Raw genomic sequence first — 57,671 nt, 5'->3', positions numbered from 1 at the left:
CAAGCTCGCGGAGAGCAACCGGGACAAAATCATCGAGCAGATGTCCTACCTGGAATCCCGCTCGCTCGACGCGATCGCGAAGCAGAACGAAGCCGCGCTGCGCCAATGGGACCGTATCCAGCTCGCGCTTACGCCGCTCGGCAAACCGCAGGAGAGAGTATACGGTACGATCCATTACTGGAACCGGTACGGACCTGCCTGGTTAACGCAGTGGTTGAACGTTCCTTACGAAGTAACGGGCGGTCAGCGGCTCGTCGAGAGCTTGGTTCCCGTGAAAGAGCAAGTATAATCATAATCGCAAGCAAGACGAATCGAACAGGTGGAGGCATTTTACTTATGACAGCTGCAACGAACAGCATCGTGCGCGACAGAGCTTTGGCGCCGGAAGGCAAACTCAAGATCGACTGGGCACAGGCGCATATGCCCGTATTGAACCGCATCCGCGAGCAATTCGAACGCGATCAGCCGTTCAAAGGGTTGCGGGTAGCGATCTCCCTGCACTTGGAGGCGAAGACGGCGTACTTGGCGAAAGTCGTGCAAGCCGGCGGCGCCGAAGTCGTCATTACGGGCAGCAATCCGCTGTCCACGCAGGACGACGTCTGCGCGGCGCTCGTCGAAGACGGCATTACCGTATTCGCCAAATATAATCCGGACCCCGTGGAATACAAAGACTTGATGGTGAAGACGCTCGAGACGAAGCCGGACCTCATTATCGACGACGGCGGCGATCTCGTCGGCATTCTGCACGCGGAGCGCCAAGACCTGCTCGAGAAGGTGCGCGGCGGCGCGGAAGAGACGACGACCGGCATCCTTCGTCTGAAGGCGATGGAGAAGGACGGATCGCTGAAGTTCCCGATGGTCGCGGTCAACGACGCGTATTGCAAGTACTTGTTCGACAACCGTTACGGCACGGGGCAGTCGGTATGGGACGGCATTAACCGGACGACGAACCTCGTCGTCGCGGGCAAGACGGTCGTCGTGAACGGCTACGGCTGGTGCGGCAAAGGCGTCGCGATGCGCGCCAAGGGTCTCGGCGCGCACGTCGTCGTCACCGAAGTGGACGCGATTCGCGCCGTCGAGGCGTATATGGACGGCTTCACGGTGCTGTCGATGGAAGAAGCGGCGAAGGTCGGCGAGTTCTTCGTGACGGTAACCGGCAACAAGGACGTCATCCGCGGCGAGCATATCGCCAACATGAAGGACGGAGCGATTCTGTCCAACGCGGGACACTTCGACGTCGAGGTGAACTTGGTCGAGCTGGCTGCGATGTCCGTTAGCAAGCGCATCGTTCGCCGCAACATCGAGGAATACCAGCTGAAGGATGGACGCCGCATCTACGTGCTGGCGGAAGGACGCCTCGTTAACCTGGCTGCGGGCGACGGACACCCGGCGGAGATCATGGACATGACGTTCGCGCTTCAAGCGTTGTCTCTTCGCTACGTGAACGAGAACTACGAGCAGATCGGCAGCCAAGTCGTCAACGTGCCTTACGAGCTCGACGAGCAAGTGGCTCGCACGAAGCTCGAATCGCTCGGCATCAAGATCGACGCGTTGTCCGCCGAACAGAAGGCTTATCTGGAGAGCTGGACGGCTCACTAATACGGTTAACTCGAGAATCCCGCGCGCGCTCGTCGCGCCGCGGGATTTTTTTTGCGTTCACGCAGGGGTGGCGGTCGGGGGTGGCTGATTCGCGGGTTCGAAGCTCCTTTGTGCCGATATCCCCTTCGCTCAGACGCTTCGAGCGCTTGCGATTCCTGAGCGAGAGGGATACCGACGCAAAGGAGAAAAACGTGGGATGCACCGAGCCTGAGCGAGAGGGATACTGGCACAAAGGAGAGAGACGGGAGATGCACCGAGCCTGAGCGAGAGGGATACTGGCATAAAGGAAAAAACAGGGGACGCATCGAACCTGAGCGAGAGGGATACCGGCTAAAAGTCTCTAACGAGGCATGCCCGAATATCCTTGAACGACGGATACCGACGATAAGAACATTTTCTAACGTTGGCGATTCCTGGAAACCTTTCCTTCAAAACCTTCGTCTATGGGAATAGAAACCATATAAGGGGAGATCGAGATGAAGGGGTTAGGGTCTGGCAAGCTGAGAAGGATACTGGGAATCGTCTTGGCCGTCGTGCTCGCGCTTACATTGGCAGCCTGCTCGTCGAGCAGCGACGACGATAGCGACGCGGCACCGCAAGCCAATGAGCAAGCGGTCATGAACGCACCCGCTGAAGAGATGAGCGCCGTCGATCAGTACGGAGAAGCGGATGGCGAGAGCGGGGCGGTCGCTTCTTCGATAGCGTCGGTTGCGCCGGCAGCCGGAAGCGAAGAGCCGCAACCCACTCGCGGAGAACAAACGGGATCGCAGAGCATCGGGGGCGGCATCGGACCAATCGCGAACGCGGATGCCGGCTACGGTCGTAAAGTGATCTATCAGGCGAATCTGGTCATGAAAGTAGAGAACTTCACGACCGCGGAAGAGCAGTTGTCGAACCTCATCCATATGACGCCAGGGGCGTACACGCTGGAGTTCGCCGACAGCCGCAACCCCGACGAGAAAGGCGCCACCTACGTGGTCAAGGTGCCATCGGGCGGCTTCTCTTCGTTCCTCGACGGATTGAAGGAGATTAAGACGGTTCACCTCGAGCGCAACGTGCAAGGCAACGACGTGACCGAGGAATACGTCGATCTCGACGCTCGGCTTAAGGCGAAGACGACGGTCGAGACGAGATTGCTCGGCTTCATGGACAAGGCGACGAAGACGGACGATCTCGTCCGGTTCTCCAATGAGCTGGCCCGCGTGCAGGAGGAGATCGAGCAGATCAAAGGCCGGATCCGGTACCTTGACCAGAACGTCGCGTTCTCCACCGTCAGCGTTCGCCTCTACGAAGCTGCCGCCGAGACGCTCAAAGCAGAGACGGAAGAAGAGGATCAAGATTTCGGAGATCGCATCTACGACGCTCTGTCGGGCAGCGCGAAGGTGCTCAGGCAATTCGGGGAAGGCTTGCTGGTCGTGCTCGCTGCGCTTCTTCCCGTGCTGCTCGTCGCGTCGGTTATCGGAATCCCGACATACGTCATCGTCAGAAGACGCCATGCGGCACGGCAGGCGAGGGCGGAGGCGCGAAGGAAGGAGATCGCCGCGCACAATCTGAATGTTGCTCCCGCAAAAGATCGGATCGCGGACGGCGCGAATCCGGACGATACCGGCGACGAAACGGCTTCCGACACGAGTCCGGACGATCGGACGGAGCGGTGAAGCAACTTGCCGACTGAATAGGGAAACGCTCGATTAATTGCCTAAAATATTTTTTTAAAATCCTGCCTATGAAGCAGGATTTTTATTTTATGACGCGAATTATCATCATAAGTGGTTTAAAGTGGTGGAAAGTGGTGAAGTATGGGGGTGCATGACGCGGATGTTTCTAGGCGAATTTCAGCATAGCATCGACGATAAGGGACGCATCATCATCCCTGCGAAATTCCGCGAAGCTCTCGGAACCGACTTCATCATCACCCGCGGCTTGGACAATTGCTTGTTCGTCTATCCCCGCAAGGAATGGAACGCGCTCGAAGACCGGATGAAGGCGTTGCCTTCGATGGCCGCCAACGCGCGCGCCTTCTCCCGATTGCTGTTCTCCGGCGCGTCGGAATGCGAGTGGGACAAACAGGGAAGGGTAAACGTGCCGAACCACCTGAGGGATTACGCCAAGCTGGACAAGGAATGCACCGTCATCGGGGTATCCAGCCGGGTCGAGATCTGGGATAAAGCGACATGGGAGCAATATTCCAAAGCGTCCGAGGATTCCTTCAACGAAATCGCGGAGAAGCTCGTGGACTTCGATTTCAACTTCTGATTCGCTAACAACACCTAATACATACAGACTCACGCAGAGAGACGGGCCCGACTTCAGGGTGCCGGGGGGCAGGGAATATGTTTCACCACGTAACGGTATTGAAAGAGGAATCGGTCAAAGGCTTGCATATACGTCCGGACGGCATATACGTCGATTGTACTTTGGGCGGAGCGGGACATAGCGAGTTAATCGCCAGCCAGCTCGGGCCGCAAGGAAGATTGATCGCGTTCGATCAGGACGAGACGGCGTTAGCCAACGCGCGAATCAGGCTCGCTTCCTATGGACAAGTCGTAACGCTGGTGAGGAGCAACTTCCGCTACCTCAAGCAGGCGCTTCGCGAAGTCGGCGTTCCCGAGCATGACGGCAGTCCGCAAGTCGACGGCATCCTGTTCGACCTTGGCGTATCGAGCCCGCAGCTGGACGAAGCCGACCGCGGCTTCAGCTACAACCATGACGCGGAGCTCGATATGCGCATGGACCAGGACGAGACGCTGACGGCGAAGACGATCGTCAACGAATGGGACGAGCGGGAGATCGCCGACATCCTGCGGGATTACGGCGAGGAGAAGTTCGCCCGCAAGATCGCGGCGAACATCGTCAAGGCAAGGGCGAAGGCGCCGATCGAGAAGACCGGCGAACTGGCCGAGTTGATCAAGGAGTCGATTCCGGCGGCGACGCGACGTACGGGAGGCCATCCGGCCAAACGCTCGTTCCAAGCGCTTCGCATCGCGGTCAACGACGAGCTCGGCGCGTTCCAGGACGCGCTCGACCAAGCGATCGATTGCTTGAAGCCGGGCGGAAGAGTGGCGGTCATCACGTTCCACTCGCTCGAAGACCGGATTTGCAAGCATACGCTTGCGAAGGAAGTCGCCAGCTGCAGCTGCCCGCCTGATTTTCCGGTGTGCGTATGCGGCGGGGGAGACGGACGGTTGCGGTTGACGCCGCGCAAGCCGATCCTGCCTACGGAGGCCGAGCTGGAAGCGAATCCTCGCGCCAGGTCCTCTAAGCTAAGAATCGCAGAGAAACTCGAACAATCGGGTTCTTAATAAACAGCCAATGCACGAGAATCGCAAGATTCCAAGAAGGGGGAGCAAGACATCGATGCAATACTATGGTAACCTCGCGATAAAGCCGGAGCGCGCCCCGGAGCAGCAACAGACGCCCGCGCGCAAGCAAGCGCCCGCGCAGCAACCGAGCAAATCCGTCCGTCGCCGGACGATTCCGATCGGAGAGAAGCTGTTATACTTGTTCACGGTTGCCGTCGTGGTGCTCGTGGCCTGCTTCATCATCTACCGTTACGCGCAAATCTATCAAATGAACGGGCAAATTCAAGAGACGAGCAATCAATACAACCAGACGACCGAGCAAATGAAAGAGCTTCAGAGAGAAATCGAACGGTTGAGCGATCCGAAGCGGATCAGAGACAAGGCGATGAACGAATACGGCATGGTTCCGGTCGAGAGCCGCGGCATTACCGTGACGTCCCAAGACGGTCGCGCCGTGGCCATGAAGCCGTAGCGCGGACCGGGAAACGAAGAGGTAAGGCGTATGACGAGAAGAATAAAGCTGAGAACGCTGCTGATGGGAGGGTTATTCACCCTCCTTTTTGTCGGTTTAATCTTTAGATTGTTCTGGGTGCAGGTCGTGCAGGCCGAATTCTGGTCGGAGCAGGCGATGAACACGTGGATTACGAGCGATACGATCCGGCAGGAGCGGGGCATGCTGCTCGACCGGGACGGCAAAGTGCTCGCGGCCGATGCCGCGGCCTATACGATCGCCGTCGGTCCGAAGCGGATCGCGGAGTTGGAGGAGAAGCATCCCGAATGGAAGCTGACCGATAAGTTAGTCGCAAAGCTTCACGAGGTGCTCGGCACGAGCGAAAGCAGCCTGCGGTCGGCGGTTGCTTCCAAGAAAGACGACGGTACGTTCCGCGATCAGCGCGAGGTCAGGCCGGACGGCTGGAAGGTCGACAAGGCGGTCAAGGATGAATTGAGCGCTTTCCGGGACGAGCTTCGCAAGGAGACGGATACGAACAACATCGGACTTTATTTCATGGAAGATACGAAGCGCTACTATCCGAACGGCTCGCTTGCCTCTCATATTCTCGGTTACGAGAACAAGGAAGGCGAAGCCGTCATCGGCATGGAGAAGGAATTGAACGACTTGCTCATGGGCGAGCCGGGCTTCATCAAGTACCAGAAAGACAACACGGGTACCCAATTGCCTAATGGGCAGCTTGAGTACAGGCAGGCGATCGACGGCAGCGATGTCGCGCTGACGATCGATCGGGACATCCAATTCTACATCGAAGAAGCGCTGCGCAAGGCATACGAGCAGTACAAGCCGATCAGCATCACGGCGATCGCCGCGGATCCGAACACGATGGAAATTCTCGGCATGTCGAGCATGCCCGACTTCAACCCGAATGCATACTGGGAGAAGTCGAAGGACCAAGCGGCGTTCCGCGATAACGCGATCCAGTCGCTGTACGAGCCGGGATCCACGTTCAAGATCTTGACGCTCGCCGCCGCTGTGCAGGAAGGCTTGTTCGATCCGAACGAGATGTATATGTCGGGTTCGATCAAGTACACGGACAAAGACCGGCCGATTCGCGACCACAACTGGACCGGTTGGGGCGAAATTTCGATGCTCGACGGCCTCAAGCACTCGAGCAACGTCGCGTTCGTCAAGCTCGGTTACGAGAAGCTGGGCAAGACGAAGCTCGTCAATTACATTAACGCCTTCGGCTTCGGCCAGAAGACCGGCATCGAGCTGCCTAACGAAGTATCCCGCTCGTTCAGCCTGGACTACCCTTCCGAGGTGGCGACCGCCGCCTTCGGGCAAGGCAAGGTTCTCGTGACGCCGATCCAGCAGGTTGCGGCGGTCGCTGCGGTCGCCAACGGCGGCAAGCTGTTGAAGCCGCACGTCGTGAAGTCGATTACCGATCCGGCGACAGGCGATAAGATCGTTACCGAGCCGGAGCTGATCCGTCAGGTCATCTCCGAACAGACGTCGCGCAAAGTCGGCGAGTACTTGGAGCAGGTCGTCAGCGACCAGGACATCGGTACGGGCAAGAAGGCCTATATTCCGGGGTACAAGATCGCGGGCAAGACAGGTACGGCGCAAAAGGTAAGCAAAGGCGAGGAGACCGACCCGAACGGCACCGGCTACGCCAAAGACCGTTACGTCGTCTCGTTCATCGGCTACGCGCCGGTCGAAGCGCCGAAGATCGTGCTCTACGTCATCATGGACGAACCGCAAGCGGAGAACGTCGGCGGCGGCTCGCTCGTGGCCCCGATCTTCAAGGAGATCATGAAACAATCGCTCGAGCATCTCGGCGTCAAGCCGAATTTGCCGAAGGCGGAGGCGAAGGCTAGCGTCGACCCCGGCTTGACGAAGACCGAAGGCGAAGTGACCTCGACGGTGCCGGATGTCGTGGGCATGACCGTCACGCAGGCGCAATCGGCGCTCAAAGCGAAGAAATTCCCGGTCGGGGTGCTCGGCAAAGGGACGAAGGTGCTGCAGCAGCTGCCGAAGGCCAGCAGCGTCATGCAGCCATCTCAGCGCATCTATTTGCTGACGGACACGCACCAAGGGAACGTGCCGGACTTGAAGGGTCTGTCTTTGCGAGACGCGGTCGAGATGTGCAAACTGCTGCAGGTGCCGTTCAACGTCGAAGGCGAAGGCTACGTCGAGAGCCAGAAGGCGGTCAAGATCGGCAGCGTCTGGACGCTGCAACTGAAGCTCTCGCCGGCGGGAGAACCGGAAGCGGATCCGGGAGGCGGAGTTTCGCAAGACGCCGAGGAAACACAAGATACAGCCGATAAGAAAGCCGATTCGAACGCGCGGGACGGGGAGTAGACCTCGTTCGGCCATGGAGGGCTTGTTCTAACCCCCCTCGTCCAAGAATAGTCTGGAACTATGCGCAAGCTTGTTCAGACGTCTTGGCGGAGGGGGTTTTTCGTCGCGTGAAAAAAATATCGCAAGTTACCGTGCGCAAGCGGTTGTACGCCGCGTTGATCGTCATTATTATCGGGTTCGGCGCGCTGTTGTTCAGGCTCGGCTACGTGCAGCTATGGATCGGCGGGGAAATTACGAAAAAAGCGGAGGATTCATGGCGCCGCGTCATCGATTATCAGCCGAAGCGCGGGGAGATCTTGGATCGCAACGGCGTTCGGCTCGCCTATAACGTCAGTACGCCGACGGTCATGGCGATTCCCGTGCAGGTGCAGGACGCGCGGGAGACGGCCCGTAAGCTGGCGCAACCGCTCAGCATGTCGGAGGAGCAGTTGTATCGGCTACTTACGAAGCGCTCCAAGCTCGTGGAGTTGAAGCCCGGCGGCCGCAAGATTACGACCGAGAAGGCGCAGCAAATTCGCGACATGCAGCTTCCCGGCATCGTCATCGCGGAAGACAACAGCCGCTACTATCCGTTCGGCACGTTGGCGTCGCACGTGCTCGGCTTCGCCGGCAGCTATAATCAAGGGTTAATGGGGTTGGAGCTGCAATACGACGAACGATTGACGGGAATCTCGGGCGGCGTCAATTACTTGGCGGAGGCGAACGGCAAGGCGATTCCGAACTCCTCGGATACGTTCCTCCCACCGAAGGACGGCTTGACGCTGGAGCTGACGATCGACCAGAAGATCCAGTCGATCCTCGAACGCGAACTCGATCAAGCGGTGCTGCAATACAATCCGAACAGCGCGATTGCGATCGCGATGGATCCGAGCACCGGCGAGATTCTCGCCATGGGCAGCCGCCCGACGTTCGACCCGGGCAAATACCAGGAGTCTAAGCCCGAAGTATATAACCGCAACTTACCGATCTGGATGACGTACGAGCCGGGTTCGACGTTCAAGATCATTACGCTCGCGGCGGCGATCGAGGAAGGCAAGGTCGACCTCGCGCACGAGCACTTCTACGATCCCGGCTACGTCGACGTGGCGGGCGCCAAGCTTCGCTGCTGGAAGAAGGGCGGCCACGGCAGCCAGACGTTCCTCGAGGTCGTCGAGAACTCGTGCAACCCGGGCTTCGTGCTGCTCGGCCAACGCCTCGGCAAAGATATGTTGTTCTCTTATATCAAGGACTTCGGCTTCGGGAAGAAGACGGGCATCGATCTCAAAGGCGAGGAGAACGGGATTCTGTTCAAACCGAGCCAAGTCGGCCCCGTGGAGCTGGCGACGACGTCGTTCGGCCAAGGCGTGTCCGTCACGCCGATCCAGCAGATCGCGGCCGTGTCGGCCGTCATCAACGGCGGAAAGCTGTATAAGCCCTACGTATCCAAGGCATGGATTCAGCCGGACACCGGTATGATCTTAGAGGAAGGTAAGCCGCAGCTCGTAAGACAGGTGATCTCCGAAGAGACGTCCAAGAAGGTGCGGGAGGCGCTCGAGAAAGTCGTCGCGCAAGGAACGGGGCGCAACGCGTTCCTCGACGGCTACCGGGTAGGCGGCAAGACGGGTACGGCGCAGAAGGTCGTGAACGGGCGTTATTCGCCGAACGAGCACATCGTCTCGTTCATCGGTTTCGCGCCCGCGGACGATCCGAAGCTGATCGTCTACGTCGCGATCGACAACCCTCGGGGCATCCAGTTCGGTGGCATCGTCGCGGCGCCGGTCGTCCATAACATCATGGCCGACGCGCTTCCTTATATGGGCATAGAGCCGCGGAAGAAGCAGGTCGAGAAGGAGTTCAAGTACGGGGATACGCCGATCGTCGCCGTTCCGAATCTCGTCGGCAAGACGGTATCGGACATTTACGAGGACATGAACGCGAACTTCCAGCTCGCCGCCTCGGGCAGCGGCAGCACGGTCATTCGCCAAGCGCCGGCGGCCGGAACGAAGCTGGAGCGCGGTTCGGTCATCCGAATCTACTTAGGTCAGGAAAAGTAGCTCATACGCGAATTCGAAAGGAAGCATGACGTTCGCGGGACAAGATCGTCACCGATCATCGGTCGAGGGGAGCTGTGATCATCGTGCGGTTGAACGAGTTGGCAAGTCAATTGTTGATCCGGACCATCGTCGGCAATCCCGCCATAGCGATCACGAGCCTTGCCTCCGATTCCCGAATCGCCCAGCCCGGATGCTTGTTCTTCTGCTTGCCGGGGACGAAGGACGACGGGCATCGGTTCGCGCTGCAGGCGATCGAACGAGGCGCCGCGGCACTCGTGACCGCGCGGCGGCTCGAGCTGGATATCGCGCAGTTGATCGTGCCTGACACGAGGCAGGCGCTTGCGATGCTGGCCGATCACTATTACGGCCGCCCGTCCCACCGGCTAAGGCCGATCGGCGTCACGGGGACGAACGGCAAGACGACGACGACGTACTTGATCGAGCGCATTCTAGCGGACGCGGGCATCTCTCCCGGCGTCATCGGGACGATCGAGACGCGGTACGGCGGGAGGCACTATCCGATGTCGGGAACGACGCCGGACGTCCTCGAATTGCAGGGGATTTTCAAATCGATGGTCGACGCGGGAACGGACAGGTGCGTCATGGAAGTGTCTTCCCACGCGCTCGAGCAAGGAAGGGTGAAGGGGTGCCGGTTCCGTACGGCCGTCTTCACGAATCTGACGCAAGACCATCTCGATTACCACGGCTCGATGGACGCTTACGAGAGAGCGAAGGGCTTGTTCTTCTCTCGGCTCGGCAACGTCTACTTCGACGATCCGAAGCAGCGGACGTACGCCGTCCTGAACGTCGACGACCCTGTAGCGGCGGCGTACGCGAAGCTGACGGCGGCGGAGACGGTCACGTACGGCATCGACAACGAGGCGCAGCTCCGGGCTTCCAGGGTCACGATAGCGGCCGGGGGAACGTCGTTCCAGCTGGATTCGTTCTGGGGCAGCCGGCCGGTGGGCTTGAAGCTCGTCGGCAAGTTCAACGTCTACAACGCGCTGGCCGCCCTGGGGGCGGCTATCTGCGAAGGCATCGACTTGCAGGAGGCGGTGCGCAGTCTGGAGCGCATCGCGGGCGTGCCGGGGCGCGTGGAGCCGGTGAACGCCGGTCAGCCGTTCGCTGTCATCGTCGATTACGCGCACACGCCGGACGGTCTCGAGAACGTGCTGCGGATGGTCAGGGAGCTGACGCACGGTCGCGTCATCTGCGTGTTCGGCTGCGGCGGAGACCGCGACCGCGCGAAGCGGCCGATCATGGGGCGCATAGCGGCGGCGTACGCGGACGCGATCATCGTGACGAGCGACAATCCTCGCACGGAGGATCCGTATCTCATCATCGAACATATCGAATCCGGTCTTCTTGCGGCATCCGTCGCGAAGGAAAAGTACGCGCTGGTGCCCGATCGGCGCGCCGCGATCGAAAAAGCGGTTGAAATGGCAAGCCCCGGCGATGTAGTATTGATTGCGGGGAAAGGACATGAAACCTATCAATTGATCGGCGGCGTCACCTACGATTTCGACGACCGTCTTGTAGCGAAAGAAGCGATAAGGAGTCGAATCAACTAATGCATGCAACGATACGGGAAGTAGCCGATTGGTGCGGAAGCAACGAGATTTCGCGGCTGTCCGGACGCGCGGACGGCATTCATATAACAGGAGTCACGATGGATTCCCGGCGGATCGCGCCGGGATATCTGTTCGTCCCGATCGAGGGCGAGAGAGTGGACGGGCACGATTACATAGAAGCGGCCAGAGAGGCCGGCGCGGTTGCGGCGCTGTGGGAAGCGGCCAGAGCGCTGCCCGAGGGCGATACGGTGCCGCTTATTCTCGTAGACGACGTCGTGGCCGCGCTGCAAGCGTTGGCTTCGGGGTATTTGGCTCACGCGGGCGCGAAGGTCGTCGGCGTGACCGGCAGCAACGGCAAGACGACGACGAAGGATCTGCTCGCCGCGGTGCTCGGAACGGGCTTCCGCGTCCATAAGACGGAAGGCAATTATAATAATCATATCGGACTGCCGCTTACGATTCTAAGCGCGCCGGAAGGCACGGAGCTGTTCGTGTTGGAAATGGGCATGAGCGAGTTCGGAGAGATCGAGCTGCTATCCAAGCTCGCGAAGCCGGACGCCGCCGTTATTACGAATATCGGTGAGTCCCATCTGCTTCAGTTAGGCTCGCGCCGCAACATCGCGCGCGCGAAGCTGGAGATCGCGTCCGGCATGAAGCCGGGCGGCGTTCTCGCGTATTACGGGCAAGAGCCGCTTATTCGGGAAGAGCTCGCCGCGCTAGGCGAGATCGCTATCCGCACAACGACTTACGGCGAGGACGACGGCTGCGACATCGTCTCCGGCGACATCTCCGTTACGGCGGAAGGGACCGCGTTCAACGTGCAAGACGCTCAGGGCATCCGGTTCGAGCTCCCGATTCCGGGCAGGCATAATGCCGTCAACGCGTTGGCGGCGATTGCGATCGGCCGCGCGTTCGGACTGTCCGACGAGCAGATCGCGCGAGGCTTGAAGACGGTCAAGCTGACGAGCATGCGCATCGAGCGCGGCGAAGCGAACAACGGCGCCGTCGTCCTTAACGACGCGTATAACGCGAGTCCGACGTCCGTCAAAGCCGCGATCGATCTCGTCGCGCAACTGTCCGGATACGCCGCGAAATGGATCGTGCTCGGCGACATGCTCGAGCTCGGGCCGGACGAAGCCGCGTTCCATGCGGAAATCGGCGCATACTTAAACCAGGACAAAACCGACCGCGTGCTGCTCTACGGCCCGCTGTCGTCCCATACGTACGAAGCGGCCAAGCGTAACTTCGAGCCGGGAAGCGCGCTTTATTTTACCGACAAGAACGAACTGATCGAACGGCTGACGGCCGAGCTCGGACCGCAAGACTTGGCGCTCGTCAAAGCTTCCCGCGGCATGAGAATGGAAGAGGTCGTCGTTGCGCTGCAGAAAGGGGACAGGGGGTAACCGCATGGACTATACATCGATCTTCTGGACGTTAGGCGTATCCTTCTTGCTCGCGGTGCTCATCGGGCCGCTGTTCATCCCGCTTCTGCGGAGGCTTAAATTCGGTCAACAGGTCAGAGACGACGGACCGCAATCTCACTTGAAGAAAACAGGGACGCCGACGATGGGCGGCATCATCATCTTGATCGCGTTGACGCTCGCGTTCCTGAAGTTCGCGGATCCGGGCAAGCCATACTGGGCGCTTCTCGTCGCGTGTCTCGGCTTCGGCTTGGTCGGATTCCTGGACGATTACATCAAAATCGCGTTCAAACGCTCGCTCGGCTTGACCGCTAGACAAAAACTGTTCGGCCAGCTCTTGTTCTCGATTATATTCTGCGTTCAGCTCCACCAGATGGACCATAACACGTCGATCGGCTTCCCGGGAGCGGATTGGTCCCTCGAGCTGGGCTGGGGCTATTACGTCCTCGTCGTCGTCATGTTCTTCGCCGCCAGCAACGCCGTGAACTTCACGGACGGACTTGACGGATTGTTATCCGGGACAAGCGCGCTTGCGTTCGGCGCGTTCGCGATCATCGCGGTCGAGGCGACGCAGCCGCAAGCCGCCGTGTTCTGCGCAGCGACGGTCGGCGCGGTTCTCGGCTTCCTCGTCTTCAACAAGCACCCGGCGAAGATCTTCATGGGCGACACCGGCTCGCTCGGCTTGGGCGGCGGCATCGCGGCGGTCGCGATCCTGACGAAGACCGAGCTGCTGCTCCTCATTATCGGCGGCGTATTTGTAATCGAGATGTTATCGGTTATTATTCAAGTAGCGTCGTTTAAAACGCGCGGGAAACGGGTATTTAAAATGAGCCCGATCCATCACCATTTCGAACTGTCCGGCTGGTCCGAGTGGCGCATCGTGACGACGTTCTGGTTCGTCGGACTGCTGCTTGCGGGCTTAGGCCTGATTCTGTATAAGGGGCTATCGTGATATGAAGGAACTATCGAGCTACCGGGGGCGCAATGTCGTCGTCCTCGGCTTGGCGAGAAGCGGCGTGGCCGCCGCCAAGCTGTTTCACGGCATCGGCGCGGAAGTCGTCGTCAACGATCGCAAAGAGCGCGAGCAATGTCCCGAAGCCGACGAATTGACGGCTTTGGGCATTTCTGTTGTGTGCGGCGGCCACCCGCCGGGGCTCGTTAACGAGAATACGGCGCTGCTCGTTAAGAATCCGGGCATCCCGTACACGGCGGAGCCCGTCGCCGTCGCGCAGCGGCTCGGCGTGGAAGTGGTGAGCGAGGTCGAGGTGGCCGGGCAGCTGTCGCCCGCGCCGATCATCGGCATTACCGGCTCCAACGGCAAGACGACGACGACGACGCTGACCGGCGTGCTGCTAGAGGCCGCGGGCCTTAAGCCGCTCGTCGCCGGCAACATCGGGCGTCCGCTTAGCGACGCGGTGCGCGAGGTCGATCCGACCGGCTGGCTCGTCGCGGAGCTTAGCAGCTTTCAGTTGAAGGGGACGTCGGACTTCCGTCCGCGTATCGCTTGCTTGCTGAACGTCGCGGAGACGCACCTCGATTATCACGGCGACATGGAGGATTATGTCGGCTCGAAGTCGAAGTTGTTCGATAACCAGACGCCGGAAGACATCGCGATCTTCAACGCGGACGACGAGACGTGCGTCCGTCTTGCGGAGAAGATCAACGCGCGCCATGTTCCGTTCTCTATCACGCGGCGGCTGCCAGTCGGCGTATCGGTAGAACCGCCTTACGCTGCCACTAAGCCCGGCGCGGAAGGCGAGACCGAAGCCGAGCGCTGGATCGTGAGCCGAACGGAAGGCGGCGCCGAGGAGCGGATCATTCGCGTCGACGAGCTCGGCATTCCAGGCCGGCACAATACGGCGAACGCGCTCGCCGCGATCGCCATCGCGCTGTCCGCGGGCGCGAAGCCGGAGCTGCTCGTGCAGGCGCTGAAGGACTTCCGCGGCGTCGAGCATCGGTTGGAATTCGTCGGCACGATCCGCGGCGTCAAATACTATAACGATTCGAAGGCGACGAACCCGATGGCGTCGACGATGTCCATTCTGTCGTTGCCGTCGCCGCTCATTCTGATTGCGGGCGGTCTGGACAGAGGCTCCGACTATATGGAGCTCGTTCCGGTGTTCCGCGACCGGCTCAAGGGTCTCGTCGCGATCGGCGAGACGAGGGAGAAGCTCGGGCGCGTGGCGGAGCTGGCCGGTTTAGACGCGGTGAAACTCGTCGAACCTATGGATGACGCCGAAAGCACCGTTCGCCGCGCCGTGGAAGAGGCGGCCGCGATGGCCGCGCCCGGAGACATCGTTCTTCTGTCGCCGGCTTGCGCGAGTTGGGATATGTTCCCTTCGTACGAGACGAGAGGTCGCATGTTTAAGCAATCGGCGCATACGTTGTAGAAGGGGGCTTGTCCCTACTTCTGCTCTCGAGGTGTCCGGTTCATGGCCAAAACCCGTTCCGTTCCCGACCTGTGGATGATCGCCGCGATAATCGGCATATTGGCCATCGGCGTCGTCATGGTGTACAGCGCTAGCGCCGTCGCCGCATTCCACGACTACGGGGACGCATTCTATTACGTCAAACGACAGCTGCTGTTCGCCGTGCTCGGCGTAGCGGCGATGTTCGTCACGATGAACGTGGAATATACGACGTGGCGCAAGTATGCGGTGCCCGCCGTGCTGCTCTGCTTCGCTCTGTTGATCGTCGTGCTCATTCCCGGTCTCGGCGTCGTCCGCGGGGGAGCGCGAAGCTGGCTCGGCATCGGCTCGTTCGGCATTCAGCCTTCGGAGTTCATGAAGCTGGCGATGATCCTGTTCCTGGCCAAGCTGCTCTCCGAGCGGCAAAATCAGATTCAAAGGTTCTCGACGGGCTTGCTGCCGCCGCTCGGCATCATGGGTCTTGCGTTCGGACTCATCATGCTGCAGCCCGACCTGGGAACCGGGGCGGTCATGATCGGCGCGTCGCTGCTCGTCATCTACGTGGCGGGCGCGAGACTCGCCCACTTGGGCGGACTCGCCCTCGTCGGCGTCTTCGGGCTCGTCGGCTTGATCGCCGCGGCGCCTTACCGGCTGCAGCGGATTACCGCCTTCCTTGACCCTTGGCAAGACCCGCTCGGTGCCGGCTATCAATCGATCCAGTCGCTGTACGCCATCGGCCCCGGAGGGCTTGTAGGGCTTGGACTGGGCATGAGCCGGCAGAAGTACAATTACTTGCCGGAGCCGCAAACCGACTTTATCTTCTCGATTATCGCCGAGGAACTCGGCTTCATCGGCGGCATGCTGCTCCTGCTCTTGTTCCTGATGCTGATCTGGCGGGGGATGAGAACGGCGATCACGATTACGGACCCGTACGGAAGTTTGCTGGCTTCGGGCATCGTCGGCATTATCGCGGTGCAGGTGCTGATCAATATCGGCGTCGTGATCGGCATGATGCCGGTCACCGGCATTACGCTGCCGCTCGTGAGCTACGGGGGTTCCTCGTTGACGCTGCTGTTGACGGCTCTCGGAATTTTACTCAATCTGTCTCGTTACGCGAGATGACAGACTTCGCGGCGCCCCGCGCGGGCGCTTCTTTTATTGCCGAATAACCGGATGATCCGGACTACATAGCGCGCGGCCGACGGGGCGCCGTATAGGCGATTGTCACCACCCTTGGCGACCTGTCATAAGATACAGCGTGATCGTGACAGCCGAATGCAAGGCGCCGGTATCTATCGTCAGCGGCACAACCCTCGAAGGACGCGCAAGGAGGAAGCAATGATGCAGCAGTTGATCTCGAAGCAGTTGATCTCGGAGCTGGAAGAAGCTCAAATCGGCCGCGTGCGAGCGGACGAACCGCTTGCCAAATACACGACTTGGGAAATCGGCGGGCCCGCCGATCTGCTTCTGATCCCCGACAACGAAGAGCAGCTGTCTCGCGCGCTTGCGCTGCTGCACCGTCATGGCGTGCCCTGGTGCGTACTCGGCCGGGGCTCCAATACACTCGTGTCCGACAAGGGGGTTCGCGGAGCCGTCATTAAGCTTGGAGAAGGCTTCGACGAAGTGCAATTCGATGGGAATACGGTGACTGCAGGCGCTTCGTATTCCTTCATCAAGCTGTCGGTGGTAGTCGGCAAGGAAGGGCTGACCGGGCTGGAATTCGCGGGAGGAATTCCCGGGACGGTCGGCGGTGCCGTCTACATGAACGCCGGCGCGCATCATTCGGATATTTCGCGTATCTTACAGTCAGCCGACATCATCTGGGAAGACGGAAGTCGGTCCGTGCTAGGGAACGAGGAGATGGGCTTCTCTTACCGCCACTCCATTCTGCACGAGAAGCGCGGCATCGTCGCGCGGGCCGTATTCGGCCTGCAGAACGGGGATCGCAAGGAGATCGCCGCGGCGATGGCGAGCTACAAAGACCGCCGCCGCCGGACGCAACCGCTTCAGATGGCTTGCGCGGGTAGCGTGTTCCGCAACCCGCCGGGCGATTTCGCGGCGAGGTTGATCGAGGCGGCGGGTCTGAAGGGCTTGCGCGAAGGCGCGGCGGAAGTGTCCCAAGTGCACGCCAATTTCATCGTCAACCACGGTGGTGCGAGGGCTGAGGACGTCCTCACCCTAATGAGCCGGGTTCAAGCGATAATCGAACAACAAGACGGAATAAAGCTAGTGCCGGAGGTTCTCTTGATGGGTGAGCGGTAACCCGGAGGTGAAACCATTGGACAATCTGGTGATTGAAGGCGGTCAGCCGCTTTCGGGCACCATTCGTATCCATGGAGCCAAAAACGCCGCACTGCCGATTTTGGCTGCCAGCTTGCTCGCGGAAGGCAAAGTGACGATCCGCAACGTTCCCAGACTGCTCGACATCGAAGTGATGCTGGACATTTTGCGGGATATCGGGTGCAAGGCCCGGCATGAGGATACGGTGGTGACCGTAGAGCCGGCGGCCGCAACATCCTCTCACATTCCGGAGACGTTGATGCGGAAAATGCGATCTTCGGTATTCCTGATGGGGCCGCTTCTCGCCAGGTTCGGCGAGGTACAGCTCTATCAGCCCGGAGGTTGCGCCATCGGCGAACGAAAGATCGATTTGCACTTGCGGGGTCTAGCGGCGCTTGGCGCCAGTATACGAGAGAAGGGCAGTCGCATCGTCTGCACGGCCCGCAAGCTGACGGGAGCGGAAATCATTCTGGATTTCCCGAGCGTCGGCGCGACCGAGAACATCATGATGGCGGCCGTGCTGGCCCAAGGCCGGACGACGATCGTCGGCGCTGCGAGAGAACCGGAAATACAAGACTTGCAGCAATTTTTGAACGAGATGGGCGCCAAAGTCTCGGGAGCCGGAACCGATATCATTACCATCGACGGCGTGCAGTCACTTGACGGCTGCGACTACGAGGTCATTCCCGACCGGATCGTGTCGGGTACCGTTATGGTCGCCGCGGCGGCGACGCGCGGAGAAGTGACGCTGCGGAATACGCGGCCGGAACATCTGACGTCGCTCATCCACGCTCTGAGGCGCGCCGGTGTTCAAATCGATATCGGCAATGATATAATGAAAGTCGGCGCTTCAGGCCGCCCTAAGGCGGTAGAGCGCATTGTCACGTCGCCTTACCCGGCTTTTCCGACGGACCTACAGGCGCAAGTGATGACCTTGCTCTCTCTGTCGGACGGCGTAAGCGTCATGAAAGAGACGATATTCGAGGGGCGCTTCAAGCATGTGGAGGAGCTATGCCGCATGGGCGCCGACATTCGCGTCGACCTGAACAACGCGTTCATTCGCGGCGTGCCGCAGCTATACGGCGCGAACGTAGAAGCGACCGACCTTCGGGCGGGAGCGGCGCTCGTCATCGCCGGCTTGGCCGCGCAAGGGCGTACGGTCGTCGAGCAAGTACATCATATCGATCGGGGCTACGACCGGATCGAAGAGATGTTCCGGCTCATCGGCGGCAATATCGTCAGGGAGCTTAACTCTAGCAAAGTGTACAGTTAATAGGGCGTTCCCCGCCGAAGCGGCAACGGTGCGGCGGGGGAGCTTTTTTGTTACGAACGGATCAAGTGGGGTGACGAACGATGGCCGAGCGAATTCCTGCGCTGAAGCAGGAAGGGGAGAAGCGGACAAGCCGGGGGAAAAGAGTATTGCTGACGATCGTTTACGCGCTTGTCGTCATCATTCTGGTCGTATTGTTCTTCCGTTCTTCCTTGTCGAAATTTTCGGATATTCAGGTGTCAGGCACCTCCTATCTCAGCGAAGATGAAGTCATGCAGGCGCTCGGCGTGAAAGCGGGCGATTCATTCTTCTTCCCGAAGGCTAGCGATCTGCGCGCTCGCGTCAAGAAGCTCGAGCCGGTGCAGTCGGTCGTGATCGCCAAGAAGTTTCCCGGCGTGCTGCGGGTGACGGTAACCGAGCATCCCGAGGTGGCCGTTCAGCTGTCCTCGGACGGCCAAGTGTTCTCTGTGCTCGCGAACGGTCTTATCTTGCCGCTGCGCGAAGGCAAGCTGCCGGACAAGCCGATCTTGTCCGGATGGCAGCCGCAAGACCCGAATCTCATCGCCCTTTGTCGGATTTTGAGCAGCTTGACGCCGCATTTGTTGTCGGATCTTTCCGAAATCCATCCCGATCCTTCGACCGCTTACGCCGATCGAATCAAGCTGTTTACCCGCTCGAGATTCGAGATCGTGACCACCGTCAGCAAGCTGCCTGACAAAATTTCCTATTTGAGCGACATTGTACAAAACCGCGAACCCGGCAAGGTCGTCATGCTGGAGGCGGACAGATATTTGCCCTATTCGGCACAAAATGCAAACAATCAGAGCCAACAATCCGATAATATTAAGGAAAAGGACTCTACTCAATAATCAAAAAGAATGCTAGAATTTCATTTATGGGTAAAGAGGGAATTATCGTAAATGGACAATTTCGTACCCTTGACGAATAATCAAAAAAAATGTTGAAAAAAGAGGGAAAACCTCGCGGATGTGGAATATGTAGTAGGAAGCATCCCTAGTATGCAGCTATTTTTCATCGATCTACGGGAGGTGCCACCGGTTGAGCAACAATGACCTCATCGTCAGCCTGGATATAGGAACGTCGAAGATCCGGGTGATTATCGGGGAGATCAGCAACGGGGCCATTAACATCATTGGCGTAGGATCCGCGGATTCCGATGGAATTCGTAAGGGAGCCATTGTAGATATTGACCAAACCGTGCAATCCATCCGTAATGCCGTCGATCATGCCGAGCGCATGGTCGGTATCGGAATAAGCGAGGTTTATGTCGGGATTGCGGGCAATCATATTGCTCTCCAGAGCAATCACGGCGTCGTAGCCGTCTCCAACGAAGACCGGGAGATCGGCGAGGAAGACATCGAACGGGTATTGCAAGCGGCTAAAGTCGTCGCGTTGCCTCCTGAACGGGAAATCATCGGCCTCGTGCCGAAGCAGTATTTGGTCGACGGTCTGTCGGGGATTCAAGACCCCCGCGGCATGATCGGCGTTCGCCTCGAAGTGGAATGCACGATCATTACCGGTACCAAAGCAGCGATACATAACCTGATGAGATGCGTGGAGAAGGCCGGACTGCGTATTTCCGGCGTTATCCTAATGTCTCTGGCTTCGGGTATGATGGCGCTGACCAAGGACGAGAAGATGATGGGCACGGTGCTGGCGGACGTCGGAGCCGGAGCGACGACGCTCGCGATCTTCGAAGGCGGAAGCCTTGCCGCCGTATCCACGCTGCCTATCGGCGGGGATTACGTGACGAGCGATATTTGCTACGGACTCAAAACCCAAACCGAGCATGCCGAGAAGATTAAGCTGAAGTATGGCTGCGCGCGCGTCGATGATGCCGCGGAAGACCAGAAATTCAAGGTTATGCGGGTCGGCAGCAACATGGAGAAGGAATTCTCCCAGCTCGATCTCGCGAACATTATCGAGCCTCGCATGCAAGAGATTTTCCAAATGATCCGCCAAGAAGTGAAACGTCTCGGTTATCTCGACAAGATCAACGGGTATGTGCTAACGGGCGGTTCCGTATCGTTGCCGAGCGTTCTTCCGCTCGCTCAGTCCGAGCTCGAGTCCAACGTGAGAGTCGCCGTTCCCGATTACATCGGGGTCAGGGATCCGTCCTTCAGCAGCGGCGTCGGCATGATTCAATATGTAAGCAAACATGTTCGCGCGCGCGGTGCGACAAGCGCGAAGCGTCCTAGCAAATCGAAATCGACCGGAAGCAGCGAATCCAAACCAGGAATCGTTCAATGGTTCAAGAACATGTTCAAGGAATTTATATAAGCCGCCGCTTACGAGGAACCATTCGGAACGGAGCGAGGAGGAGTTAGAATATATGTTGGAATTTGATTTTGAAATGGAACCGCTCGCTAAGATTAAAGTCATCGGGGTAGGTGGCGGCGGAAGCAATGCCGTAAATCGAATGATCGAGACCGGAGTCAAGGGTGTCGAATTCATTACCGTAAATACAGATGCGCAAGCTTTGCACCTGACGAAGTCGGAGCAGAAGCTGCAGATCGGGGACAAGCTGACTCGCGGATTGGGTGCAGGCGCGAATCCGGAAGTGGGCAAGAAAGCGGCCGAAGAATCCCGCGAGTTCATCACGACCACGTTGAAGAGCGCGGATATGGTATTCGTGACCGCCGGCATGGGCGGCGGCACGGGTACGGGCGCAGCGCCAGTTATCGCCGAGTTGGCTAAGGAATGCGGCGCGCTTACCGTCGGCGTCGTAACCCGTCCGTTCACCTTCGAGGGCCGCAAACGCTCTACGCAAGCGGATCTAGGCATCGAAGCGTTGAAGGAAAAGGTCGATACGCTGATCGTTATCCCCAACGACCGCCTGCTCGAGATCGTCGACAAGAAGACGCCGATGGTCGAAGCGTTCCGCGAAGCGGACAACGTTCTTCGCCAAGCGGTACAAGGGATTTCCGATCTGATCGCCGTACCTGGCTTGATCAACCTTGACTTCGCCGACGTGAAGACGATCATGACGGAGCGCGGCTCCGCCTTGATGGGCATCGGAACCGCAACGGGCGAGAACCGCGCGATGGACGCGGCGCGCAAAGCGATCCAAAGCCCGCTGCTCGAGACTTCTATCGAAGGCGCTCGCGGCATCATCATGAACATTACGGGTGGCTCTAACCTCTCGCTATTCGAGGTTAACGAAGCGGCCGAGATCGTAATCTCCGCTTCGGATCCGGAAGTGAACATGATCTTCGGCGCAAGCATCGACGACAACATGAAGGACGAGATCAAAGTAACGGTTATCGCGACCGGCTTCGAACACCGCAACGCGGCTCGTCGTCCTTCACCGGGCATTCCGCAACAACAGCATCAACCGCAGCACCACCATCAACAACCGTCTCACCACTCCGCGGCGGCCGAACCAACGACGAACGCCAGCGAGAACCGTACTTCCTCGGGTAACCTTCGTCCGTTCAATTCGCAGAATTTGACGAGCGACCAGCTCGACATTCCGGCGTTCCTTCGCAATCGCCGCGATCGTTAATCGATCGCCCTCATGTAGCTCCGATCCCGCCAAGAGGGGGTCGGGGCTTTTGTTTTTCTCCTTTGTGTCGATATCCCCTTCGCTCAGGCGAGCACAATTGCTTGTTGATTTTTACTCCTCAAGCTCAAGTCTTCGCGTATGCACGCTCCATCTTCTTTGTTACGATATCCCCGTCGCTCAGTGAAAATTCCCAGTGATGATTCAATTGGGTGACTAAACCGTGATTCTTCTTATCGAAACAAGCCCGCAATGGGGCATTCCCAACACCATTATCCCAATCGTTCAGAATAGACTCGTATGAGCTCAGACGCTTCTTACACCGCAATTGAAGTCGAGACGTGTTTTGTTCTCGTTGGCCGTACGGAACGTCGATCTTTCAATCCAATTAATGTCGGGTAATCGATACCGGTTCTACGAACGCAATCCTGCAGCAGCACAAGTGCTAGAGTGGATGAATTGCCGGAGCGATTCTCGATATAGCAATAATGTTCGAGATACACTTGCAAGTGCTTCGTGCCGATTCCGCGGAACGTTCGCGCAAGCCATCTCTCCGCGTTCAAGGAAATCCGTTTCAGTTCGCGATTAGGTTTGCTGAAATAACGTTCTTGAACGATCGCATGCGGAAAAGATTCGGGTTCGACCACTGACCGAACGAATGCGGAGTCATCTGGAGAGTCGATATGATCTTTTCGCAATTGGCGAGGAGAGATGCGGAGTTTGATTCGCGTAATATCCCCGTTCTCGTTCTCCATCGATGCGACGAACACTGGCTGTTCGACATCCATATAGTTACGCGGAAAACCGATTACTTTGTACATGAGCGCATCGGACACGCGTACGATCCCGCCGAGCAGCGTTTCGGCTTCCGCCTGGCTCATGGCATAGCGAAGCTTATGGCAGATCAACCAGGCTGTTTTGTATGTTACTCCGATCGCTTTGGAGAGTTGCAGCGCATTGATTCCGCCGGGCTGCGAATGAAGATAGATCGCTTTGAACCAAGAGGTAAGCGGCGTTCGGGAGCCGCGAAAGCAGGTGTCGGAAATCAGAGAAGTCTGCTTGCCGCAGCGGACGCATTCATACAGGGGAAGCCGGCGAGTATGAATCGTAAAACATTGCGGATGGGAACATTTCGGGCAACGAAAGCCTTCCGGCCATTTGACGTTGTGCAGCGCCTGAATGCAGAGTTCCTCCGAATTCAACAGGCTGTCGATTGCTTCGAATGTAGTATCCAGAACGCTCACCACCAATCGGAAAGGAACAAATGTTCTTATTTTATTATAACGAACATTTGTTCTGTTTACAAGAATTTTTTAGAAATATTTGTTATGTAATCTGGCTGAGCGAACGGGATATAGAGTGATTTCCAATAGCATGTTGGTGCTGAGCGAGCGGGATATTGCTGAAGTTTTGCTTGGACGGTTGATGACTGAGCGAAGGGGATATCGGCTTAAAAGGAGGCGGATAGGAACCATGCATCTCAACCGATCCGCCTCCTACTCGACCGGGAAAAAGGTAGCGAAACGAAGCGAATTTACCCGGACAAAAGCACAATTCAGCCTGAACGAAAGGGATACCGACGTCGACAAAAAAAGGCTAGAAAGGCCGGCAAGATTAGACAGACACCTTATTTGAAAGCGATTATACTGATTTCATCCATCCCGGCCTATGCACGAGAGGCTTCTCCGGGCGAACAAGGATGGGGGGTTACCGGCTTATGGTCGTCTATGTAGATCTCGTGTTTTTCACGAACCTTGCGATTGACGGAGTCGTCCTTCTGCTTACGGCGAAAGCGCGACGACTATACCCCGCAAGGTCACGATTGGCGGGCGCAGCCGTCTTCGGAGCGCTCTACGCGGCTTCCATGTTCCTGGTCGACGTACAGTTTCTGTATTCATTCGCGGGTAAAGTCGTCGTGTCGCTGGCGATGCTGCTCATGGCGTTCGGCTTTGGCGGCCCGATGCAGACGTTGCGCAACGTCGCCGCGTTCTATACGGTCAATTTCGCAACGCTTGGCGGCGTGATCGGCATAAGTTACCTGGTTCGGTCGTCGGGCTCGCCTTGGGGAGGGATGACGTACGCTTCCGACGGCAGTATCGTTCTGCAATGGCAAATGCAGCTGGGACTGTTCGCCGTCGCTTTCCTGTTGGCCGTCTGGTTGTTCCATGCAAGCGCCGAGACGCGCCGCAAGAGGCAGAACGTCGAGGCGCTCATCTGGGACGTCGAAGTACAGGTCGATGGACGGACCTGGACGTTCCGCGGGCTTCTGGATACGGGCAACCGGTTGTACGAGCCGTTGACGAGGACGCCGGTCATGATCATGGAAGCAAGCATATGGAAAGAATCGCTGCCCGCCGGCTGGTGCGATCGGCTCAAAGGAGAGTCGGCAGACAGTCTGGTCGCAGAGCTCGGGTCGAACGATCCCGAGCCGTTCGGGTGGAGTCATCGGCTTCGGCTCATCCCTTATCGCGCCGTCAACGGAAGCCCTAAGCTCATGTTGGGGGTCAAGCCGGACGCGGTCGTACTGTCGATGCAAGGTCATGCCCCGATTCAAACGACGCGCGTGTTGATCGGATTGGACGGCGGGACGCTATCGTCCGACGCAAGCTACCGCGCCATCGTCCATCCCGATTTAACGCACGCAGGCGCCAATGCCAACGCCAACGCCAAGGCAAAGGCGCCATCCCAGCCAGCCTGACAGGAGGATTGCAGCTATGCTCGCGAATATGAAGTTGAGGTCCCAATTAACGCTCTACCGCCTGCTGTTCTTGCTCGGCTGGAAGAGCGAGGAAGTGTATTACATCGGCGGAAGCGAGGCGCTTCCCCCGCCGCTAAGCAGGGAAGAGGAAGAGTATTTGCTTGAGAGGTTGAACACGGGAGACGCGGCGATTCGGGCGATGCTCATCGAGCGCAATCTGCGGCTCGTCGTCTATATCGCGCGGAAGTTCGAGAATACCGGCATTCATATCGAGGATCTCGTGTCCATCGGCGCCATCGGGTTGATCAAGGCGGTCAACACGTTCGATCCGGACAAAAAAATCAAACTGGCCACGTACGCATCGCGATGCATCGAGAATGAAATCTTGATGTACCTGCGCCGAAATAGCAAGACGCGAACGGAAGTGTCGTTCGACGAGCCCCTCAATATCGATTGGGACGGCAACGAACTGCTGCTGTCCGACGTCCTAGGCACGGAGAACGATACGATCTACCGTAATATCGAAGAGCAAGTCGACCGAAAATTGCTCCACAAGGCTCTCGACAAGCTGAGCGACCGGGAGAGGACGATCATGGAACTCCGGTTCGGACTCGCGGACGGAGAAGAGAAGACGCAGAAGGACGTTGCGGATTTGCTGGGCATTTCGCAGTCTTATATCTCCCGCTTGGAAAAGCGAATTATTAAGCGGCTGCGCAAGGAATTTAACAAAATGGTATGAATTACAGCGAAAATTCGATCTTTTCACGCTTTTTCCGCTAGCGGCAGAAGTCTCATTTTGCGGAATAAAAACCCCCTTCCCGGAGATACTTTACATTAATGCTGCTCCCCGGGAGGAATTGCCTTGACCCGCAACAAAGTGGAGATTTGTGGAGTGGACACCTCAAAGCTGCCCGTTCTGACCAATGCCGAGATGAGGGAACTGTTCCTAGCTCTGCAGACACGAGGAGAAATCACGGCCCGGGAGAAATTAGTGAATGGCAATCTGCGCCTGGTGCTCAGCGTCATTCAAAGATTCAACAATCGGGGCGAGTTCGTCGACGACTTGTTCCAAGTCGGCTGCATCGGGCTCATGAAAGCGATCGATAACTTCGACCTCGGTCAAAACGTGCGTTTCTCGACCTATGCGGTTCCGATGATCATCGGAGAAATCCGCAGGTACTTAAGAGACAACAACCCGATTCGCGTCTCGCGCAGCCTTCGCGACATCGCCTATAAGGCGTTGCAGGTCCGCGACCAGTTGACGAACCAGCACGCGAGGGAACCGACGATTCTGGAAATCTCCGAAGTGCTGAACGTGCCGAAGGAAGACATCGTATTCGCGCTCGATGCGATCCAAGATCCCGTATCGTTGTTCGAGCCGATCTATCATGACGGCGGAGATCCGATCTTCGTCATGGATCAGATCAGCGACGAGAGGAACAAAGATATTCAGTGGATCGAAGAGATCGCGCTCAGGGAAGCGATGCGCAAGCTGAACGAACGCGAGAAGATGATCTTATCGATGCGGTTTTTCGAAGGGAAAACCCAGATGGAAGTGGCGGACGAGATTGGAATATCGCAAGCGCAGGTATCCAGGCTGGAAAAGTCGGCTATCCAGCAAATGCAAAAGCACGTGAAAACCTAAGCAACTGGGTAATTAAAGGTGAGGCCATCCGGCTTCACCTTTTTTTGACGGGCGAGACAATTCGGATGTCCGCGGCTCATATATTGATCTATAGGGCGTAGCCTGACTGCGGGGAGCGTGAGCGCGATGAAAATATCCGATTTCCAGACGAAAGACGTCATCAACATCGTCGACGGGAAAAAGCTGGGGCAGATCAGCGACCTCGAGCTGGATTTGCGTCAGGGCAGAATCGACGCGATCGTCGTGCCAACGTCCACCCGTCTGTTCGGCATGTTCGGCGGAGGCAACGACGTCATCATTCCTTGGAGGAACATCGTGAAGATCGGCACGGACGTCGTGCTCGTCCGACTGGACGACGCGAAGGTGACGTACCGGCTCGAGGACGGAGATCAGCATATCGTGAGATAAAAGCGTCTTCGTATCGCCGCGCCGCTATGGTACACTGTGCTATGGAGGTGTTGGCCCATGGAACCGTTCCGATCGCAATCGGGCGACGATGCCGAGGCATTGTTGATGTTGCAGTCGTGGTGCGCCGAGTCCGGCATTACGGCGGGCTTCACGACCCGGTATGCGAACAATACGGCGCTTCATGTCGGAGATCGTCCCGAGGACGTGCTCGCGAACAGAAAGCGTATCGCGGACCGGCTCGAATGGCCGTTCGAGGCCTGGACATGCGCCGAGCAAGTACACGGCAGCGACGTGCGAGTCGTCGCGAAAGACGACGTCGGCAGCGGACGCTATGACCGCGAAAGCGCGATTCAACATACGGACGCGCTAGTGACCGACGAGCCGGACGTGCTCCTCGCGATGTTCTTCGCGGACTGCGTCCCTTTATATTTCTACGATCCGGTAACGAGAAGCCTTGGTCTGGCCCATGCCGGCTGGAAAGGGACGGTCGCCGAGGTCGCCTGCCGGACGGTGGAGAAGATGGCCGAGGCGTTCGGCGCGAAGCCGGACAACGTTCGCGCGGCGATCGGACCATCGATCGGCGGATGCTGCTACGAGGTGGACGAAGCGGTGCTACGGCACGTCAGACCGTTGCTGGAAACCTTGCCTGCAGGCGGCGATCCGGCATGGAAAGAGAGTGCGGTCCAACCTTCCGGAGAGGGACGAGCCAGACTGGACTTGAAACTATTGAACCGACATCTTATGATAAAAGCAGGAATTTTGCCGAGCAGCATCGAAATGACAACATGGTGCACAGGTTGTCGCAAAGACGTGCTGTTCTCCCATCGAATGGAGAACGGCCATACGGGACGCATGATGAGCTGGCTCGGAAGGAAAACGAGGTGAACGTGCCGTGACGCTGGAAGCCCGTCTGCGGGACGTCGAGAGCCGGCTGCAGGAAGCATGCCGCAGAGGCGGCAGAAGCCGCGAGGACGTAACGATAATCGCGGTAACGAAGTACGTATCGACCTTGACGGCGCAAGCCGCGGTACGCGCGGGGGTCGGCCATATCGGAGAGAACCGTTGGCCCGACGCCAAGGACAAGTGGGAGGCGCTGCAAGGACAAGCCGTCTTTCACTATATCGGATCTCTCCAGACGAACAAAGTCAAAGACGTCGTCGGCAAGTTCGACTACGTTCATTCGATCGATCGCTTATCGCTCGCCGATGCGATCCAACGCCGGGCCAGCCAGCTGAACGTCGAAGTTCCTTGCTTCCTGCAAGTGAACGTCTCGGGAGAGCAGACGAAGCACGGCCTGGAGCCGGATCGATTGGAGTCGTTCGCCCGCGAGCTGCGACCGTACGATCGGATCAAGCCGATCGGATTAATGACGATGGCGCCATACGAGAGCGAGCCGGAACAGACCCGCCCGATTTTCCGAACCTTAAGACAGCTTAGAGACGAACTGAATCGGACGGCGGTAACGAGAGAGCCGCTCGCGGCGCTATCTATGGGGATGTCCAACGATTTCGAGATTGCCGTCGAAGAAGGCGCGACCCACGTGCGTTTGGGTACGGTCTTAGTGGGGAATGAAAGACACGAGGAGGGAAAATCATGAGCGTCATGAACAAATTTCTGAACTATTTGGGCTTGCAGGAAGAGGAAGAGCAAGCGGAGACGAACGACCGCAACGCGCGGCATGCCGAGGAACAAGAAATTGAAACCCCGGTGTTCGATTCGCGTAAACAATCGAGTAAGAACAACGTCGTGAGCATTCATTCGCAGAAGAACGCGCGCGTCGTACTGTCCGAGCCTCGTACATACGACGAAGCGCAAGAAATCGCGGATCAACTGAAATCCCGTCGCTCCGTGGTCGTGAACTTGCAGCGCGTAAGAAGAGACCAGGCGATTCGCATCGTCGACTTCTTGAGCGGAACCGTGTACGCGCTCGGAGGCCAAATCTCCAAAGTCGGCTCCGATATCTTCCTGTGCACGCCGGACTCGGTAGAAGTATCGGGGACCATTACGGAGATCATGGCGGAGGAAGCCGACTACCCTAGAATGAGGTGACCCCTTGAACGAAATCGCTAGCTTTATCGATTTACTGGCGGATATTTATTTTTATATGATTCTGATCTACGTCTTGATGTCTTGGCTGCCTTCCGTCCGCGAAAGCTTCGTCGGAGAGATGCTGGGCAAGCTCGTCGAGCCGTACTTGCGGCCGTTCCGCCGGATCATTCCGCCGATCGGCGGAATCTTGGACATTTCCCCGATCGTCGCGCTCATCGCGATTCGATTCGTTGCGGAAGGCTTGAAAGTCGTACTCGGCTTTTTCGGCTTAGAGTAGGATGGTCGACTAATGGCTCACAAGGATATTTACGAACATTTTCACCCGGATGAGAGATCATTCGTGGACCGCGCCTGGGAATGGGTCGAACGCGCCGCGCTTTATCACGAGATGAAGCGCACGGACTTTCTCGATCCTCGCCAGGCGTCTATTTTGTGTTCGCTCGCGAACCGCAACCCGGATGTTCAAGTCCGCGTCGACGGCGGGTATCCGGAAGCCGAGAGGCGCAGGGCGCTCATCGCGCCGGATTATCGGATGCTGGAAGAGGAAGACATGGGCATCGCCGTACTGGAGATCGCGTCCGACGACCGCCGCGTATCCGAGCTCGATCATGGCGATTACTTAGGCGCTCTGCTCGGACTAGGCATCAAGCGGGACAAGATCGGGGATCTGCACGTCAGCGACGCCGGTTGTCACGCGCTGATTACGGAAGGAATCGGAGATTTCCTGATCGGCCATATGAAGCAGGCGCATCGCGTCGATGTGTCCGTATCCGTGCGTCCGCTAATTGAGCTGCGGGTCGTTGCGTCGAAGCTGGAGGAGCAGACGCTGTCGGTCGCCTCGATGCGCTTGGACGGCATCGCGAGCGACGTGTTCCGGCTCAGCCGGACGAAGATCGTCGATCCGATCCGCGCGGGACGCTGCCGCGTGAACTGGAAGGCCGAAGACAATCCCGCGGAGCCGTTGAAGGCCGGAGACGTCGTATCGGTCAAAGGCCTCGGACGGTTCAAGGTTCTTGAAGTCGAGGGCATGTCGAAGAGCGGAAGAATTCGGGTGAAAATCGGTAAATTTGTGTAACCCGCCAGAAGGATTTGCGCGCGATTCGTCGAATTGAGTCTAATGACTAGAGCAGGCGAAGTGGTTTAATTGAACTCGGAGGTGCGCCAATGCCATTATCACCGTTGGATATCCATAATAAAGAATTCGGCCGCCGGTTGCGCGGATACGACGAAGACGAGGTAAACGAATTCCTCGACCAGATCATTAAAGATTTCGAGGCTTTGATTCGCGAGAACAAAGAACTGCAAAACCAAGTGAACGCGGCGCAGGAACGTCTCGGACACTTCTCCAACATCGAGGAGACGCTCAGCAAGACGATCATCGTCGCGCAAGAAGCGGCCGACGAGTTGAAGTCCAACGCGAAGAAGGAAGCTCAGTTGATCGTGAAGGAAGCGGAGAAGAACGCCGACCGGATCATCAACGACGCGCTGTCCAAGTCCCGCAAAGTCGCGCTGGAAGTCGAAGAACTCAAGAAGCAGGCCGCGATCTACCGCGCGCGGTTCCGCGCTCTCGTCGAGACGCAGCTCGAGCTGCTCACGCAGGACGGCTGGGAATCGTTGGACCATCGGGAACCTAAGGGCATCGAAGCTTAATTCGGGCTGCCTATGCCGTGCGCCCGAATTGACAAACGGCTTCCCGTCCGTTATAAAGAAGGGAAGAACCAAATGTCGAAGACGGGAACAGTAAGCGCGCGTTAGGTCTCAAGAGAGTTGGCGGACGGTGCGAGCCAACGGCCGAAGCTTGCCGAAGATCATCCCCGAGACGCCGTCTCGAACGCGAGCGCGATGCGCGAGCCTTAGAGACTGCCGGACGCTCACCGTTACAAGAGCTGGCCGATCCATTCGGCCGCCAAGAGCCGCCGCCGGGCATGATCGCCAGCGCGCGGAACAAGGGTGGTACCGCGAGTCGAACCTCGTCCCTTACCGGGATGGGGTTTTTTTGCATTCAAGGACATACATCGATAAGGGGTTGAATCGCATGCGTCGCGTAGACGTCAAAGAACGGGCCAGAGCCCGCGAAGAGCGAATCTTGAAGCATTGGGGCAAAGACAATACGTTCCGCAAGTCGATCGAGAACCGGGCAGGACGCCCGAACTTCGTCTTCTACGAGGGACCGCCGACGGCGAACGGCAAGCCGCACATCGGACACGTGCTCGGCCGCGTCATCAAGGACTTCGTCAGCCGTTACAAAACGATGGCCGGTTATCGCGTCATCCGTAAAGCCGGCTGGGATACGCACGGTCTGCCCGTCGAGCTCGGCGTGGAGAAGCAGCTCGGCATCTCGGGCAAGCAGGAGATCGAGAAATACGGCGTCGAGCCGTTCATCAAGAAGTGCCGCGAGAGCGTGTTCGAGTACGAGCGCCAATGGCGCGAACTGACCGAAGCGATCGCGTATTGGACCGATCTCGACGATCCGTACATTACGCTGAAGGACGAATACATCGAGAGCGTCTGGCACATTCTCGCGACGATCCACGAGAAGGGGCTGCTGTATCGCGGCCACCGCGTCAGCCCGTATTGCCCGGACTGCCAGACGACCCTCAGCTCGCACGAAGTGGCGCAGGGATACGAAGACGTCAAAGACCTTACGGCGACGGCGAAGTTCAAGCTGACCGGCACGGGCGAGTATGCGCTCGCGTGGACGACGACGCCTTGGACGTTGCCTGCCAACGTGGCGCTGGCCGTCAATCCGGAACTGGATTACGTCCGCGTGCGTCAAGCGGAAAGCGTCTACGTTCTCGCCGGCGCGCTCGTCGAGAAAGTGATGAAAGGCGACTATGAAGTCATCGGCACGGTTAAAGGCCGCGAGCTCGTCGGCTTGACTTACGAGCCGTTGTTCCCGTACGTGAAGGTGGAGAACGCCTACCGAATCATCGACGCCGACTACGTTAGCGATACAAGCGGTACCGGTATCGTTCATATCGCGCCGGCGCATGGCGAAGACGACCATCGCGTCGCGAAACAGCACGGCATCCCGATGCTGATGGTCGTGGGCGGCGATGGCCGTTACATCGACGAGGTTACGGACTTGGCCGGCCGCTTCGTTAAGGACTGCGACGTCGACATCGTGCGCAAGCTGTCCGAACTCGGACTGTTGTACCATAAGGAGCGTTACGAGCATAGCTACCCGTTCTGTTGGCGCTGCAAGACGCCGCTGCTCTACTACGCGACGGAGAGCTGGTTCATCAAGACGACGGCGGTCAAAGACCAGCTGATCGAGAATAACAAGACGATCCAATGGTACCCTGAGCACCTTCGCGACGGCCGCTTCGGCAAGTTCCTCGAGGACCTCGTCGACTGGAACATCAGCCGCAACCGCTATTGGGGCACGCCGCTTAACGTATGGACGTGCGAATCGTGCGGGCACGAGAAGGCCGTGCACAACCGCAGCGAACTGAGAGCGCTCGCCGTTGGCGACGTCGCTTCCGATCTCGAGCTGCACAAGCCGTACGTCGACGATGTGCGGTTGAAGTGCTCGTGCGGCGGCGTCATGAACCGCGCGTCCGAAGTCATCGACGTCTGGTTCGACAGCGGTTCGATGCCGTTCGCGCAATACTTCCATCCGCTGGGCGACGAGGAGAAGTTCGCGGAGCAATATCCGGCCGACTTCATCTGCGAAGGCATCGACCAGACGCGCGGTTGGTTCTTCAGCTTGCTGGCCGTATCGACGCTATACAATGGCAAAGCGCCTTATAAGTCCGTCATCTCCACCGGTCACGTGCTGGACGAGAACGGCCAGAAGATGAGCAAATCCAAAGGCAACGTCATCGATCCGTGGGAGATCATCGGCGAATTCGGCACCGACGCGTTCCGTTGGGCGCTGCTCGCGGATAGCGCGCCTTGGAACAGCAAGCGGTTCTCGAAAGGCATCGTCGCCGAGGCGAAATCCAAAGTCGTCGATACGCTCGTGAACACGCACGCGTTCTATGCGTTGTACGCGACGATCGACGGTTACTTGCCCGGGCAGCACGCCAAGGCGAAGAGCGACAACAAGCTCGACAAGTGGATCGTCTCCCGGTTGAACTCGCTCATCGCTTCCGTAAGCGGCGGTCTTGAGGCGAACGACTTCCTGAACCCGGCGAAAAACATCGAGTCGTTCATCGACGAGCTGTCCAACTGGTACGTGCGCCGTTCGCGCGACCGCTTCTGGGGCAGTGGACTGACGGACGACAAGCTGGCGGCTTACCAGACGCTCGGCGACGTGCTGCTGACGCTGTCGCGGCTCATCGCGCCTTACGCGCCGTTCGTGGCCGAGGATATTTACGGCAACTTGGGTGGGGAAGGCAGCGTCCATCTGGCGGATTACCCGGTCGCGGACCGCTCCGCGATCGACGAAGAACTGGAGCGGGACATGGCGACGGCGCGCAACCTCGTCGAGCTGGCGCGCAACATCCGCAACGAGAACAACATCAAGACCCGCCAGCCGTTGTCCGACCTTCTCGTCTCGCTAAGCGGCGCGTTCAACTTGGCGGATTACGAAGAGATCATCAAAGACGAGATCAACGTCAAGACGATTACGCTCGCCAATGACAGCAGCTTCGTCAACTTCAACTTGAAGCTGAACCTGAAGGTCGCGGGCAAGAAGTACGGCAAGAACGTCGGTCCGATCCAAGCGGCGCTCAAGGCGTTGTCGGGCGACGAATCGAGCGCGGTCGTGCAATCCGGTTCTTTCGCGTTCTCGTCTCCGGACGGGGAGGCGCTCGAGATCGCGATCGACGAGCTGCTCGTCGAGAAGGAAGCGAAGCCGGGCTTCGCTTCGGCATCCGGCGGCGGCGTTACCGTCGCGCTGAACACCGAGATCACGCCGGAGCTCGAGCAAGAGGGCTGGGTACGCGAAGTCATTCGCTCCGTTCAGGATCAGCGCAAGAAGCTTGACCTGCCGATCGAGAAGCGCGTGAATCTCGTGTTGGACGTCGATGCAGAACTAGAAGCAGCGTTGCGCAAGTTCGACGAAGTGCTTCGAGACAACGTGCTCGTGAACGAAGTATCGTTCGGACGCGCGGACGGAATGGAATCGGTTCAGGCCGGGGACAAGACGATCTCGCTGGCGATCTTGTAACGGAAGCATAATCCAGCACCGGTTAAGCTAAACATAATAAGGACAACGATAGAGACGAGCTCTTATCCCCGCCTTCCAGGCTTCGTGCCTTAGGCGGGGAGGGCTCGTTTTACGTTCGGCGGGCGCGGGTAAGATGTCTTTGCGACGATATCCCCGTCGCTCAGGCGCTCGGGGATATCGGGATTCCGGGGAGGGGATACGGATGAGCAACGGGGATCGCAAAGACCAGAGAATCGATCAGATCAAGGTGAAAGTATCGCATCCGGCCGGAATCAAAGCGCCGGAGGGAACGGATAAATTGGCGGAAGAGGCGAACGCGCTCAGGGGAACGCTGAACTTCTTATCGGAACGCATCGACCAGCTCGCGGCCAACATGGAGAAGTCGCAACTGAAGGAATACGTCAACCTGATGCAGAAACCGTGGACGCTTATTTTCAAAAACTTGCTGTCCGGGATGGCGCGCGGGGTCGGTTACGCGATCGGCTTCTCGTTCTTCGCGGCGGTAATCGTCTATGTGCTGCAATGGATCGGCGCGCTCAACCTTCCGATCGTCGGGGATTACATCGCCGATATCGTGCGGGTCGTCCAGCGGCAGCTTGAGATCGATCCGCGTTAAACGATGTGCCTGAGCGACGGGGATATCGGCCCAAAGGAGTCGACTGAGCGAAGGGGATATCGGCCAAAAGAGGCGAAGACGAGAAGCGGTAACAACCCCGCGTCCCATCTTCGCCCCTGCGAAATTTATCTATCGTCCGCGTACTCGTCGGGTTCCAGCAAATGATCGCCTTCGTTCGAAGCCATGTACTGACGGTACGCGCGGTTGCGAACGACGCTGACGTGATGACCGGTAATGTCCGTCGCGAGGAAACTCTCCAGCGGCTCGACGAACCCGTCGTTCTCGTCCGCTTCGATCGCCATCGACTCGTAATCGTCGATATCGCGGCCTTCCGCCATCGCCGGACTGTTCGAGCTGCCCCACGACTCGACGATCTGCCACGCGTCCTCGCCGTCGAACCCGTTCTGTCCTTCGCGCTCGTCTAAGCTGGTGCGGCCGAACGGCGGCGACAGGAACAGCTCCTCGGCCGGGCGGCGCTCGACGTTCTCTTGGCGCGGCTCGTGTTCGATGCAGTAGATGGCCGTCGGCAGCGCTTCAAGCCGCTCGTACGGGATGAACTTGCCGCAGGCGGCGCAATGGCCGTACTCTCCAGAGTCCATCCGGGCGAGCGCCGCGTCGACGCGTTCGAGCCGCAGCGCTTCCTTCTCCAACAGGGCGATGTCCTTGCTTCTCTCGAACATCTCCGTTCCGGCGTCGGCGGGATGATTGTCGATACCCGACAACTCGCCCGTCGAGTCCCGATACGACGAAGTCAGTCCGAAATGGCCGTTACCGCTCACGCGCGCTTCAAGCTCGCTTTTCTCCTGCAGCAGCCTGCGTTTCAGACGCTCCAGGCGTCCTTGGTCCAACTGCATCGTCAAGCCGTCCACTCCTTTCGTACTCTGCACGGAATGTAGTTTTCCCGGGGGCGTTCGTTTTACGAGTGGAAAGCAATGTGATAAAATGGGCACGCAGGAGAAACGAAGAGGAGCGAACATCATGCAACGTCGTCGTTGGCCATTATGGGCGTACTACTTGATCGCGGTCATCGTATTCGCGCTCGATTACGTAACGAAAAAGATTATCGATCGCAACATCGAAGTGGACACGGAACGAATCAACGTGATCGGGGACTTCTTCCAGATCGCGCATATCCGCAATCGCGGCGCGGCTTTCGGCATTTTGCAAAATCAACGCTGGCTGTTCGTTCTGATTACCATAATCGTCATCAGTTTGATCGTATGGTATCTCAATCGCATTTACCGCAACGGAAGAGGCTTGCTGCCCTTCGCCCTCGGCTTGATACTGGGCGGCGCTGTCGGCAATTTCTTGGATCGCTCGCTATACGGCGAGGTCGTCGATTTTTTGCAGTTCAACTTCGGCTCGTATACGTTCCCGCTCTTCAACGTAGCGGATTGCGGCATCGTGGTCGGCGTCGGACTCGTCATCTTGGACGCGTTGCTTACCCCGAAACAGGAGAATGAACCCCATGACAACGGAGAACACGCCAGGGATCGCAGCGGACAACCTACCGCTTAACGCCTGGGAACAAGATACGGACGCGGAAGACTCGGACAACCGGGTCGCTTGGGTCGTCGATGCGGCAGCCGCCGGAGAGAGGCTCGACAAGCACTTGACCGAGAGGCTGTCGGACAGGCAAGCTTCGCGTTCGCAAATTCAAGATTGGATCCGAACCGGAGCCGTGTCGGTTAACGGGCAGCAGTCGAAGCCGAACGCGAAAGTAGCGGACGGAGACGACATTGCGGTGACGATTCCCGGACCCGAGCCGCTCGAGGCTTATCCGGAAAATATCCCGTTGGACGTCGTATACGAAGACGGAGACGTCATCGTCGTCAACAAAGTCCGGGGCATGGTCGTACACCCCGCCGCGGGCCATCCGAACGGCACGCTCGTGAACGCGCTGCTCTACCATTGCAAAGACTTGTCCGGCATTAACGGCGTCATGCGCCCGGGCATCGTGCACCGCATCGACAAGGATACGTCCGGCTTGCTTATGGTCGCGAAGAACGACCTCGCGCACGGCTCGCTCGCGGCGCAACTGAAGGCGCATACGGTCAATCGCCGGTATTACGCGATCGTATACGGGCAGATGGAGCACGACAAGGGCACGATCGACGCGCCGATCGGCCGCGCGAATCAAGACCGCAAGCTGTACGTCGTCACCGAGAAGAACAGCAAGCACGCGATCACGCACTTCGCCGTGTCGGAACGGTTCGGCGATTATACGTTGCTCGACTTGAAGCTCGAGACGGGCAGAACGCATCAGATTCGCGTACATATGAAGTATATCGGCCACCCGCTCGTCGGCGATCCGGTATACGGAGGCAAGAGCGGGCGCACGCTCGGCATGAGCGGGCAAGCGCTGCATGCGGGCGTGCTCGGCTTCGAGCATCCGCGAACCGGCGAATGGATGGAGTTCTCCACTCCGATTCCGGATGATATGGAGCATGCGCTGAATATCTTGAGAACCCGATAATCCCGCAACGAATCGAAAACCGCCAAGTTTTGTTTGTTTCGCAATAATGCAAACTTTTGACCGATCGGTGCATGATGCACGGTTCGCAATGTGCGATAGACTGTACATAAAGCGAATCGGGACGATCGAGACGAAGTCCCGCGAACGAACAATCCGGAAGGCGGTTTTTGATTTGGCTAAAATCAACCAAAACTTTTTGAATCTGCAAGGCAGTTATCTGTTCTCGGAAATCGCGAAGCGACGCACGAAGTTCATCCAGGACAATCCGAACGCGCAAATCATCAGCCTGGGCATCGGCGACGTTACCCGCGCATTGCCGGACGCGGTCACGAAGGCGATGCACGCCGCCGTCGACGAGCTGGCTACGGTCGGCGCGTTCCGCGGCTACGGCCCGGAGCAAGGCTACGACTTCCTCATCAACGCGATCATCGAGAACGACTACAAGAAGCTCGGCGTCGATCTGGCGAGCAACGAAGTATTCGTTAGCGACGGCTCGAAGTGCGACGTCGGCAACATCCAGGAGATTTTCAGCCAGGATGCCGTCATCGCCGTGCAGGACCCGGTCTATCCGGTGTACGTCGACACGAACGTCATGGCGGGACGCTCCGGCGCGTTCAGCAGGGAGACGAACCGTTACGAGAACATCGTCTACTTGCCGTGCAACGCGGAGAACAACTTCAAACCGAGCTTGCCGGACCGCAAAGTCGACTTGATCTACCTGTGCTACCCGAACAATCCGACCGGCATGACGCTGACGAAGGACGAGCTTAAAGTGTGGGTCGACTACGCGAAGGCGAACGACGCGATCATCTTGTTCGACTCGGCTTACGAAGCATACATCCAAGAAGCGGACGTTCCGCATAGCATCTACGAAATCGAAGGCGCCAAAGACGTGGCCATCGAGTTCCGCAGCTTCTCCAAGACGGCCGGCTTCACCGGCGTGCGCTGCGCGTATACGATCGTGCCTCGCAACGTGAAGGCCAAAGACGATTACGGCAACGAAGTAACCGTCGCCGACTTGTGGAACCGCCGGCACACGACGAAGTTCAACGGCGTCTCTTACGTGACCCAACGCGGCGCGGAAGCGATCTATTCGGCCGAAGGCAAGGAGCAAATCGCAACGCTCGTCGACTACTACATGTCGAACGCGGCGATCATCCGCGACGGCCTGAAATCGCTCGGCCTGACGGTATACGGAGGCGTGAACGCGCCTTATATCTGGCTGAAGACGCCGAACGGGCTTGACTCGTGGGCATTCTTCGACAAACTTCTCTCCGAAGGGAACATCGTCGGCACGCCGGGCGTCGGCTTCGGCCAGAGCGGCCAAGGCTACTTCCGCTTGACGGCTTTCGGAAGCCGCGAGAATACGGAGAAAGCCGTGGACCGCATTACGAAGTTGAGCCTATAGACCCCCTGCAATCACCTTGACAGTTCATGTCGAACATGGGATAATGCTTGATAATGAACTGGTACCTTTAATTCAGTCCCGTGAGGCTGTCAAGGTGACGCAGCATAGCAAGTCCGCCGCATCGGCGCGTTCTTCGCGGAACGCACGCCGGCCCATGTCCTGCCCTGAGGGGGCAGCCATGCGTCGCGCGCACAAGCCGTACGTCCGACTTCTGTCCTGAATCCTCCTTGCGTCTGACGCAAGGAGGATTTTTGCGTGATTGTGCCAACTTCGACGGAAGGAGCGTTCCACATGCAAGACTCCCGCGTCATTATGGATGAGTCCGCGATCAGAAGGGCGCTGACCCGGATCGCGCACGAGATCGTCGAGAAGAACAAAGGCATCGCAGATTGCGTGTTCATCGGCATCCGCACGAGAGGGGTATATTTGGCAAGGCGGGTCGCGGAGCGGGTCCGGGAGATCGAGGAGCAATCCGTGGCCGTCGGCGAGCTGGATATTACGAGGTATCGCGACGATCGGCCGGGAGCCGGGGACGGGCGCGACAGATTGCCTGATAGAGAGCTGGCCGTTTTGGTGAAAGATAAGCGTATCATTCTGTTCGACGACGTGCTCTACACCGGAAGAACGATTCGGGCCGCGATGGACGCCTTGATGGATCAAGGCAGGCCGCAATCGATTCAGCTGGCCGTGCTCGTGGACCGGGGACATCGCGAGCTGCCGATACGCCCCGACTACGTCGGGAAGAACGTCCCGACGTCGCGGCACGAGCAGATCGAAGTCTCGTTGCTCGAGATCGACGAAGACGACTGCGTCACCATCCTGCATCCTCGCGAAGCAGAGATGCAACGCTAACAAGATCGCAAACATTACCGTACCAGGATATGCAGAAGAGGAGGCACACCGGCTATGGCAACGACATGGATTATGAACGCACTTACGCTGGAATCGACGGGCGAGCTGGTCAAGAAGCACGTGCGCGTGGAGAACGGCGCGATCGCGGAATGGCTGGACGGCGCCAGCGCGCCGAACACGGAAGGCGCTTCGGTGATCGACGCTTCCGGCAAGCTGATCTCGCCGGGGTTCATCGATATGCACGTGCACCTTAGGGAGCCCGGCTTCGAATACAAAGAAACGATCGCGAGCGGCACGGAATCCGCGGCGAAGGGCGGCTTCACGACGATCGCCCCGATGCCGAACACAAGGCCGATCATGGATACTCCGGAGACGATCAACTTCGTTCTCGAGAAGGCGAAGACCGAAGGCGTCGTGCGGGTGCTCCCATACGCGGCGATCACGAAGAACGAGCTCGGCCGCGAGCTGACGGACTTCCCGGCGCTGAAGGAAGCGGGCGCGATCGGGTTCACGGACGACGGCGTCGGCGTGCAGAACGCGCAGATGATGAAGAACGCCATGGCGATCGCGAAGTCGCTCGACATGCCGATCATCGCGCACTGCGAAGACGACTCGCTCGTCGAGGGCGCGGCGGTGTCGGAAGGCAACTTCGCCCGCAAGCACGGCCTCAAGGGTATCCCGAACGAGTCGGAAGCGATCCACGTCGGCCGCGACATTCTGCTCTCGGAAGCGACGGGCGTGCACTACCACGTCTGCCACGTCAGCACCGAGCAATCGGTCAGGCTGCTTCGCCTCGGCAAGTCGGTCGGCGTCAACGTGACTTCCGAAGTATGTCCGCACCACTTGCTGCTGTGCGACGAGGACATTCCGGACAACATGGACGCGAATTGGAAGATGAACCCGCCGCTCCGAACGCCGAAAGACGTCGAGGCGTGCATTCAAGGCATCGAGGACGGCACGATCGATATTATCGTCACCGACCACGCGCCTCATAGCGAAGAAGAAAAAGCGCGGGGCATGGCGAGAGCGCCGTTCGGCATCGTCGGCTTCGAGACCGCGTTCCCGCTGCTGTACACGAAGTTCGTCCGCTCGGGACGCTGGAGCCTCGAGTTCCTGCTCCGCCGCATGACGAGCGATCCGGCCCGCATCTTCCGCCTCCCTTACGGGACGATGGATGCCGGCGCGCCGGCCGATCTCATTCTTATCGATCTCGAGAACGAGCGGGAAGTCGATCCCGCGAAGTTCCTGACGAAGGGCCGCAACACCCCGTTCACGGGATGGAAGCTGTACGGCTGGCCCGTACTTACGATGGTTAACGGCAAAGTGGTCTGGACTGAAGAGCAAGGCATCGTTCGATAAACCCGGCTAAGGAGTGATTGGGATGCAAGCAAGATTGTTGTTGGAAGACGGTACGCTGTTCACGGGCCGCGGGTTCGGCGCGGAAGGCGGTTCCGTCGGAGAAGTGGTGTTCAACACGGGAATTACGGGCTATCAGGAAGTACTCTCCGATCCGTCCTATTGCGGCCAGATCGTCACGATGACGTTCCCGCTGATCGGCAACTACGGCATTAACCGAGACGACTTCGAGAGCATTCGTCCATACATTCACGGCTTCGTGGTCAGACGCCACGAGGACGTGCCTAGCAACTGGCGCGCGCAATACACGCTGAGCCATCTGCTGAAGGAATACGGCATCGTCGGCATCAGCGACATCGATACGCGCATGCTGACGCGGATTCTTCGCCAGCACGGCACGATGAAAGGCATCCTGACGACGGGCAACGAGCGCGTCGAGGAGCTGCAAGAGCGCCTCGGCACGACGCCGCTGCTGCGCGACCAAGTGGCGCGCACGTCGACGAAGAGCGTCTTCTCGAGCCCCGGCGACCAAGAGCGCATCGTTCTGATCGACTACGGCGCGAAGAGCGGCATCCTGCGCGAGCTGACGAAGCGCGGCTGCGACGTCGTCGTCGTGCCGCAAGACGCGACGGCCGAAGACATTCGCAAGCTGAAGCCGGACGGCATCCAACTGTCCAACGGCCCAGGGGACCCGAAGGACGTGCCTCACGCGGTCGAGACCGTTCGCCAGCTCATCGGCGAATATCCGCTGTTCGGCATCTGCCTCGGCCACCAGCTGTTCGCCTTGGCGAGCGGCGCGGATACGGGCAAGCTGAAGTTCGGCCACCGCGGCGGCAACCACCCGGTCAAGGAACTGGAATCCGGCCGTTGCTTCATCACGTCCCAAAACCACGGCTATACGGTTATCGAAGAGTCGCTCATCGGCACCGAGCTCGAAGTGACGCACATCAACAACAACGACAAGACGATCGAAGGCTTGAAGCATAAGAAGTACCCCGCGTTCTCCGTTCAGTACCATCCGGAAGCGGCGCCGGGTCCTTATGACAACGGCTATCTGTTCGACCGATTCATCGAGATGATCCGCGCGCACAAGCGCGACAATCCTGCACGTTCCCGCCAAGCGGAACTGTCGGAGACGCTGAGAGGAGAGCTGCAGTATGCCCAAAAATAATTCGCTCAAAAAACTGCTCGTCATCGGCTCCGGTCCCATCGTCATCGGACAAGCGGCGGAATTCGACTATGCCGGAACGCAAGCTTGCCAAGCGCTGAAAGAGGAAGGCTTCGAGGTCGTCCTGATCAACAGCAACCCGGCGACGATCATGACCGACACGAACATCGCCGACAAAGTATATATCGAACCGATCAACCTGGAGTTCGTCTCCCAAATCATTCGCCAAGAGCGTCCGGACGGCTTGCTGCCGACGCTCGGAGGTCAAACCGGCCTTAACATGGCGGTCGAGCTGGCGAAAGCCGGCGTCCTGGAGAAGGAAGGCGTCAAGCTGCTCGGCACGCAGTTGACTGCGATCGAAAAAGCGGAAGACCGCGACCTGTTCCGCGCCCTCATGCGCGAGCTCGATCAACCGGTGCCGGAATCCGACATCGTCACGACCGTGCAAGCGGCCGTCGACTTCGCGGCGACGATCGGCTACCCGGTTATCGTTCGCCCCGCATACACGCTGGGCGGTACCGGCGGCGGCATCTGCGCTAACGAGGAAGAGCTGCGCGAGATCGTCGACAGCGGCATCCGCTACAGCCCGATCGGTCAATGCTTGATCGAGAAATCGATCGCCGGCATGAAGGAAGTCGAGTACGAAGTCATGCGCGACGCGAACGATAACTGCATCGTCGTCTGCAACATGGAGAACTTCGACCCGGTCGGCGTTCATACGGGCGATTCCATCGTCGTGGCGCCGAGCCAGACACTGTCCGACCGCGAATACCAAATGCTGCGCTCCGCGTCGCTCAAGATCATCCGCGCGCTGAACATCGAAGGCGGCTGTAACGTACAGTTCGCGCTCGACCCTCAGAGCTATCAATACTACGTCATCGAAGTGAACCCGCGCGTCAGCCGCTCTTCGGCGCTCGCGTCCAAAGCGACCGGCTACCCGATCGCGAAGATGGCCGCCAAGATCGCCGTCGGCTACACGCTCGACGAGATCGTCAACCCGGTAACGGGACAAACCTACGCATGCTTCGAGCCGACGCTGGACTACATCGTAACGAAGATCCCGCGCTGGCCGTTCGATAAGTTCACGTCCGCGAACCGCAAGCTCGGCACGCAGATGAAAGCGACCGGCGAAGTCATGGCGATCGGCCGCACGTTCGAGGAGTCGATCCAGAAAGCCGTTCGCTCGCTGGAAATCGGCGTTCACCGCATCTTCCTCAAGGGCGCGAACGAGATCGACGACGAGACGCTCAAGGCGCGCCTCATCAAAGCGGACGACGAGCGCATCTTCCTCGTCGCCGAAGCGTTCCGCCGCGGCTGGGCGCTGCAGCAGATCCAAGATCTGTCCAACATCGACTGGTGGTTCCTCGACAAGATCGAGCGCATCGTGCAGATCGAGGACGTCATTCGCCGCGAACCGGGATTGACGAAGGAAACGCTGTACCTCGCGAAACGCAACGGCTTCACCGACCGCGCGATCGCCGAGCTGCGCCGCGAAGGCCATCCGAACGGCGCGTTGACGCTCGAGGCGGACGTACGCGCGCACCGTAAGGCGCAAGGCTTGGCGCCGGTATACAAAATGGTCGACACGTGCGCCGCGGAATTCGAAGCGACGACGCCGTACTACTATTCGACGTACGAGACGGAGAACGAAGTTCTCCCGAGCACCAAAGAGAAGATCATCGTGCTCGGCTCCGGCCCGATCCGGATCGGACAAGGCATCGAGTTCGACTACTCGACCGTGCATGCCGTATGGGCGATCCGCAACGCAGGCTACGAAGCCGTCATCATCAATAACAACCCGGAGACGGTATCGACCGACTTCTCGACGTCCGACCGCCTCTACTTCGAACCGCTCTTCTTCGAAGACGTCATGAACGTCGTCGAGCAAGAGAAGCCGATCGGCGTCATCGTGCAATTCGGCGGCCAGACGGCGATCAACCTTGCCGCTCCGCTGTCCAAAGCAGGCGTCCGCATCCTGGGCACGTCGCTCGACAGCATCGACGAAGCGGAAGACCGCAAGAAATTCGAAGCGCTCCTTCGCAAGCTGGACATTCCGCAGCCGAAGGGCACGACGGTAACGTCCGTCGACGAAGCGGTCGTCGCGGCGCAAACGCTCGGTTATCCGGTGCTCGTTCGTCCTTCGTACGTCCTCGGCGGACGCGCGATGGAGATCGTCTACTCCGACGAAGAGCTGCTCTCCTACATGCAAATCGCGGTGAAGATCAATCCGGAGCATCCGGTTCTGATCGACCGTTACATGCTCGGCAAGGAGATCGAGGTCGACGCCATCTGCGACGGCGAGACGGTCGTCATCCCGGGTATCATGGAGCACGTCGAGCGCGCGGGCGTCCACTCCGGCGATTCGATCGCGGTGTATCCGCCGCAATCGCTGTCCGAGGACGTGAAGCAACAAGCGATCGACATCACGATCAAGATCGCCAAGGAACTGAAGACGATCGGTCTCGTGAACATCCAGTTCGTCGTCTGGCAGGAGAAAGTGTACGTCATCGAGGTTAACCCGCGCTCGTCGCGTACGGTGCCGTTCCTGTCCAAGGTCACGCGCATTCCGATGGCGAACCTTGCGACGCAAGCGATTCTCGGCAAGAAGCTGACGGACCTCGGCTACCAAGACGGCCTGTGGCCGGAAGACGAATTCGTCTCCGTCAAAGTGCCGGTATTCTCCTTCGCGAAGCTGCGCCGCGTCGACCCTACGCTGACGCCGGAGATGAAGTCGACGGGCGAAGTCATGGGCCGCGATCGCCACTATGCGAAAGCATTGTACAAGGGCCTTATCGGCTCCGGCATGAAGATTCCGCAATCCGGCGCCATTCTCGCGACGGTATCGGACAAGGACAAAGAAGAAGCGATCGAGATCTTGAAAGGCTTCTACGCGCTCGGCTACAAGCTGCTCGCGACCGGCGGCACCGCCGACGCGATCGAAGCGGCCGGACTCAAAGTCCGCCGCGTGAACAAGCTGTCCGAAGGCTCGCCGAACATTCTCGACCTGATCCGCACGGGTCAAGCGCAATTCGTCGTCAACACGCTCACCAAAGGCAAAACGCCGGAGCGCGACGGCTTCCGCATCCGCCGCGAAGCGGTCGAGAACGGCGTCGTCTGCCTCACTTCGCTCGACACGGTCAGCGCGCTGCTGCACATGCTGCAGGCGCTCCGCTTCTCGAGCGAACCGATGCCGGCGTTCCAAGCTTAATACGATAGGTTGCCCGGTCTTCCCGCCGAACTCGAGCGCGGGAAGCTCCGGGCTTCTATATGACATGAGATAGAGACGGAGGCGAACGAGATGGCACTTACGAAGCAACAAGCGGCCGCGAAAGTGATGGTCGCGCTGGACAAGCCGGACGAAGCCGCGGCGCTCAAGCTCGCCGCGCAGCTGGAAGGCGCGGGCTGCTGGATGAAGGTCGGCATGGAGCTGTTCTTCGCCGCCGGGCCTTCGGTCGTGCGCGAGCTGAAGACGCGAGGCTTCAACGTGTTCCTCGACCTGAAGATGCACGACATTCCGAACACGGTGCGGGGCGGCGCGCGCAGCATAACGCGACTCGGCGTCGACCTGTTCAACGTGCACGGCGCCGGCGGCGCCGCGATGATGCAAGCCGCGGCCGAAGGCGTACGCGACGCGGTCGAGGCCGGCGACGCCGCGAAGGCTCCAATCGTCATCGCCGTCACGCAACTGACAAGCACGAGCCAAGCGACGCTTAACGACGAGATCGGCATCGCCGGCTCCGTCGAAGACGCGGTCGTCCGCTACGCGCGGCTGGCGAAGCAAGCGGGCCTTCAAGGCGTCGTCGCGTCTCCGCTCGAGGTCGAAGCGATCAAGCGCGCATGCGGCGACACGTTCGTCACCGTCACGCCGGGCATCCGGCCGCGCGGCGCGGACGCGGGAGACCAGACGCGCATCACGACTCCTTACGACGCGGTCGCCATGGGCACCGACTATCTCGTCATCGGCCGTCCGATTACAGGCGCGCCGGAACCGCTGCAAGCACTCAATCACATTCTCGAGGAGATGACCCAATCATGAGCCAACCTGGAACGGGGCAACCAACCCTGGAGCAACTGCCGTCCGTCATCGCAAGCAACCTGCTGGAGATCGGCGCCGTCGCGCTTCGACCGAACGAGCCGTTCACGTGGACGTCCGGCATCATCTCGCCGATCTACTGCGATAATCGTCTGACGATGGGTTATCCGGCTATCCGCGACCGTATCGCGGAAGGGTTCGCGACGCTGATCCGCGCGCACTACCCGGACGCGGAGATCATCGCGGGCACGGCGACCGCCGGCATTCCGCATGCCGCGTTCGTGGCGCAGAAGCTGAACCTGCCGATGGCTTACATTCGCGACAAGGCGAAAGGCCACGGCAAGCAGAACCTGATCGAAGGCCGCATCGATGCAGGGAAGAAGGTCGTCGTCATCGAGGACTTGATCTCGACCGGCGGCAGCTCGCTGAAAGCCGCGCTCGCGGTGAAGGAAGCGGGAGCGGAGGCGCTCGGCGTGCTGGCGATCTTCACCTACCAATTCGCGCAGGCGGAGCAAGCGTTCGCGGAAGCGGGCATCCCGCTGCGCACGCTGTCCAACTATAGCGCACTCGTCGAGGAAGCGCGCAAGCAAGGCACGATCTCGGACGATCAAGTGGCGCTGCTCCAATCGTGGAGAGAGAGCCCTCAGACGTTCGGGAAGTAATCGGACGCCTTTACCATATCGAAGAGCCCTACCTGACCCAAGGTAGGGCTCTTCTCCTATATTCGACGCCTTCGACACTACATATTGACGACTTTCGTCATGATAGTACAAGATGCAACATTGTGCTATTATTTGGATAATAGAGGAGACGGCGGAGAGGATGAGCGAGCATGATCGATATTCATACGCATATTTTGCCTGGATTAGATGATGGGGCGGACAGCATGACGACCGCTCTCGCCATGGCGCGCGCCGCCGCGAAGGAAGGCATCACGGACATTATCGCCACGCCGCATCACGTGAACGGCAATTACCGGAACCCGGCATCGGACGTCCAGACGGCGGTGTGGAATTTCCAGAGCCGGCTGCAGACGGAAGGAATACCCGTTACGCTTCACCCGGGTCAGGAGATCCGGGTGCACGACGATCTGATCGCGGCGCGGGACAGAGGAGAGCTGCTGACGCTGGCCGGCACCTCTTACTTGCTCATCGAGATGCCGGGGCACGAGTTCCCCAAGGAGATGAAGGAGCTTGTCTCGAACCTGGCGGGGAAAGGTCTCCGGCCCGTCATCGCGCACCCCGAGCGCAACCGCGTCATTCGGGAGAACCATCGGTTGCTCGCGGAGCTCGTTCAGCTCGGCGCTTCGGCGCAGGTGACGACGCATTCGCTGCTCGGCGAATTCGGCGAACGGATCGAGAAATCCGCTTGGTCTCTCTGCCGATCGGGCTTGATTCATCTCGTCTCATCCGACGCGCACCACGTGGAGCGCAGGGCGTTCAGCCTGACGCAAGCCTACCGGGAGATTTCCGACAGACTCGGTCCCGAGTGGAGCGAATATTACCGGAACAACGCCGCGTCCCTGCTCGCGAATGAACCGTTCGCGCCGAACCCGGCTCTGGCGAAAGAGCCGAATCTGTTGCACAAGTTCACGAAGCTGTTCGGCACGAGAGCATAGCGAGCGTAACGAACCGACCCCAGGGGTCGGTTTTTTTTCGTCCTCGTTCACATTCCGTTAACATGGCGCACATATGCTTGTCTTACGGGGTTCGGCAGGAGATCGGACGCCCGTTGAAGAAGTGCTTACTATCGAGACACCGAGAGTCGGCATCAATCCCAGTCGCGGAAAAGGATGTGGTCCTCTGAACGTCGTCGTAGCAGGAGTCGGGTACGTCGGATTGGTAACCGCGGTATGTCTGGCCGAACAAGGGCATACGGTCACGTGCGTGGACGTCGATGAAGACAAGATGAATCAGCTTCGGGACGGCAAATGCTCCATCTACGAATCGGGATTGGAAGAGATGATGGCTCGTAATCGCGACGGCCTCGCGTATACGACGAACGGCAACGAGGCTTACCGGCATGCGGACCTCGTCCTCGTCTGCGTAGGCACGCCGGAGAAGAAGGACGGTTCGGCGAACCTCGCCTACGTTCACGAAGTCGTTCGGCAAATCGCCGACGCAGCCGAGCGAGATTGCGTCGTCGCCGTTAAGTCGACGGTGCCGGTCGGGACGAACGATAAGCTGTCGCATATGCTGGAGGAGCGGCTGCGAAGCAAGCGGAAGCACGTGCGGCTCCGCGTCGTGTCCAACCCGGAATTCCTGTCCCAAGGGACGGCGATCAAGGATACGCTGAACGCGACCCGAATCGTCATCGGCGCCGAGGACGAGACGAGCGTCGGCGTCATGAAGCGGCTGTACGATCCCTTCGGTATTCCGTACGTGCTCACCGACCGCAAGAGCGCGGAGATGATCAAGTACGCGGCGAACGATTATCTCGCTCTCAAAATCTCCTACATCAACGAAATCGCGAACTTGTGCGAGATTATCGGCGCCAACGTGGAAGACGTCGCCAGAGGGATGGGCATGGACAAGCGGATCGGCGACCGGTTCCTGAACGCGGGCATCGGGTACGGCGGTTCTTGCTTCCCCAAGGACACGAAGGCGCTGCATTGGTTGGCGAATTATAACGATTACGAGCTGAAGACGATTAAAGCCGCGATTGAAGTGAACGAAGGACAGAAGATACGCCTGCTGAAGAAGGCCAGGAAGCACTTCGATTCGTTCGAAGGGCTGACGATCGCCATTCTCGGCGTGACGTTCAAGCCGGATACCGACGACTTGCGCGAAGCGCCGTCGATCGCGAACATCCCGTACTTGCTCGAGGACGGGGCGAAGCTGCGCGTCTGGGACCCCGTCGGGTTGGATAATTTGCGGAAATTATACGACGACGAGCTTGCCTACTGCCGGACGATCGAGGAAGCGATCGCCGACGCGGACGCTTGTTTTATTTTCACGGAGTGGCGCGAAGTGAAGTCTCTCGATCTGGGCGCGTACGCGCGCCTCATGAGAACGCCGATCGTGTTCGACGGACGGAATTGCTATGCGACGGCCGATGCGAGGGATGCGGGCATCCGCTACGAATCGATCGGCAGAAGCAGGAAGACGGAGAGGGTGGTACAGGCTTGAAGACGATCGTGGTAACCGGAGGGGCCGGCTTCATCGGCTCCCATCTGTGCGAGGCGTTGCTGAGTCAAGGGGACCGCATACTGAACGTCGATAGCTTCAACGATTACTACGATCCCGAGATCAAGCGCCGGAACGTCGGCGATACGCGCCGTTGGATGGCGGATCGCGGCATAGCGGAAGAGCAATACGAGGTGCACGAGGGAGATATTCGGGACGTCGCGTTCTTGAACGGCGTATTCGAACGGTCCCGCATCGACGCGATCGTCCATCTGGCAGCCTACGCGGGCGTCCGTCCTTCGATCGAGCATCCCGCGTTGTATGCGGACGTCAACGTGAACGGCACGGTCAATCTGCTCGAGAAGTGCCGACTGCACGGCGTCCGCAGCTTCGTCTTCGCCTCTTCCTCGTCGGTCTACGGCAACAACGAGAAAGTGCCCTTCGCGGAGGACGACGCGGTCGATTATCCGATCTCTCCGTACGCGGCGACGAAGAAGGCGGGCGAGCTGCTCTGCCATACGTATCATCATTTATACGGAATTAACATGGCGTGCTTGCGGTTCTTCACCGTTTTCGGACCGCGGCAACGACCCGATCTGGCCATCCACAAGTTCGCGAAGCTGATCTCCGAACGCAAGCCGCTGCCCTATTACGGCGACGGTTCGACGGAGCGCGATTATACGTATATCGAGGACATCATCGACGGGGTGACGAAGTCGATCGCGTGGACGCTGGACGGGCAAGGCAAATACGAGGTGTTCAACTTGGGCGAATCGAATACGATCCGTCTGGACCGGATGATCGGGGCGATCGAGGAAGCGCTGGGCATGAAGGCGACGTTGAACCGGTTGCCGATGCAGCCCGGCGACGTGAACCGGACGAACGCCGACGTCTCCAAGGCGAAGCGGCTTCTAGGCTACGATCCCAAGTGGCGCTTCGAGGACGGAATACGGGCGTTCGCATCCTGGTTCCGAAGCTAGCGAAATTAGTCGAACGTCGTAAGTAAATATACCCATTTTCGATAGGCTTGTGATAGTATTAGATCATAAGAACGATGAAAATGGGGTCTGATGATGAAGAACGAGCTCCGTGTAGCCCATTGTCCGAAATGCGGGAAGATCTTCCAAATGAACATGCGCAACTTATGCAACGACTGCATGAACGAGGAGGATACGACGCTCCGGAAGCTCGAAGTGCAGCTGCTGCGCAACCGGCACATGACGAACGAACAGCTGTCGGAGGCGGCGGACGTCCCCGAAGACAAGCTCCGCACCTTGATCCGGGCCGGCAAGCTGAAGCTGTACGATTATCCGAAGCTATCGGATTGCTGCGACAGGTGTCGGGCGCCGATTCGCAAAGGCACGCTGTGCCTTGCCTGTTCGACGAAGATCCAGGACGACATCGACTACGCGTTCGAGCAGGAGCGTCTGTTGAAGGAACGCATTCGCCAGAATACGTATTTCGCGAGAGAATAAGGAACTCCTACGGCAAGCCGTCAGGCGCGGGCAACGCGCGGGGCGGCTTGTTCGCATGCGCGGGCATCGGCCGGCTTCCCTCGGTCTCGAGACCGAGGCGGGATACGTTCCCCGGACCGTCGAACGCCCTTGACACGATAAGGTACAATTAGGCTTGGGATTGGATAAATGGAAAATGAAGGAGCGTTCATTCATGCCCGTATTGGAAGTGCAAGGCTTGCGCAAGACGTTCGGTCCGGTAACGGCCGTAGCGGAGATCAGCTTCTCCGTCGAAGCGGGCGAAGTGTTCACGATCATCGGTCCGAACGGAGCGGGGAAGACGACGACGTTGGAGATGATCGAAGGGCTGGTACAGCCGGACGCGGGCACGATTACGGTGGACGGCCTGACTTGGGCGAAGAACGAAGACGAGATTAAATACAAGATCGGCGTGCAGCCGCAGTCGAGCGCGATGTTCGACTTATTGACGGTCGAGGAGAACCTGGATCTGTTCGCTTCCTTCTATCCTCGCGCCAAGAGCATTGCCGAAGTGCTCGAGATGATCAATCTGACCGACCACCGCGGCAAGTACGTCAAGTCTCTCTCGGGCGGACAGCGGCAGCGGCTCGCGATCGGTCTGGCGATGATCAGCGATCCGGACATTATTTTCCTCGACGAACCGACGACGGGCTTGGACCCGCAAGCGCGCCGCAATATCTGGGACATCGTGCTGCAGTTGAAGGCGATCGGGAAGACGACGATTCTCACGACGCACTATATGGAAGAGGCGGAGAAGCTCAGCGACCGCGTCTGCATCGTCGACCAAGGCCGAATCGTCACGCTCGATACGCCGGCCGCGCTGATCGACCGGCTGACGAAGGAGCGCGAGGTCAGAGTGTCGTTCCTGGACGGGGAATCGGCGGCTGCCGAGGCGGAGAGCTTGGCCGCGCAGCTTCCGGGCGTCACGAAGACGGCCCGCGACGGCGCGTTCCTGCAGCTATGGTCGGTGCAGCCGGAAGAGTCTCTGTACGGCCTGTTCGGCTTCACGAAGGAACGGGGCTTCCGGGTCGAGCAAGTATCGATTCGCGAGCTGAGCCTCGAAGACGTGTTCATTGCCTTCACGGGCAAGGAATGGAGGGACTAGGATGAGTAGCTTCAAGCAATTCGGCAAGCTGTTCGGCGCGGATATGAAGCTCATGTTCCGCGAGAAGCAGGTATGGTTTTGGAATATTTTCTTCCCGGTCATTCTAATGGTCATCTTCATGCTGATCTTCGGTAGCAACAGCAGCGATTTCAAGGCGAAGATCGCGGTCGTCGAGACGCACGCGAACGCGACTTCGGACAAGTTGGAGTCGGAGCTGCGCAACGTGCCGGTGTTCGAGTGGAAATCCGAGCAGCCGGTCGATATGGCTCAAGCGGACAAGTGGATCAAGGACAAGGACGTCGACGCTGTCATCGTGCTTCCGGAGACGGAGGACGCGAAGACGCTGCGGCTGATCTTCAACAAGGAAAGCGAGCTGAACGCGACATCGCAAGCGGTGTCCGGCATCGTCGGCCAATTCGTCGAGCAGGTGAACTGGAACGAAGCGGGCGTGAGACCGACCTACAATATGGATGTCAGAACCGTGTCCGGCGGCAGCGAAGACCTGAAGTACGCGGACTTCCTCATGACGGGCCAGATCGCGCTTGCGATCGCTCAAGGCGGATTGTTCGGCATGGTCGGCATGGTGGAGATGCGCCGCAAAGGGCTGTTGAAACGGTTGAAGATGACGCCGGTGAAAATGGGTCTGATAGGCTTGTCCGGCATGCTCGTGCGGTTCATACTCGGCGTCATTCAAATCTTGATTCTGACGGCGATCGGAGCGGGCTTGTTCGGGGTTAACCTGCACATCGACCCGGCGACGCTGATCGTGGCGTTCTTCGTCGGGGCGGTCACGTTCAACGCGTTGGGCTACTTATTCTCCTCGTTCAGCAAGACGATGGAAGCCTATATGGGCTACGCCAACATCGCAAGCTTCCTGATGATGTTCCTGAGCGGCATTTTCTTCCCGACGAGCGGATTCCCGGACTGGCTCAAGACGATCAGCGAGGTGCTGCCGCTCACTTACTTCGTCGAGGGCATGCGCGACGGCATGGCGTACGGCAGCGGTATCATGACGTCCGAGTATTGGCTCGGCATCGCGGTGCTCGCGGCTTGGACGATCGTCACGTTCGGTATCGGCGCGTTGATCTACCGCAAATCGAAGATCGAAGCTCGTTAAGCGAGCTGAAGCGTGCGTGGCATCGTGGCCGTCCGTTACTCCTTCGGGAGGACGGGCGGCTTTGTCGCGTTGTCGGGACTTTGCGGCGATATCCCCTTCGCTCAGGCAGGAGGAACTTCGGGAAAATAGACAAGGAAGGGTCAGCAATGAACAGAGAGGGATATATTTATCCCCCGCCGGGTCTCGTACAATGAACGGGAAACCTATTATCGAGGGGAGATTCGAATAGAATGAAGAGACGATTAAGCCTATTGCTGGCCATCGCGCTTGCGGTCGGATTGCTGAACGTCGGCTTGCCGGGCAAGCTTGCGAACGTGGCGTACGCCGACCCCGCTCCGGCGGCGTCGATTAAGATTCCGTTGTCGCGAATGATGGTCGTCAACGAGTCGCTATACGGCGATCCGACCGCGCTTGCGGATCAGCAGGGCGTGGCCGGAGATCCAAGAGGCGGAACCGGAGGGGGCGCGGACAGCTCGTTCTGGTACGGCGCATGGTCCGAGAGCAATATTACTCAGAACTATCCTGCATACGCTTACATTGACCTTGGCCAGTCGTATGCGGTGACGGATATCTATTTGAGAAAAAGAGACAAAAGCGGCGAATTCGCCGCGTACGCGGGAAGCCCGGGCAACTGGTCGCAGACGGAGCTGTTCGCCGATCCGCTGACCGCGGGCAATTGGTCGTGGATCGCGCATTCGGTCACCAATGTCGAGACCCGCTACCTGCGGTTCAAGATGAGCGACTTCAATGCGCAAGTATCGGAGATCGTCGTGTACGGCGTGCCGATCTCGGCGAAGATCGCTTTGTCGCCGGCGATGGTGAAGAACGAGACGGGCTACGGCAACGCGACGCGCCTCGTAGACGAGCAGACCGCGGCCGGCGATCCGAAGAACGGCGCCGGCGGCGCGCCGGGAACGTTCTGGTTCGGCGCGTGGGAAGATCCGCATAACCCGCTGAATACGACATATCCGATATACGCGTATCTGGATCTCGGTCGGGAGTATTACTTGACCGACGTTTACTTGTACGACTTCAACGATGGGGGCGCGTGGGACAACTACGACGCGGCATTCAACGTCTATACCGGCTCGCCGGGCAACTGGACCGCGGCATTCAACGCGATGCATACGTACTCCAATACGTGGAAAAGCGCAAGTCTGGACAGCGTCAAGACGAGATACGTGCGCGTGGAGATGAGCCAGCTCGCGGCCATCATGTCCGAGCTCGTGCTCTACGGCTCGCCGGCGGAAGCGCCGCTGCCTCCGAAGATCGGGTTGAATATCTCGATGGTGACGGGAGCGACCGACGCGTACAAGCTCGTCGACGATCAAGCTGCTGTAGGAGATCCGCTTCATTCTCCGGTCTCGGTCAACTGGGGACAGCTGCACGGCTGGAACGACTGGAACGGCAACGCTTACATCGATCTCGGGCAGCCGTTCGATGTGGCGAGCATCTGGCTCGGGGACTATCTCGGGTCCGGAGGCGTGAAGGTCTATGCCGGCAGCGGCAGCCCGATCGCGTGGACGCAATTGTTCACAAGCGGGCTTAACGGTTACGAGAGCTGGAGCAAGTACAATACGTCCGTCACGACGCAGCATATTCGCGTCGAGAAGACGGGCGGAGGCGACATGCCGGAGATCGTCATGTACGGTACGCCGGTGGCGAAGCCGATCTTGCTCATGGATACGATGGCGACGAACGTGTCCGGCTTCGACGACGTATCCAAGCTCGTCAACCAGCAAGCGCAGGCGGGAGATCCTCTGCGCGGCATCGGCGTGCAGACGGGCGACGCGAACGCGGTGATCGCCGCGAACGTCCCGACGTCTTCGTACCCGGCGGAAGCCGTAATCGACCTTGGTTCTCTTTATGACCTGACGAATGTGGGCTTGCTCGACGGCAGCGATATGGCAGCTAGCGTCACGGGGGCCGTGTACGTCTACACGGGCAGTCCGGGCAACTGGGGGCAGCCGATCGCCGTCGACCAGATGAAGAATTACGGCGGGTGGAACATGCATCCGATCAAGACGACGGCGCAATACGTCCGTATCGTGAAAAACAGCAGCAACGCGAATCTATCCGAGATCGTGCTCTACGGTACGAGAGTCGGAGGGGCGATCGCGGACGCGATTCCGCCGGCCGCCGTTTCCAATTTGGCGGCGACCGCTATCGGCTCGAATTCGGCGACCTTGCGGTGGATCGCGCCAGGCGACAGCGGCACGGCGGGAACAGCCGCATCCTACGAGATTCGCTACGGCACATCGCCGATCACGGAAGGGAACTGGTCCGCGGCGACACTGGTTGCAGGCGCACCTGCGCCGCTGGCGGCAGGCTCCCAGCAGACGATGAACGTCGGCGGGTTGACGGAAGAGACGACGTATTACTTCGCCTTGAAGACGACAGACGGCGTAGGCAACGTATCCGGGCTCTCGAACGTTATGACGCTAACGACCGCGGCAGTGGACATTATCGCTCCGGCGGCCGTAACGAACGTCTCGGCGGTATTCTTGTCCGGCAACGCCGCGAAGCTGACATGGACGGCGACGGGCGACGACGGCGCGACGGGAGCGGCAGCTTCTTACGAGATTCGCTACAGTACGTCCCCGATCACGTCGGGTAACTGGTCCGCGGCATCCGCGGCTTCGTTCGTGCCTTCTCCGAAGGCGGCCGGACAGGCGATGTCGGCATGGGTGAACGGCCTGGCGGCAGAGACGGCTTATTACTTCGCCGTTGGCGCGAAGGACGAAGCGGACAACGCTTCGGCATTATCCAACGTGGCGTCCGCGACAACGTTGACGCATGACGCCGGCTCCAAGCTAGAGCTGACGGCGGACATGATCGTCAACGAAGGCGCGCACGGCGACGCGACGAAGCTCGTCGACCAGCAAGCGGCTGCGGGCAGCCCGAGAGACGGTACGGGCGGACAGTTGAACGTGGACGATTCGACGGTTCGGTGGGATCTCGGCACGAACAACATCTACCTGCCGGCATCCGCGGTCATCGATCTTGGCGTGGAGACGGAGATTACCGATATCTACGTGTACGACGGCAACGGAGGTAACGGACTGTTGACATTGTCGGCTGGAGATCCGTTCAATTGGCAGCCGCTGGCGACCGACACTCTCGTCAATTGGAAGCAATGGAATCGCCATCAGGTGAACGCGACGACGCGATACTTGCAAGTGAAGCGGGCGACGAACGCCGATCTGACGGAGATCGTCGTCTACGGTACGCCGCTCGGCACGCCGGAAGCGAAGCCGCAACCGGTCGCGCATGTCCGGCCGAAGATGGATGAGCTGATCGGAATCAATGCGTTCATCGACGATCCGATGGAGCGCATGGCCGTCGCCGGATTCATTCGGGAATACCATAACTGGAACTGGGACGAGGGAGACCTGTGGAACTGGGGTCAGCTGCAAACCGGCTATTCCGGTTACCCGAACAATACGAATAAATTCAATCCATCGTACGCAGGCGGCGGCTGGAACTTCGACGCTTACTACGACATGTTGCACGATGCCGGAATTACCGTGGCGCCGTCGATCAAGGAGAGCGTCGGCTGGCTGTCCAACAAAGCGAACTTCAAGCCGATCTCCGAGGGGGAGAGCGCGACCGATCCGGCATCTTACGCCGAGCATAGCGACCACTTGTTCCAATTCGCCGCGAGATACGGCAGTACGACCGTGGCGGACAATTTGCTCAAGCTTGCAGAAGATCAAGAGGAGTTGTCTGGCCTTGGCACGCTGCAATATTATGAGAACTGGAACGAACATGACAAGTGGTGGGAAGGTAGGGAAGGGTACTTCAATCCCTATGAATACGCGGCGATGACGAGTGCCGATTATGACGGCGATCAAGGCCGCATGGGCAATACGTTCGGCGTTAAGAACGCCGATCCTAACGCGAAGCTCGTCATGAGCGGGTTGGCAGATCCGCAGCTTGAATACGTGCGGGCGTTGAAGTTCTGGTCGGAATGGAACCGCGGCGGCAGCGTGCCGTTCGATGTCATCAACATTCACCATTACAGCAACAACGGCACCGATCAGCAGTCCGGTACGGCCGGCATTAGTCCGGAAGCCGATAACTTCCTAGGCAAGTTGAAGAAGTTCGTCGATTATCGCGATCAATACATGCCAGGCAAAGAAGTGTGGATTACCGAGTTCGGCTATGACACGAACCAGCAATCCCCGCAGAAGGCTCCGATTATCGGAAGCAAGTCGGCGGAAGAAGTACAGGGCGAATGGCTAGTACGCTCGTACCTGGCCGCATCGGCGGCAGGCGTAGACAAGGCAGCCATGTACATGCTGCGCGACGTGGACGCGGCTAGCGCGACGCGGTTCGATAGCAGCGGCTTAACGGGTAGCAAGAACACGAACTGGGCGCCGAAGATTTCCTGGTATTACGTCTACACGCTCAAAAACCAACTGGCGGGCATGCGTTATGCCAGCGAATTGGATTCCGGCAATGACGACGTCAAAATTTACAAGTACGGAAATGATTCGAATTCGAAAGACGTCTATGTCTTGTGGGCTCCGACGAGCGACGATACCGAAGTCGCGGATTACGAGCTGACGCTTAGCGATTCGGGTACGAGCGTCAAGCTCGTCACGATGACGGAAGGAGACACGGACGGCGTGGAATCCGCGCTGACGGCAACGGGTGGCAAGGTTACGGTCGACGTGAACGAGCGCCCGATCTATGTCGTGGTAAATAAAGGCACAGTCACTCCTGACCCTAACCACGCGCCGATCATTAGCAGTCCGGCGAACGGTACGACGGTTAGCAAG

General features: G+C 58.8%; 48 protein-coding genes and 1 other annotated feature (1 of these 49 cut by a window edge). Of the genes, 46 read left to right on the top strand and 2 right to left on the bottom strand.

Annotation, left to right across the window (positions count from 1 at the left end; translation table 11 throughout):
* The 18 genes from bshC to ftsZ form a co-directional block, all read left to right on the top strand.
* A protein-coding gene (gene bshC, locus ACFQZG_RS11005; protein WP_378152310.1) for a bacillithiol biosynthesis cysteine-adding enzyme BshC crosses the window boundary here: on the top strand, positions 1 to 289 show its 3' end. The gene continues 1,367 nt to the left of window position 1, outside the view; the window shows 289 of its 1,656 coding nt (coding positions 1,368–1,656); its start codon lies off the left edge, out of view; it ends in the stop codon at positions 287 to 289.
* A 47-nt stretch (positions 290 to 336) separates the two neighbouring features.
* Positions 337 to 1,599 carry an adenosylhomocysteinase gene (locus ACFQZG_RS11000; RefSeq protein ID WP_378152308.1) on the top strand — a complete coding sequence of 421 codons (1,263 nt, stop codon included), beginning with the start codon at positions 337 to 339 and terminating at the stop codon, positions 1,597 to 1,599.
* Between the two features lie 476 nt (positions 1,600 to 2,075).
* Positions 2,076 to 3,257 (top strand): DUF4349 domain-containing protein, encoded by a 1,182-nt coding sequence (locus tag ACFQZG_RS10995; protein WP_378152306.1) that lies wholly within the window; start codon positions 2,076 to 2,078, stop codon positions 3,255 to 3,257.
* Positions 3,258 to 3,417: 160 nt separating this feature from the next.
* A complete protein-coding gene (gene mraZ, locus ACFQZG_RS10990; RefSeq protein ID WP_378152573.1) occupies positions 3,418 to 3,855 on the top strand; it encodes a division/cell wall cluster transcriptional repressor MraZ in 438 nt (145 codons plus the stop codon).
* 77 nt (positions 3,856 to 3,932) lie between these two features.
* Positions 3,933 to 4,901 carry a 16S rRNA (cytosine(1402)-N(4))-methyltransferase RsmH gene (rsmH, locus tag ACFQZG_RS10985; RefSeq protein ID WP_378152304.1) on the top strand — a complete coding sequence of 323 codons (969 nt, stop codon included), beginning with the start codon at positions 3,933 to 3,935 and terminating at the stop codon, positions 4,899 to 4,901.
* 55 nt (positions 4,902 to 4,956) lie between these two features.
* On the top strand, positions 4,957 to 5,373 hold the full coding sequence (gene ftsL / locus ACFQZG_RS10980; protein ID WP_378152301.1) for a cell division protein FtsL: 417 nt from the start codon (positions 4,957 to 4,959) through the stop codon (positions 5,371 to 5,373).
* A gap of 30 nt (positions 5,374 to 5,403) precedes the next feature.
* Complete coding sequence (locus tag ACFQZG_RS10975; RefSeq protein WP_378152299.1) at positions 5,404 to 7,716, top strand: penicillin-binding transpeptidase domain-containing protein; 2,313 nt, start codon at positions 5,404 to 5,406, stop codon at positions 7,714 to 7,716.
* A gap of 107 nt (positions 7,717 to 7,823) precedes the next feature.
* Positions 7,824 to 9,749, top strand: a complete 1,926-nt coding sequence (locus ACFQZG_RS10970; RefSeq protein ID WP_378152297.1) for a stage V sporulation protein D — start codon at positions 7,824 to 7,826, stop codon at positions 9,747 to 9,749.
* Positions 9,750 to 9,832: 83 nt separating this feature from the next.
* Complete coding sequence (locus tag ACFQZG_RS10965) at positions 9,833 to 11,320, top strand: UDP-N-acetylmuramoyl-L-alanyl-D-glutamate--2,6-diaminopimelate ligase (protein WP_378152571.1); 1,488 nt, start codon at positions 9,833 to 9,835, stop codon at positions 11,318 to 11,320.
* Complete coding sequence (locus tag ACFQZG_RS10960) at positions 11,320 to 12,723, top strand: UDP-N-acetylmuramoyl-tripeptide--D-alanyl-D-alanine ligase (protein ID WP_378152295.1); 1,404 nt, start codon at positions 11,320 to 11,322, stop codon at positions 12,721 to 12,723. Before ACFQZG_RS10965 ends, ACFQZG_RS10960 begins: the two co-directional genes overlap by 1 nt.
* A 4-nt stretch (positions 12,724 to 12,727) precedes the next feature.
* Positions 12,728 to 13,693 carry a phospho-N-acetylmuramoyl-pentapeptide-transferase gene (mraY, locus tag ACFQZG_RS10955; RefSeq protein ID WP_378152293.1) on the top strand — a complete coding sequence of 322 codons (966 nt, stop codon included), beginning with the start codon at positions 12,728 to 12,730 and terminating at the stop codon, positions 13,691 to 13,693.
* A 1-nt stretch (position 13,694) separates the two neighbouring features.
* Complete coding sequence (murD, locus tag ACFQZG_RS10950) at positions 13,695 to 15,131, top strand: UDP-N-acetylmuramoyl-L-alanine--D-glutamate ligase (protein WP_378152292.1); 1,437 nt, start codon at positions 13,695 to 13,697, stop codon at positions 15,129 to 15,131.
* Positions 15,132 to 15,173: 42 nt separating this feature from the next.
* Complete coding sequence (spoVE, locus tag ACFQZG_RS10945) at positions 15,174 to 16,271, top strand: stage V sporulation protein E (RefSeq protein WP_378152290.1); 1,098 nt, start codon at positions 15,174 to 15,176, stop codon at positions 16,269 to 16,271.
* A gap of 219 nt (positions 16,272 to 16,490) precedes the next feature.
* Positions 16,491 to 17,411, top strand: coding sequence for a UDP-N-acetylmuramate dehydrogenase (gene murB / locus ACFQZG_RS10940; protein WP_378152288.1), 921 nt, complete (start codon positions 16,491 to 16,493; stop codon positions 17,409 to 17,411).
* Between the two features lie 16 nt (positions 17,412 to 17,427).
* Positions 17,428 to 18,702 (top strand): UDP-N-acetylglucosamine 1-carboxyvinyltransferase, encoded by a 1,275-nt coding sequence (murA, locus tag ACFQZG_RS10935; protein ID WP_378152286.1) that lies wholly within the window; start codon positions 17,428 to 17,430, stop codon positions 18,700 to 18,702.
* Between the two features lie 80 nt (positions 18,703 to 18,782).
* Positions 18,783 to 19,568 carry a cell division protein FtsQ/DivIB gene (locus tag ACFQZG_RS10930; protein ID WP_378152284.1) on the top strand — a complete coding sequence of 262 codons (786 nt, stop codon included), beginning with the start codon at positions 18,783 to 18,785 and terminating at the stop codon, positions 19,566 to 19,568.
* 190 nt (positions 19,569 to 19,758) lie between these two features.
* Positions 19,759 to 21,000, top strand: coding sequence for a cell division protein FtsA (ftsA, locus tag ACFQZG_RS10925; protein ID WP_378152282.1), 1,242 nt, complete (start codon positions 19,759 to 19,761; stop codon positions 20,998 to 21,000).
* A 52-nt stretch (positions 21,001 to 21,052) separates the two neighbouring features.
* Complete coding sequence (ftsZ, locus tag ACFQZG_RS10920) at positions 21,053 to 22,225, top strand: cell division protein FtsZ (RefSeq protein WP_378152280.1); 1,173 nt, start codon at positions 21,053 to 21,055, stop codon at positions 22,223 to 22,225.
* Between the two features lie 314 nt (positions 22,226 to 22,539).
* Here ftsZ and ACFQZG_RS10915 read toward each other — a convergent pair whose 3' ends face one another.
* Complete coding sequence (locus ACFQZG_RS10915; RefSeq protein WP_378152278.1) at positions 22,540 to 23,466, bottom strand: transposase; 927 nt, start codon at positions 23,464 to 23,466, stop codon at positions 22,540 to 22,542.
* Positions 23,467 to 23,939: 473 nt separating this feature from the next.
* Between ACFQZG_RS10915 and spoIIGA the strand changes: the two genes are divergently transcribed.
* The 12 genes from spoIIGA to ACFQZG_RS10855 all read left to right on the top strand — a co-directional run bounded on the left by spoIIGA (position 23,940) and on the right by ACFQZG_RS10855 (position 34,754).
* Positions 23,940 to 24,920 carry a sigma-E processing peptidase SpoIIGA gene (gene spoIIGA / locus ACFQZG_RS10910; RefSeq protein ID WP_378152276.1) on the top strand — a complete coding sequence of 327 codons (981 nt, stop codon included), beginning with the start codon at positions 23,940 to 23,942 and terminating at the stop codon, positions 24,918 to 24,920.
* Positions 24,921 to 24,936: 16 nt separating this feature from the next.
* Positions 24,937 to 25,659: an RNA polymerase sporulation sigma factor SigE gene (sigE, locus tag ACFQZG_RS10905; RefSeq protein WP_378152274.1), complete on the top strand. Its 723-nt coding sequence runs from the start codon at positions 24,937 to 24,939 to the stop codon at positions 25,657 to 25,659.
* Positions 25,660 to 25,782: 123 nt separating this feature from the next.
* Positions 25,783 to 26,565: an RNA polymerase sporulation sigma factor SigG gene (gene sigG, locus ACFQZG_RS10900; protein ID WP_378114163.1), complete on the top strand. Its 783-nt coding sequence runs from the start codon at positions 25,783 to 25,785 to the stop codon at positions 26,563 to 26,565.
* A 126-nt stretch (positions 26,566 to 26,691) separates the two neighbouring features.
* A complete protein-coding gene (locus ACFQZG_RS10895; RefSeq protein ID WP_378152272.1) occupies positions 26,692 to 26,973 on the top strand; it encodes a YlmC/YmxH family sporulation protein in 282 nt (93 codons plus the stop codon).
* 57 nt (positions 26,974 to 27,030) lie between these two features.
* Positions 27,031 to 27,858: a peptidoglycan editing factor PgeF gene (pgeF, locus tag ACFQZG_RS10890; RefSeq protein ID WP_378152270.1), complete on the top strand. Its 828-nt coding sequence runs from the start codon at positions 27,031 to 27,033 to the stop codon at positions 27,856 to 27,858.
* A 7-nt stretch (positions 27,859 to 27,865) separates the two neighbouring features.
* Positions 27,866 to 28,570, top strand: coding sequence for a YggS family pyridoxal phosphate-dependent enzyme (locus ACFQZG_RS10885; RefSeq protein ID WP_378152268.1), 705 nt, complete (start codon positions 27,866 to 27,868; stop codon positions 28,568 to 28,570).
* Positions 28,567 to 29,022: a cell division protein SepF gene (locus ACFQZG_RS10880; RefSeq protein WP_378152266.1), complete on the top strand. Its 456-nt coding sequence runs from the start codon at positions 28,567 to 28,569 to the stop codon at positions 29,020 to 29,022. The genes ACFQZG_RS10885 and ACFQZG_RS10880 overlap by 4 nt, the downstream gene beginning before the upstream one ends.
* A 4-nt stretch (positions 29,023 to 29,026) precedes the next feature.
* Complete coding sequence (locus ACFQZG_RS10875; RefSeq protein ID WP_378152264.1) at positions 29,027 to 29,299, top strand: YggT family protein; 273 nt, start codon at positions 29,027 to 29,029, stop codon at positions 29,297 to 29,299.
* Between the two features lie 12 nt (positions 29,300 to 29,311).
* A complete protein-coding gene (locus ACFQZG_RS10870; protein WP_378152262.1) occupies positions 29,312 to 30,097 on the top strand; it encodes a YlmH family RNA-binding protein in 786 nt (261 codons plus the stop codon).
* A gap of 89 nt (positions 30,098 to 30,186) precedes the next feature.
* Entirely contained in the window at positions 30,187 to 30,672 is a 486-nt protein-coding gene (locus tag ACFQZG_RS10865) for a DivIVA domain-containing protein (RefSeq protein ID WP_378152260.1), read from the top strand.
* 69 nt (positions 30,673 to 30,741) lie between these two features.
* Positions 30,742 to 31,003: a binding site (T-box leader), on the top strand.
* A 54-nt stretch (positions 31,004 to 31,057) separates the two neighbouring features.
* Positions 31,058 to 34,138, top strand: coding sequence for an isoleucine--tRNA ligase (gene ileS, locus ACFQZG_RS10860; protein WP_378152258.1), 3,081 nt, complete (start codon positions 31,058 to 31,060; stop codon positions 34,136 to 34,138).
* A gap of 202 nt (positions 34,139 to 34,340) precedes the next feature.
* Entirely contained in the window at positions 34,341 to 34,754 is a 414-nt protein-coding gene (locus ACFQZG_RS10855; RefSeq protein ID WP_378152256.1) for a DUF5665 domain-containing protein, read from the top strand.
* 125 nt (positions 34,755 to 34,879) lie between these two features.
* Here ACFQZG_RS10855 and ACFQZG_RS10850 read toward each other — a convergent pair whose 3' ends face one another.
* Positions 34,880 to 35,608 carry a TraR/DksA C4-type zinc finger protein gene (locus tag ACFQZG_RS10850; RefSeq protein WP_378152569.1) on the bottom strand — a complete coding sequence of 243 codons (729 nt, stop codon included), beginning with the start codon at positions 35,606 to 35,608 and terminating at the stop codon, positions 34,880 to 34,882.
* Between the two features lie 124 nt (positions 35,609 to 35,732).
* Here ACFQZG_RS10850 and lspA point away from each other — a divergent pair, with 124 nt between their 5' ends.
* The 16 genes from lspA to ACFQZG_RS10770 all read left to right on the top strand — a co-directional run.
* Positions 35,733 to 36,272 (top strand): signal peptidase II, encoded by a 540-nt coding sequence (lspA, locus tag ACFQZG_RS10845; protein WP_378152254.1) that lies wholly within the window; start codon positions 35,733 to 35,735, stop codon positions 36,270 to 36,272.
* Complete coding sequence (locus ACFQZG_RS10840; protein WP_378152252.1) at positions 36,223 to 37,230, top strand: RluA family pseudouridine synthase; 1,008 nt, start codon at positions 36,223 to 36,225, stop codon at positions 37,228 to 37,230. Before lspA ends, ACFQZG_RS10840 begins: the two co-directional genes overlap by 50 nt.
* 172 nt (positions 37,231 to 37,402) lie before the next feature.
* Positions 37,403 to 38,638 carry an LL-diaminopimelate aminotransferase gene (locus ACFQZG_RS10835; protein ID WP_378152250.1) on the top strand — a complete coding sequence of 412 codons (1,236 nt, stop codon included), beginning with the start codon at positions 37,403 to 37,405 and terminating at the stop codon, positions 38,636 to 38,638.
* A 291-nt stretch (positions 38,639 to 38,929) separates the two neighbouring features.
* Positions 38,930 to 39,490 carry a bifunctional pyr operon transcriptional regulator/uracil phosphoribosyltransferase PyrR gene (pyrR, locus tag ACFQZG_RS10830; RefSeq protein ID WP_378152568.1) on the top strand — a complete coding sequence of 187 codons (561 nt, stop codon included), beginning with the start codon at positions 38,930 to 38,932 and terminating at the stop codon, positions 39,488 to 39,490.
* A 54-nt stretch (positions 39,491 to 39,544) separates the two neighbouring features.
* On the top strand, positions 39,545 to 40,849 hold the full coding sequence (locus ACFQZG_RS10825; RefSeq protein WP_378152248.1) for a dihydroorotase: 1,305 nt from the start codon (positions 39,545 to 39,547) through the stop codon (positions 40,847 to 40,849).
* A gap of 22 nt (positions 40,850 to 40,871) precedes the next feature.
* Positions 40,872 to 42,017 carry a glutamine-hydrolyzing carbamoyl-phosphate synthase small subunit gene (gene carA, locus ACFQZG_RS10820; RefSeq protein ID WP_378152246.1) on the top strand — a complete coding sequence of 382 codons (1,146 nt, stop codon included), beginning with the start codon at positions 40,872 to 40,874 and terminating at the stop codon, positions 42,015 to 42,017.
* Positions 42,004 to 45,222 (top strand): carbamoyl-phosphate synthase large subunit, encoded by a 3,219-nt coding sequence (carB, locus tag ACFQZG_RS10815; RefSeq protein ID WP_378152244.1) that lies wholly within the window; start codon positions 42,004 to 42,006, stop codon positions 45,220 to 45,222. Before carA ends, carB begins: the two co-directional genes overlap by 14 nt.
* Positions 45,223 to 45,312: 90 nt before the next feature.
* On the top strand, positions 45,313 to 46,050 hold the full coding sequence (gene pyrF / locus ACFQZG_RS10810) for an orotidine-5'-phosphate decarboxylase (protein WP_378152242.1): 738 nt from the start codon (positions 45,313 to 45,315) through the stop codon (positions 46,048 to 46,050).
* Entirely contained in the window at positions 46,047 to 46,709 is a 663-nt protein-coding gene (pyrE, locus tag ACFQZG_RS10805) for an orotate phosphoribosyltransferase (protein WP_378152240.1), read from the top strand. The genes pyrF and pyrE overlap by 4 nt, the downstream gene beginning before the upstream one ends.
* 170 nt (positions 46,710 to 46,879) lie before the next feature.
* Positions 46,880 to 47,665, top strand: a complete 786-nt coding sequence (locus ACFQZG_RS10800; protein WP_378152238.1) for a tyrosine-protein phosphatase — start codon at positions 46,880 to 46,882, stop codon at positions 47,663 to 47,665.
* Between the two features lie 184 nt (positions 47,666 to 47,849).
* Positions 47,850 to 49,175, top strand: a complete 1,326-nt coding sequence (locus tag ACFQZG_RS10795; protein WP_378152566.1) for a UDP-glucose dehydrogenase family protein — start codon at positions 47,850 to 47,852, stop codon at positions 49,173 to 49,175.
* Positions 49,172 to 50,152 (top strand): GDP-mannose 4,6-dehydratase, encoded by a 981-nt coding sequence (locus ACFQZG_RS10790; RefSeq protein WP_378152236.1) that lies wholly within the window; start codon positions 49,172 to 49,174, stop codon positions 50,150 to 50,152. The genes ACFQZG_RS10795 and ACFQZG_RS10790 overlap by 4 nt, the downstream gene beginning before the upstream one ends.
* 147 nt (positions 50,153 to 50,299) lie before the next feature.
* Positions 50,300 to 50,647, top strand: coding sequence for a hypothetical protein (locus ACFQZG_RS10785; protein WP_378152234.1), 348 nt, complete (start codon positions 50,300 to 50,302; stop codon positions 50,645 to 50,647).
* 193 nt (positions 50,648 to 50,840) lie between these two features.
* A complete protein-coding gene (locus tag ACFQZG_RS10780; protein ID WP_378152232.1) occupies positions 50,841 to 51,770 on the top strand; it encodes an ABC transporter ATP-binding protein in 930 nt (309 codons plus the stop codon).
* Position 51,771: 1 nt separating this feature from the next.
* Entirely contained in the window at positions 51,772 to 52,887 is a 1,116-nt protein-coding gene (locus tag ACFQZG_RS10775) for an ABC transporter permease (protein ID WP_378152230.1), read from the top strand.
* Positions 52,888 to 53,117: 230 nt separating this feature from the next.
* Positions 53,118 to 57,671 (top strand): discoidin domain-containing protein (locus ACFQZG_RS10770; protein WP_378152228.1); only part of this gene is annotated, 4,554 nt, incomplete at its 3' end.

The organism is Cohnella sp. GCM10027633, assembly GCF_042675445.1.
In the GTDB taxonomy this organism is placed as follows: Bacteria; Bacillota; Bacilli; order Paenibacillales; family Paenibacillaceae; genus Cohnella.
This window is presented reverse-complemented; position numbering and strand designations above follow the sequence as displayed.

Bases quoted from the DNA above. Each gene is read 5' to 3' on its own strand.
- ACFQZG_RS11000 (WP_378152308.1), top strand. From the start codon at position 337: ATGACAGCTGCAACGAACAGCATCGTGCGCGACAGAGCTTTGGCGCCG.
- ACFQZG_RS10995 (WP_378152306.1), top strand. From the start codon at position 2,076: ATGAAGGGGTTAGGGTCTGGCAAGCTGAGAAGGATACTGGGAATCGTC.
- mraZ (WP_378152573.1), top strand. From the start codon at position 3,418: ATGTTTCTAGGCGAATTTCAGCATAGCATCGACGATAAGGGACGCATC.
- rsmH (WP_378152304.1), top strand. From the start codon at position 3,933: ATGTTTCACCACGTAACGGTATTGAAAGAGGAATCGGTCAAAGGCTTG.
- ftsL (WP_378152301.1), top strand. From the start codon at position 4,957: ATGCAATACTATGGTAACCTCGCGATAAAGCCGGAGCGCGCCCCGGAG.
- ACFQZG_RS10975 (WP_378152299.1), top strand. From the start codon at position 5,404: ATGACGAGAAGAATAAAGCTGAGAACGCTGCTGATGGGAGGGTTATTC.
- ACFQZG_RS10960 (WP_378152295.1), top strand. From the start codon at position 11,320: ATGCATGCAACGATACGGGAAGTAGCCGATTGGTGCGGAAGCAACGAG.
- mraY (WP_378152293.1), top strand. From the start codon at position 12,728: ATGGACTATACATCGATCTTCTGGACGTTAGGCGTATCCTTCTTGCTC.
- murD (WP_378152292.1), top strand. From the start codon at position 13,695: ATGAAGGAACTATCGAGCTACCGGGGGCGCAATGTCGTCGTCCTCGGC.
- spoVE (WP_378152290.1), top strand. From the start codon at position 15,174: ATGGCCAAAACCCGTTCCGTTCCCGACCTGTGGATGATCGCCGCGATA.
- murB (WP_378152288.1), top strand. From the start codon at position 16,491: ATGCAGCAGTTGATCTCGAAGCAGTTGATCTCGGAGCTGGAAGAAGCT.
- ACFQZG_RS10930 (WP_378152284.1), top strand. From the start codon at position 18,783: ATGGCCGAGCGAATTCCTGCGCTGAAGCAGGAAGGGGAGAAGCGGACA.
- ftsZ (WP_378152280.1), top strand. From the start codon at position 21,053: ATGTTGGAATTTGATTTTGAAATGGAACCGCTCGCTAAGATTAAAGTC.
- spoIIGA (WP_378152276.1), top strand. From the start codon at position 23,940: ATGGTCGTCTATGTAGATCTCGTGTTTTTCACGAACCTTGCGATTGAC.
- sigE (WP_378152274.1), top strand. From the start codon at position 24,937: ATGCTCGCGAATATGAAGTTGAGGTCCCAATTAACGCTCTACCGCCTG.
- ACFQZG_RS10895 (WP_378152272.1), top strand. From the start codon at position 26,692: ATGAAAATATCCGATTTCCAGACGAAAGACGTCATCAACATCGTCGAC.
- pgeF (WP_378152270.1), top strand. From the start codon at position 27,031: ATGGAACCGTTCCGATCGCAATCGGGCGACGATGCCGAGGCATTGTTG.
- ACFQZG_RS10880 (WP_378152266.1), top strand. From the start codon at position 28,567: ATGAGCGTCATGAACAAATTTCTGAACTATTTGGGCTTGCAGGAAGAG.
- ACFQZG_RS10870 (WP_378152262.1), top strand. From the start codon at position 29,312: ATGGCTCACAAGGATATTTACGAACATTTTCACCCGGATGAGAGATCA.
- ACFQZG_RS10865 (WP_378152260.1), top strand. From the start codon at position 30,187: ATGCCATTATCACCGTTGGATATCCATAATAAAGAATTCGGCCGCCGG.
- ileS (WP_378152258.1), top strand. From the start codon at position 31,058: ATGCGTCGCGTAGACGTCAAAGAACGGGCCAGAGCCCGCGAAGAGCGA.
- ACFQZG_RS10855 (WP_378152256.1), top strand. From the start codon at position 34,341: ATGAGCAACGGGGATCGCAAAGACCAGAGAATCGATCAGATCAAGGTG.
- ACFQZG_RS10850 (WP_378152569.1), bottom strand. From the start codon at position 35,608: ATGCAGTTGGACCAAGGACGCCTGGAGCGTCTGAAACGCAGGCTGCTG.
- lspA (WP_378152254.1), top strand. From the start codon at position 35,733: ATGCAACGTCGTCGTTGGCCATTATGGGCGTACTACTTGATCGCGGTC.
- ACFQZG_RS10840 (WP_378152252.1), top strand. From the start codon at position 36,223: ATGACAACGGAGAACACGCCAGGGATCGCAGCGGACAACCTACCGCTT.
- pyrR (WP_378152568.1), top strand. From the start codon at position 38,930: ATGCAAGACTCCCGCGTCATTATGGATGAGTCCGCGATCAGAAGGGCG.
- ACFQZG_RS10825 (WP_378152248.1), top strand. From the start codon at position 39,545: ATGGCAACGACATGGATTATGAACGCACTTACGCTGGAATCGACGGGC.
- carA (WP_378152246.1), top strand. From the start codon at position 40,872: ATGCAAGCAAGATTGTTGTTGGAAGACGGTACGCTGTTCACGGGCCGC.
- carB (WP_378152244.1), top strand. From the start codon at position 42,004: ATGCCCAAAAATAATTCGCTCAAAAAACTGCTCGTCATCGGCTCCGGT.
- pyrF (WP_378152242.1), top strand. From the start codon at position 45,313: ATGGCACTTACGAAGCAACAAGCGGCCGCGAAAGTGATGGTCGCGCTG.
- pyrE (WP_378152240.1), top strand. From the start codon at position 46,047: ATGAGCCAACCTGGAACGGGGCAACCAACCCTGGAGCAACTGCCGTCC.
- ACFQZG_RS10800 (WP_378152238.1), top strand. From the start codon at position 46,880: ATGATCGATATTCATACGCATATTTTGCCTGGATTAGATGATGGGGCG.
- ACFQZG_RS10785 (WP_378152234.1), top strand. From the start codon at position 50,300: ATGAACATGCGCAACTTATGCAACGACTGCATGAACGAGGAGGATACG.
- ACFQZG_RS10780 (WP_378152232.1), top strand. From the start codon at position 50,841: ATGCCCGTATTGGAAGTGCAAGGCTTGCGCAAGACGTTCGGTCCGGTA.
- ACFQZG_RS10775 (WP_378152230.1), top strand. From the start codon at position 51,772: ATGAGTAGCTTCAAGCAATTCGGCAAGCTGTTCGGCGCGGATATGAAG.